Raw genomic sequence first — 57,671 nt, 5'->3', positions numbered from 1 at the left:
GAGGATAGATAGTGATTTTAAGCGGTTTAATTTTCTGGACTATCCCTCGCTTACTTTTGAACCGGCAGATAAAAAAACGTTTAGAAACTTAGCTTATGCATTTGAAGCTTTGGAAAAAGGTGGTAATATGGCCTGTATTGTAAATGCAGCAAATGAGGTTGTAGTGGCCGAGTTTCTGAAAGAGCGGGTAGGATTTTTACAAATGAGTGATATAATTGAACGTTGTATGCAGGATATCCAATTTATGGAAAATCCTATATTAGAAGATTATTTTCAGACGGATATAGAAACCAGAGCTTATGCAATGGAATTAGTTAACACTATTTAAGTACTTTAGAAAGATAGGGTGCCGTAGAGTACCTTGTTTTTGATTTATACTTTTGAATTTAGATTTTATATAATAGAATGGATGTATTAGTTATGATTGGCCAGCTTTTGCTGGGATTGTCGATTTTGGTGACATTACACGAGCTGGGACACTTTTGGGCGGCAAGAGCTTTTGGTATTAAAGTAGAGAAGTTTTATTTGTTTTTTGATGCCTGGGGATTTAAACTCTTCAGCGTGAATTATAAAGGAGTAGAATATGGTATAGGTTGGTTGCCTTTGGGGGGCTATGTGAAAATTGCAGGTATGATAGACGAATCTATGGATACTGAGCAGATGAAACAGGAGCCGCAATCTTGGGAATTCAGGTCTAAACCAGCTTGGCAAAGGTTAATCGTAATGCTTGGCGGAGTAACGGTAAATATCATATTAGGTATTTTTATCTTTTGGATGATGACTTTTAAATATGGAGAGTCTTATATTCCAAACAGTGAATTAAAATATGGTATAGCCCCCGGAATAGTAGGTAAAGAGATGGGCTTACAAGCCGGAGATAAAGTTGTTGCTATTAATGGAGAATCATTGGTGAAATTTACCGATATGATGACTTCAGATGTAATCTTAGGTAATTCAGTTATAACGGTTGTTAGAGACGGAAAAGAAAAGAATATTACTGTTCCTCCGGGTTTGCTAAATACCATTGCAGATCACGGTATCAGAGAGTTTGTAACACCAAGAACCAAGTTTGTGGTAGATTCTGTCGTGAGCGGAATGCCTGCCTCTAATTCGGGTTTAAAAAAGGGAGATCAGATTATAAGTGTTAACGGGCAAGAGTCGGTTTTCTTTGATCAGGTACAAACCCTACTGAAAGAAAATGTTAATAAAGAAGTTAACCTGCAGGTTAGAAGAAACGGAGAAAATTTGGAGCTTCCTGTAAAGGTAAGTGAAGATGGAACAATAGGATTTCTCCCTAAATTTGACGAGATTAAGTTTGAAACAGAATATTATGGTTTCTTCGAATCTTTACCGATAGGAGCCTCTAAAGCGTGGACTTCTTTAGTAGATAATGCAAAAGGTTTAGGTAAGGTAATTAAGGGAGAGGTAAAAGCCAATAAAGCATTTTCGGGACCTGTAGAAATAGCCCGTAAATTATATGGAGGTACGTGGGATTGGGTTAAATTCTGGAATATTACAGGTTTACTTTCTATGGCTTTAGCGTTAATGAATTTATTGCCTATACCAGCACTTGATGGCGGACATTCTATGTTCTTGCTTATCGAGATGATTAAAGGTAAGCCATTGAGCGATAAATTTATGGAGAAAGCGCAAATAGTAGGTTTTGTTATATTGGCTACCCTAATGGTATTTGTTTTAGGTAACGATATATTTAAAGCCTTTAAATAAAGGATTATTGATAAATTGATCACATATATCTGGGGTATGGTTTGTCTTAACCCAGATATATGCAGATTATACCTACTCGGTTTGCAGTATAAAGAGCTATTGAAATCGTAAATCTAAAAAGAATTGCTAGTATTGAAAGTGGGTATAGATTTCTTTTGGAAACGATAGGGAAAGAGCTTGAGTTTATGTAAAATCATAGAATTGACAATTTTTCTTATTCTTAAACAGTTTCAGCCTTATATTAGAAAATAAATGAACTATTTTGAATTCTATAATATTCCGGTTTCATTTTTACCCGATCAGAAATTGGTTAAGTCCAGGTTTTATGAGCTTAGCAAGCAGTATCACCCGGATTTTTATGTCAACGAAGCTGACGAAAAACAAAAAGAAATTTTAGAACTCTCTACTTTAAACAATAAAGCATTTCAGGTTTTATCTCATAAAAACAAAACACTGGCTTATGTATTGGAGTTAGAGGGCGAATTATTGGAGGGTGAGAAATATGATTTACCTGCCGATTTTCTGATGGAGATGATGGAGGTTAATGAAGCTTTAATGGAGATGGAATTTGACTTCGATGCAGATAAGCTGATTGAGATAAAACATCAAGTACAGCAAATAGAAGCCGATTTGGATAAAGAAAACGAAGAAAATATTGAAAAATATGAGTCTGTAAATCAGCTTGATAAAAAAGAATTGCTCAAAAAAATTAAAGATATCTATTACAGGAAGAAATATTTGTTGCGAATTAGAGAATCGCTGCTTATATTTGCGTCCCGTTAGACAGATATGTCTAAAAAAAATGCCCAGCTGGCGGAACTGGTAGACGCGTTGGTCTCAAACACCAATATCTTCGGATGTGCCGGTTCGATTCCGGCGCTGGGTACTCAGCCAAAGTTAATTCTAACTTTGGCTTTTTTATTTCCTATGTATTCTGGCAGGTGAGAATAGATCAAAGATTAAGCTGGAAGTTGATTTTTTATTTATATTTAATAAATGCTTAATTGTGTTTGATGATTTTTATCATGAAATGTGTTTAGTATTGTTTTATAATTGAAAATATAATAAATTACAGTACTGAATTTAATTTAAAAAACAGGATGTAATATTAGTTTAAGGCCAATTAAAACTATTCCGATTAAATACACATAAAAATCAATCTTTATGGAAACTTCTGCAATAACCAATATAGAACCTGTATATCTTAGACCTAATAGACAACGAGCAAACGAGCTTATATTGTCATTCACGGCATTGTTTATCTCTTCTATATTTTGTCTTGGTTCTAATATCATGGAATATTATTTTATGGATAAAGCAGTCATTTTGGGAGTTGATATGATTGAGGCGGAAGCTAACGATACTAGGCAGCAAATAGTGAATGGAATTAATCTGATAATATATGTAGTTACAGTAGTTCTTTTTATCCGATGGTTTCGTCGGGCATATTATAATTTAAGGGAATTAGGAGTAAATACTAAATATGGTGATAATATGGCTGTGGCAGCATGGTTTATTCCCTTTCTTAATTTTATTAGACCTTTTGAAATTATGAAAGAAATTTGGCAGAATACCCAATCCGAAACTATTGGTAAGGATCATATAGAAAAAACACCTTTACTTGTTATCTGGTGGGTATTATGGTTAATCTGTGGTATTCTTGGACAAATTTCATTCAGATATAATGCTACTACTATTGAAGAATTTATTAGATTAAATAAACTGAATATTTTTTCTGATGCGATTACCTTAATAACTATTATTATAATTATGACCTTAATTTACAGGCTTCGTCGTATGGAAGATGAGTTGACATCAAGCAGAGAGAATTTTTACCACCAATAATAGAAGAAGGAGAAGCCTTCCCAATAGCTACTTAATCAAAACTAGTATACTTAATTAAATATATACCTTGCCTTTTAGCACCATTTAAATGTGCTTAATCTTTGTCTATTCTCAATATATTTAATTTTTGAGATAAATCTACACCTATTTGAGATACTATTACTATACTATAGTCTTTCTTTTGTATAGAAATAGAATCTTGATAAGCTAAGTAATTCTGTGATATTTAATGATGCCAGGCATTAATAAAATAATAGATGTGGAGGTATCTTAATGATATTAGATATGCTGTATATTAATAGCTTTTTGATTTAAAAAGATCGGTTTTGTGCTCAGGTTTTTATCAATAATAAATAATAATAAAAAAAGTAAGTGAATTCGAATATATCCATGGTTTATCCTGAGTCAAGGGTTAAAGTTAGGAGGGATATAGCTAGAAATAAATAAGAATCTTTAATACTAAGCATTAAAATTATATGTCATATCCAATTTACAAAAAAATTATATTATCATTAACATTTTTGCTGACTCTGAGTTTTTCTATATATGCACAGGTAGGATTTGGTAGTAGCCAGAAAATTAATACAGATTGGAAATTCACACTTTCTGATGAAGCTGCAGCAAAAACTCCATTATTTAATGACAGTAAATGGCAAGCAGTAACATTGCCTCACGATTGGAGTATTCAAGGAAAGTTAGATTCTACGTTGGCCAGTTGCACCGGCTATTTGCCAGGTGGTATTGGTTGGTATAGAAAAACGTTAAAAATACCAGAGAAAGAATTAGGAAAGAAGGTTTATTTGTATTTTGAAGGGGTATATAATCGTAGCGAGGTTTATATTAATGGGCAATTGTTAGGCAGCCGTCCTAATGGCTATATCTCCTTTATGTATGATGCTACCCCTTATATTAAATATGGGCAGGATAATGTAATTTCTGTAAGAGTAGACCATAGCCGATATGCAGATTCGAGATGGTATTCAGGTTCTGGGATTTACCGTAACGTTTGGCTGGTTTATTCAAATCCAATACATATTGCCCAGTGGGGAGTTTTTGCATATCCACAAATAGAAAACGGAAAATCTACTTTAAAAGTTGAAACAGAGCTTGAAAATACGACAAACAAAGACGAAAAGCTTAAAATTGTTCATGAACTTTTTGCACCAGATGGAAAATCAGTTGCATCTAAAAGTTTCGAAATTAATGTTAATAAAGGGCGAAAAGATAAACTTGCAATAAGTTTAGATGTAGTTAATGCACAATTATGGTCTTTAGGATCTCCAAAATTGTATAAGTTAAAAACAATAGTAAGCCATAACGGGAAATCGATAGATAGTACAATAACAGTAACTGGTTTTCGTAATTTCACATTTAATCCAAATACAGGTTTTGCATTAAACGGAAGAAATATGAAGATGAAAGGCGTATGTCTTCATCACGATGCAGGAGTGTTGGGAGCGGCAGTTCCGAAAGAAGTTTGGAAAAAAAGGTTAATAGCTCTAAAGGAAATAGGAGTTAATGCAATTAGGACATCTCATAACCCACAATCTCCTGATTTGTATGCATTATGTGATCAGTTAGGAATGTTGGTGCTAAATGAAGCTTTTGATGAATGGGAATTTCCAAAAAGAAAGTGGATAGAAGGATGGAATGTAGGAACACCAAAATTAGACGGAACTTTTGATTTTTTTGAGGAATGGGGAACAACCGATTTGGCTGATATGGTAAGAAGAGATAGAAACCATATATCTATTTTTGCATGGAGCATAGGTAATGAAGTTGATTATCCTAACGATCCATATTCTCATTCAATTTTAGACGGAAACGGAGATTTTACCCAAAAGGCTTTTGGTGGCTATAAAAAAGACGCTCCGGATGCCAACCGTTTGAGCAACATAGCCGCAAGATTAGTAAAAGTTGTAAAGCAATATGATATCTCTAGATCAGTAACAGCAGGATTAGCGGGTGTCGCTATGTCTAATGAAACAGAATATCCTGGATTACTGGATATAGCAGGGTATAATTATACAGAAAGCCGCTACATAAGCGACCATGAGAAATATCCAAAACGGATAATTTATGGAAGCGAAAACCGCCACGATTTAAAAGCTTGGAAAACCGTGTTAGATAATGACCATGTTTTTGGGCAATTTTTATGGACCGGTATTGATTATTTGGGAGAATCAGGAAAGTGGCCATCCCGAGGTTTTTATTCAGGCTTGTTAGATTTCTCTGGCGCTATAAAACCAAGGGGCTATTTCAGACAATCTTTATGGAGCGAAAAGCCAATGGCTTATTTAGGTACTTATTCTATAGATGTTGGGGCAAAGAATATTCCCGAAGATGTGCTTTCTCAAACAGAGGGTAATAATAATGGGCAGGAAAAATTTTCTGAAGATGCTTGGTCAGAATGGAATTATAAAAAAGGAGAAAAAATAAGAGTAGTATGCTATACCAATACCGCTAAAGCACAGCTGATGCTTAATGGGAAAAAAATAGGAGAAGCTAAACCTTATGAAATTAGCAATGGCATAATACATTGGGATATTCCTTTTGAGGTCGGAAATCTGGAAGTGCTTGGAATGGATAAAAACGGAAAGGAAATAGCTAGGTATGCTATAAAAACTCCTCAGCAGGCCTATTCTATAAAAGTTGTGGAATATGATCATGAAATAAAGAAGAATGGCGGGGTTTCACAAATTAGGTTGCAAATATTGGATAAAAATGGCATTGCTGTAGAAAATGCTTCAAATGAAATACTTTGCCAAGTAGAAGGAGCCGAATTATTGGGTCTTGAAGCCGGAAATAATACCGATATGGGCGATTATACAGATAATAAACAAAATGCTTACAAAGGAAAATTAACAGCTTATATAAGGTCAAACGGGAAATCAGAAAATATAAAAGTAGACTTCTCTTCTAAAGGATTAAAATCAGAACATATTAATATTAATGTGCAGTAACTATTATAAATAAAATGAAAAGAGTTTGGAATTTTTTGTTGATTTCTTGTTTTTCAAGCAGTGTTGTAGCTCAAGTTATTACGCCAGAAGTTAAAAAAAGAGCAGATAAGATACTTAAGCAAATGACGCTTGAGCAGAAAATAGATTATATCGGAGGAGAAAAAATCAATTATCCAGGTATTCGTCCCATGCCAGAATTTGGAATACCACATATAAGAATGGCTGATGGTCCACAAGGAATAAGAAAATATGATGTAACAGAAAGCACATTGTATCCTTGTGGAATGTTATCTGCTGCTACTTGGAATAAGCAATTGGTGAAAAAGTTAGGAATAGGTTTAGGACAAGATGCTCGTTCGAGAGGGATTCATATCTTATTAGGTCCTGGAGTTAATATTTACAGATCACCTTTATGTGGGAGAAACTTTGAATATTTTGGAGAAGACCCATACTTGTCAGGTGAAACAGCAGTTGCTTATATACAGGGTGTACAATCACAAGGTGTAATAGCCACTATAAAACATTTTGCAGCAAATAATCAGGAGTGGGACAGACATAATGTAAGTTCAGATATAGACGAACGTACTTTACATGAAATATATTTACGTCCTTTCGAAAAAGCCATAAAACAGGCAAATGTGGGAGCTGTAATGAGCGCATATAATTTGTTAAACGGTGTTCACACCTCGGAACATGCTGATTTAAATATTAACATCCTTAGAAATAAATGGAATTTTCAAGGAATTCTCATGTCTGACTGGGGTTCTGTTTATTCTTCAATTAATGCGGCAAACGGAGGTTTGGATTTAGAAATGCCTCGTGGCAGATATATGAATAAAGAAACTCTTATTCCAGCTATAAAAAACGGAATAGTAAGTGAAGAAACAATAGATGAAAAAGTACGCCATTTATTGGAAATATTTATCGCTTACGGTTTTTTAGACAAACAACAACAAGATAAAAGCATTCCTTACAATAATCCCTACTCAAATCAAGTCGCTTTGGAACTAGCAAGAGAAGGGGTAGTATTATTAAAAAATGATAACAATATTCTTCCGCTTACAAAAGAAGACAAAGTATTGATACTTGGACCCAATGCAAATCGTACAGTAACAGGTGGTGGTAGCGGCTTTGTACATACATTTTCTACAGTTGATCTTGTGAGTGGAATGAAACAGTTGGCGGGGACTAAAAATATACAGTTTAAAGATATTGTAAGTAAAGTAGATATTAAGGCTTCTAGTGAGTTTTTTACAGAAAAGGGTTCTACAACTAATGGATTTAATGCTCAATATTATGATAATATAGTTCTTGGAGGAAAGCCATTAGTAGCGCAAACAGATTTAGCTGTAGATTTTGATTGGGGAAATGAAGCTCCTATGCAGAATTTTCCGAAAGATAATTTTTCTGTGAGATGGACGAGTATTTACAAACCCAAAAACAATGCTTTAGTTAAATTCAAATTAGCAGCCGATAATGGCTTCCGTATGTTTATAAATAACAAAGAAGTGATTTCAGATTGGCATGATAAAGCTTATCGCAGTCAGGAAACTTCTTTTAGAGCAGAAGCAGGAAAAGAGTATAACATTAAAATAGAATATTACGAAAAGGCCGGAGCTGCCAATATTGATCTTGCTTATGAGAAAGTGAATTTAGATGATGTAACTTTTAAACAAGCAGTTCAGTCAGTAAACAAAATTGTATTAAGTGTTGGGTTCGATAGTTCAAATGAAAAAGAAAATAAAGACAGAACATTTGCAATACCAACCTGGCAAGAAGAACTTGTTAAAGCGGTAGCAGAGATAAATAAAAATGTTATTGTAGTTGTAAATTCAGGTGGTGGAGTAGATTTTTCTTCTTGGGGAAAGAATGCCTCTGCAATTATGATGGCATGGTATACAGGGCAGCAAGGAGGTACAGCTTTGGCCGAAATACTTACAGGAAAAATATCTCCAAGTGGAAAACTTCCACTAACAATAGAAAAGAAATGGGAAGAAAACCCAACTTATAAAAGCTACTATGCAGAGGATGTTAAAGGGATACATTTAAGAGTGCCTTATAAAGAAGGAATTTTTGTAGGATATCGAGGGTACGACCATTTTAATATAGAGCCATATTATCCATTTGGTTATGGGCTAACATATTCCTCGTTCGAATACAAAAACTTTAGAATAGAAAAAGCAGGTAACCTGGTTTATAATGTTTCATTTGATATTACCAATACTGGAGAATATGATGCAGCAGAGGTTGCACAAATATATGTTGGTTTGTCTAACTCTGTAGTGGTAACTCCTCCAAAAGAGCTAAAAGGGTATGAAAAAGTGTTTTTAAAGAAAGGTGAAACTAAAAAAGTAACTGTACCATTAGACAAAGATTCTTTTACAAGCTATGATGTAAAAAAACACCAGTTTGTAATCAATCCCGGAAAGGCAGAAATTATGATTGGAAAATCATCAAGAGATATAGTGTGGAAACAAGCCATAACATTATAGTACCAAAGTAATAAACATGAAGCTAAACAGGATTTTTTTAGGCCTTACAACAATAGCGCTATTATTCGCTTTTGCTTTCACAATTCCAAAAAAGAATGTGCTTATCATAGGCGATTCGATATCCATAGGTTATTTTCCAACGGTGAAAAAGGATTTAGTTAATGAAGCAGAAGTTTTTCATAACCCAGGAAATGCTCAGCATACGGGAACCGGACTGAGAATGCTGGATAAATGGTTAGGAGATCAAAAATATGATGTGATAGTTTTCAACTGGGGACTTTGGGACCTATGCTATCGCCATCCAGAATCTACCGTTCAGGGAAGAAGAGATAAGCTTAACGGAGAAATCACCTATACGGTAGATGTTTACGAAAAAAATATAGAAGAGCTGGTGAAACGTCTTAAAAAAACAAGTGCCAAGCTAGTTTTTGTAACCACTACAATGATTCCTCCAGATGAAGCAGGTCGTTTTGAAGGGGATGAAATTACCTATAATGATGCAGCAAAAGCTGTTATGAAAAAATACGACGTAGAAATATGCGATTTACATAAACACTCGATAGATATCCATAAAAAATATAAACTAAAAGACGGAGATGTACATTATACGGCAGAAGGTTATCAGAAACTTGCAGAACCTGTTATCTCGGCAATAAAACAAGCTTTAAAATAAAACCCTATTTAAAACAATTGAGGACAGGGGGAGCAAAAAAGCTTTCCCTATTTTTTGTAATTTATAAAACACTTATTGTTAATTATTGAATAAGCATAGTTTGTTTAAAAACGAAATTCATTAAGATTAAGCAATTATATAGTAAATATTAATATTAAAAAATAAAAACTGGACGAAAGTAAACCAAGCCGAAAACATGAAAAAAGCACTTTTTCTTTTAATAAGCCTGTTTTGTGCAGGAAATGTTTTTTCTCAAACTATTATAACCAATCTTTTAACGGAAAATTTAAAAGAACCAATGGGGTTAGGTGTTACTCATCCTAGATTTACGTGGCAATTGCATAATAATAAGCGAGGAGTTGTACAAACAGCCTATGAAATAAACGTTAGACAGGATAATACAGAAATTTGGAATAGCGGGAAAATCATATCAGATTCATCTGTAATGCTAGTTTACAAAGGTCCGGTTTTGAAAAGCAATACCAAATATAGCTGGGATGTAAAAGTTTGGGATAATATTCAAAAAGATCCTGTGCAAAGTGAAACTGCTACTTTTCATACTGGCTTTTTTATAACTACAGACTGGAAAGCCAAATGGATTGCACCTGGTTTTGCGGAAGATACTATTAACAGGCCAAGTCCTTATTTCAGAAAAGAATTCAATACAGAAAAAAGTATAAAATCTGCTAATTTATTTGTTACCTCACATGGTATGTACGAAGCATACATCAATGGTAAACGTGTAGGTGATGCTTATTTTACACCCGGGTGGACAAGCTACCATAAACGGTTGCAATACCAGGTTTATAACGTTACCAATTTGCTGGCAAAAAACAATACCATAGGCGTAATGCTGGCAAGTGGCTGGTATCGTGGTGTTTTGGGGTTCGCCAACAAGAAAGATTTTTATGGAAAAAGTCTGGCTCTATTGCTACAACTGGAAATTAAATATTCTGACGGAAGCAAAGAAACCATAATAACGGACGAAAGCTGGAAATCTTCTACAGGAAAAATAACCTATTCAGAAATTTATAACGGCGAAAAAACAGATTTAAGATTAGAAAAAGAAGGCTGGACAGCTTCGGGTTACAATGATTCAGTGTGGGATAAAGTAATGGTCAATGATTTTTCCAAAGATAACCTGATAGGAACATATAACGAAGCTGTAAAAGAGCATGAAATATTTAAACCTTTAAAAATATTTACAACACCCAAAGGAGAAAAAGTAATAGATTTTGGTCAAAATCTGGTAGGCTGGGTAAAAATGAAAGTAAAAGGAAGAGCTGGACAAATAATAAAACTGTCACACGCCGAAGTCTTAGATCATCAGGGGAATTTTTATACAGCTAATTTACGTTCGGCCAAAGCACAGGATTTTTATACCCTGAAAAATGATAAAGAGACTATATTAAAGCCGCATTTTACATGGCATGGTTTCCGGTATGTGAAAATTGACGGCTATCCCGGAGAGTTAAAACCAGAGCATATTGAAGCTGTAGCACTTTATTCAGCAATGGACCAAACCGGAAGTTTTAGTTCTTCGCATACATTAGTAAACCAGTTACAGAGCAATATAGAATGGGGGCAAAAAGGTAATTTCTTAGAAATCCCTACCGATTGTAACCAAAGAAACGAACGCTTAGGCTGGACAGGAGATATTCAGGTTTTTGCCCATACAGGAACTTTTAATATGAGAATACACAACTTTCTGGTAAAATGGCTGGCCGATGTGAAAGCTGAACAATTACCGGACGGGCAAATTCCCAGTTTTGTACCTTCATTAAACGCTAACCTGAACCGGGCCGGCTGGGCAGATGCTATTACGATTGTGCCATGGACACTTTATCTGACTTACGGAGATAAAAGAATATTGAGCGAACAATACGGTGCCATGAAGGCTTATGTAGAAAGCGTAAGAAAAGTAACCAATAACGATTTGTGGGATACTGGTCTCACTTTTGGTGACTGGTTGGGATTCAAAGCAGAAGAAGGTCAGAAAAATCCGAAAGTAACCCATAAAAACATTATTACGCAAGCATATTATGCTAATTCAATAGAAATATTAGCTAATACTGCTATGGTATTAGGTTATCAAAAAGATGCGGAAGAATATAAAGAGCTGTTGAAAAGAGCGAGACAGGCTTTTCATAAAGCTTTTATAAATGAAAAAGGAGATTTGATTTCTCAATCGCAAACAGCGTATTCGTTAGCGTTAAACTTTAAAATGATACCCGACAGTTTAGAGCAACGGGCGGCTGAAAGACTGGTAAAGCTTATTAACGAATTCGGACACTTTACAACCGGCTTTCTGGCAACAGCACCGCTTTGTCATGTACTTACCAGATACGGTTATACAGATGTTGCCTATAAACTTCTGGAAAGACAGGAATATCCATCGTGGTTATATCCGGTTACAAAAGGAGCTACTACATTCTGGGAAAGATGGAATGGTATACAACCAGACGGAACATTTCCCAACAGGAAACCTTTTCCGGCAATGAATTCATTTAATCACTATGCACATGGTGCAATAGGAGACTGGATGTACAGAAAAATGGTAGGAATAGATACAGATGAAAGTGAGGCCGGTGTGGGATATAAACATATTACCATTAAACCACATCCCGGTGGTAGTTTTACCCATGCGCAAGCCTCACTAAAAACTTATTATGGTAGGGTAAGCAGCAGTTGGAATATTGACGGAAACAAATTGATTGTAAATGTAGAAATCCCGGTAAATACCACAGCAACTATTTATTTACCAACAGAAGATGCACAAAAAATAACCGAAAGCAATGAACCAATAAAGTCAATAAAAGAAATCAGCATACAAAGTACTACGGAAGATAAGAAAATACCTTTAAAAGTAGGTTCGGGTATCTATCAGTTCGTAGTAAATGGATATGTAAAATAAAGTTACAAAGATAGATTTTGAGTACTTAGTAACTTTTGCGGTTTTAAAATAAAGCAGGGACAAATTAAAATATAAAAATGAATAACGGGACAATAATCAAAGCATTTACTTTTTACCTATTGCTGATAGGTGTAGTATTCAATGCAAAAGCACAGCAACATTATGAAGTTAAACAAACTACGGTGGTATATAAACAAATAGACGGATTTGACCTCAAGATGAATATTTATACTCCGGTAATAAAAGGAAAAGACAAACTGTCGGCAATAATGTTCTTTCATGGAGGAGGATGGAATATCGGCAGCCCGAAACTGTTTGATTTGCAGGCAAAATACCTGGCTTCACGTGGTATGGTAGCATTTTGTCCGGAATATAGGCTTGCCGCAAAACACAAAGTAACGGTAGTGGAATGTGTAAAAGATGCTAGAACTGCCATCAGGTATATTAAAAGCCATGCCGATGAATTGGGCATAAATTCCAATCAGATTACAGCCTCGGGAGCCTCGGCAGGAGGGCATTTGGCCGCTTCGTTAGCTACTATAGACCAATTTAACGAAAGTACTGATGATACCACTATTTCTGCCGAGCCTTATGCGCTGGCCTTATTTGCTCCAGCGGTACATGTAGAACGAGAAAAACTGAACGAAGGCTACAGACAAAGATTTGCCGGACAGGAAGAAGCATTATCTCCGTATAATCATATCCGTAAAAATATGCCGCCAACACTATTAATGTCTGGAGATAAAGATACTCAGGTACCGGTTACCATTATCAGAGATTTTAAGAAAAAAATGGATGAATATGGAAATACCTGCAAACAGATAGAATATCCGGGTAAAGGACACGGCTTTATCCGTATTGACCAAACACCCGATTCTTTCCAGGCTTCTTTGAAAGATTTAGAGACTTTTTTAGAGGGTTTGGTTAAGTTTAAAGCTCCTTCCTGGTTAGATGAATACGTTGCTTTGGAAAAAGCAAAGTCATTTAATGCTTTTTCTATGCAGGCGTTGGAAGAAGTTAATGCAACAGATGCACAAAAGAAACAGTTTAACAACTTGCAGAAAGAATATAAAGATAAACTGAATGCAATAAAAAAGAATAATGGATTAAGTGAGGCAGAAAAAAAAGATGAGCATCAAAAACTTAATCGATATAATGCAGAGGTTTATTGGGAAAAGATATTGACACCTGAACAGAAAAAATATTTGAAAAATAAGGAGAAAGAATTACGGGCACAAAAAAATAACAGCTTATAAAGCTGGGTATTATAATCCCTTTAAAAATAAAAAACAAGTATTTGCAAAATGAATGGAAAGATGAATAGCAGGGCAGTTATTAAAACCTTTACTTTTTGTTTTTTACTGATAGCAACAGTATTAGATACAAAAGGACAGGGATCTTATGAAGTAAAACAAACTGAAGTTATCTATAAAGAAATAGACGGATTTAAATTAGAAATGAATGTCTATGCTCCGATAATGCAAAAAAAAGAAAAACTGCCGGCCATGGTGTTTTTTTATGGTGGCGGATGGAACAGCAGTAACATGAAACAGTTTGATTTGCAGGCAAAATATCTGGCTTCGCGTGGTATGGTTGTATTTTGCCCAGAATACAGATATGCCAGTAAACACAAAACAAAAGTGGTAGAATGTGTAAAAGATTCAAGATCAGCCGTCAGGTATATCAAAAGCCACGCAGAAGAATTTGGTATAAGAACAGACCAGCTAGTTGCTACGGGTATATCTGCAGGCGGGCATCTGTCTGCTGCTTTGGCAACTATAGGCCAGTTTAACGAAAGTACAGATGATTTGAATATATCTGTAAATCCATACGCCTTGGTATTGATAGTTCCTGCGGTGCTTATAGAAAGAGAAACTCTAAACCCGGCTTTTATACCCAGGTTTGATGGAAAAGAAAAAGAACTTTCGCCATACGATCATATTAAGAAAAATATGCCGACAACGCTAATTATGGCTGGCGTTAATGACAATAAAATACGTGTTGAGACGGTAAGGGCTTTTAATAAAAAAATGGAAGAATATGGCAACACCTGTAAATTGATAGAATATCCGGGCAAAGGGCATAATCTTGCCCACTTTATCCAATCGCCCGATTCTTTTAAAGCTTCTTTAGGAGATATGGAAACATTTTTGGAAGGGCTGATTAAGTTTAAAAATCCGTCGTGGTTAGATAAATATATAGCATCTCTTAAAAAATAAAGCCCTGCTTGTTTTTACAGATAAAAAATAAAAGGATAAAAAAACTAACTAATTCTCAATGATAAGAATATTAATTTTGGCATTTGGTTTATTTATAGCTGGCAATGGATTAAATGCGCAGGCTGTAAAATGGGACAGTACATATCGTCCGCCCAAATACAAAGAATCTATAGATAGGTTTAATGCAGAACCCATCTCAGCAAATGAATATATCTTTTTAGGAAATAGTATAACGGCAAGTACAAACTGGTCAAGATTGCTTGGTTTGCCTCAGGCTAAAAACAGAGGAATATCAGGGGATATTACTTTCGGTGTTTTAGAACGTTTACAAGAAGTAATAGACAGAAAACCGGCGAAAGTATTCGTGTTGATTGGTATTAATGATATAGCCAGGAACATCGAGAATAGTTTAATAGTCGCTAACTATCAAAAAATTGTTTCCAGAATAAGGAAAGGTTCCCCAAAAACACAAATTTACTTTAGTACTTTATTGCCCGTAAATGCATCCTTTGGGAAACTAAAGAACCATATGGGTAAGGATGACCGTATTCTTTACCTTAATGAGCAGATAAAGAAGCTGGTCGCCAGAAACGTTACCGTTATAGATTTATATCCACATTTTCTGGATGAGAATAAACACCTTAAAGCAGAACTAACTAAAGATGGTCTGCATTTAAATCCCGAGGGGTATAAATTATGGGCTGAGATATTAAATAACGGAGGATATTTAAAATAAACACTTATAACTAACTAAATACATGTGTGGATACAAGGTAAACTCAAAAAAGCGGCAAAATCAGTGGATTTAATCTTTAAATTCAAGTCGCTTTTAGAGACCCTGTAAACTAAAATTGGTTTGATAACATAAGGATTAGATATTTTAAAAATAGACTTTGCTAATTGAGTAAAAGTTATGATAGAATTTAGGATGAAAAGGAAAATAGTAGCGTTGATATTTATTGCTTTGAGTTTTTTTTTATTAAATCAAACTCACGCAGAAGAGTTTCCGAATGTTTTTTACGGAAATACTATAGAACAGAAATGGCTTCCTAATTTCTCTATAAAAGATATCATACAAGATAAAAGCAGTAATATATGGGTGGCAACCAGCACAGGTTTATACAGATATAACATAAATAACATTATACATTATGATATTACCCGTTATACGTTAGATAAATATTTAAATAACGAAATTTCCTGTATCGTAGAAGATCAGAAAGGAAACATCTTAGTTGGTACCCAAAGCGGATTAGGACAATTTAATGTTAATGCGAATACAATTAAGCTTATAAGCGAGAAAGATCAGTCTATTACCCACGTTACCATAAGCAGAGGAAATAAGATTATATATATTGTAGCAAACAGAGATGTTTATCACTTAACACCTAATTCTGAAGGAAATGGTTATAACAGAAAAATTATTTTTGATGGCGCAGTACATAAAAAGAACCTGATCAGGTCTGTAATAGAATTAGATGAGAATAGCTATTTTATAGCGGCTTCAGATGGGCTCTGGCTCCTGAAAAATAATAAATTATACCCTACATCTGTTAGAGGCACTGTTAATACCCTTTATAAAGACGGTAATACGTTATGGGTTGGTACTGCGTTTCAGGGCGTATATAAATGTTCTATAGTTTCTGATGGAGTTGTTATTACCGGAAATTACATCTCTAGAAATCAATTAGCACAAGTTGAAAGTATTCAGGAAATTAAAGAATTTAATGAAGAAGGAGTTGTTTTTGCAACAACAACCAAAATAATTTTGGCTAATAAGCAACATTTTCCTAATTCTCTAAAAGAAAAATCCATTTTTGAAAAAAACACTATCAGGAAAATTTCTATCGATAAAACGATGAATATCTGGATAGGAAGCAGAAATGGCTTATTTAGTTTAAATCCCCTTACACTTTCTACACAGTTTAATAGTTTTGATAACAGTATATATCAGAATGTAACTATTAACGATATGTTATCATTAACGGATACTCATATTCTAATAGCTACAAGTTCATTAGGACTAAAGGTGCTAGACACTAAAAATAATAAAATCGTCAATACAAGTGCAGATGAGCTTAGGGATGTAAGGTTATTGAGAAGATCCAGAAATGGAGATTTAATAATTGTTGCAGACAGGAAATTCTTAAAGACAAATACAGATAGTCTTTGGAAATTTTCGGAGGTAGCAAGTTTTGTCTCTCAGGGGGGAATAAACGATGTAGTTGAAGTAGCACCAGACGAATTTTGGTTTTCACATTGGCGAGATAAGATTATAAGAGTAAAAGGTAAAAAGGTTATTCCTCATTTGGATAAAATATATAATAACGTTATAAAATCGTTTTCCTCAAATGTTCATGTCTATGTTCTGGAATTAGATTCCAAAAACAATTTATGGGTTGGAACAAGAGGAGAAGGTTTGTTAAGAGTGAATCTTACAACACAATCTATGAAAAAGTTTGGTAGGGAAGACAAGTTCCCCGATCAGATACTTTGCATAAAAGAAGATAGCCAAAACAGGTTGTGGGTTGGTACAAGAGACAAAGGTTTGCTATTGTATAAACCAGAGTCGAACAGTTTTAAAGTGTTTAATCATAATGATGGACTTCCGTCTAATACCATATCTGCTATTCAGGAAAACTCTATAGGTGAAGTTTGGCTATCCACTTTAAATGGTATAGCTCAATTAAATGAAGGAAAGGTCTTGTCTTTCAGGGCTTACAATAAGGAGTCTGGGATTTATAATGCAGAATTTTCTTTTAATATCTCTGAGGCAGGAAAAGATGGGGCTGTTTATTTTGGAGCAGACAACGGTATTTATAGGTTTTTTAAAATATCACAAAAACATCATGCTATACCACCATTAGAATGGACAAATATAGATTTGGTGAAAGGAACAGCAAACGATTTAGAACAAACAACCTCTGACAATTTTTCGAAAGAAATGTTATCTCAGGTAGAAGAATCTGGAACCATAGTTTTGCAGCATAACCAAAACAGTTTACAGATAGGTTTTGCAAAGTTGGACTATACTTTACCTAAACAGAATTTCTATATGTACAGGTTGTTAGGTCATGATACTGCGTGGTCTGTTTTGCAAGGGGAAAAGAGTATGGTTCGGTATTTTAATCTACCAGCAGGGGATTATATGTTTCAGGCAATGACAACTACTTCAAATGGAGCATGGGATTCAGCTCCAAAATCATTTGCTATTATTATAAAACCTTCATTTTGGAAAACTGGATATGCTATCATGATATACTTTGTCCTCATTATTATAATGGGATTAGTTATTTATAAAATTATTTATAGATGGAGAAGTATAAATAGGAAACTGGAAAAGGAAATGGAAAGTTCCAGAATTTACGACCAGCAAATGGTTTATTATGCGGATTTATCTCATGAAATAAAAAACCGTTTAACACTTATTATGGGGCCTTTAGAAGAAGCTTTAAAGAATAAAAAAGTGAATTTTCAAATGTTGAATAGGATTTATGAACAAGGGCAACGATTGAAACGCTTTTCAGATCAGATTATGAATATCCGTAAAAGTGAATCAGGAGACTTTTTGTTGACTGTAGATTACGAAAGAGATATTGTATCTATTATATCAAAGATTGTGGAAGATGCTAGGCCACTTGCAATGGTAAAAGATATAAATATCATTTTTGAACCTTTGCAAGAAGAAATATCGGGATGGTGTGATGCAGAAGTAGTTGAAATTATTTCAATGAATGTGTTAAATAATGCCATAAAATATTGTACCCCTAGTGGTACTGTTAAAGTATCACTTGATGTAAAATACTTAGATAATATTCGGCAATCAGATACAATCGAAGGAAATAATTTGGTGTGCATTATATCTGATACAGGTATTGGTATAGCAGAAGAAGATATATCAAAAATCCTTTTACCCTTTTATAGGGCTACGGATAAGTTTAATAAAAAGGATATACCAGGTAAAGGTATTGGACTTGATTTGGTAGCAAGACTTATTAAAAAACATCATGGTAATATGGAGATCAGTAGCGAAATAAATGAATATACCAGTTTTACATTTTATCTTCCTATTGATAAAACAGTATTTACAATGAATGAATTACTTCCAGATATTAAGACTGAACCAATAGTTATTTCCGAAAAGAATTTTAAAGACACTAAATCACTTATTTTTCCTGATTCATCTTTTGAAAACCAAAAAAGACAATCGCAACACAAAAAGAAATACAAATTATTATTAATTGATGATGATGAAGAAATGTTGTCTTATTTGGAAGAGATTTTTAAAGAGGAATTTTTAGTAATGTTAGCTAATGGTGGAGAACAGGCTATAGAATTAATGAATTTAAACGAAATCAATCTCATTGTATGCGATTTAGATATGCCGGGGATTAATGGGTTAACACTTTGTGGTATATTTAAAAATAAACCTGAATTTTCTAAAATTCCATTTTTATTGCTTACGGGCAGAGATTCAGAAGAACAAAAACTTGTAGCATTTGAAAACGGAGTAGATGATTTTGTAGAAAAACCATTTAGGTCGGAACTATTGTCATGGCGAGTGAAAAGCTTATTAAAGAATAGTATACAGTTTGTAAAACCTAAAACTGTCTTCGTTTCAGAACCTGAAGAAATTATTAAAGAGACTAAAATTGAGAAATTTATACAAGAGGTGATAGATTTAATAGAAAAGCATATTGATAAAGACTATCTGAATGTTGATTACTTAGCTGATGAAATGTGTATGAGTAGAGCTACATTTTATAGAAAGATGGAAGAAATGTTTGGGGAAGCTCCATCCACCTTTATCAGAAAATATAGATTGAAAAAAGCAGTAATTTATATACGAACAGGAAACTACTCGTTAAAACAGATAAGTGATAAAACAGGATTTAGTAATCCCAAATATTTTTCTAAATGTTTCAAAAGTGAATTTGGAGTATTACCATCAGAGTATTATAGACCAGATAGTGAAGAAGAAACGACATATTAGTATTTTTAATATAGTAGGTTGAGGGATTGGAATAAAATTACGCCCTTTTGAGATGTTTTTACTCTAATAAAAACTTTGATTTGTTGGAGGATTTGCATCAGGATAAAATGTCTTACAGCAGTTCCGAAATAAATTATAAAAAATAAACCTGAATAATTTTTAAACATAGGAAATGAAAAAAGCAGTTCTGAATTTTTTACTAATGGCTATTGGTTTTTGTGTTATCAATAGTGTACACGCGCAAAATAACAATGAAAAAAGACCAAACATTATACTTTTTTTAGTAGATGATATGGGATGGACAGATACGTCGCTGCCTTTTGGTGATGCACCAGCACCAAATAATAAAATATATGAAACACCTAATATGCAGAAGCTGGCAAATATGGGTGTCAAATTCAGCAATGCTTATGCGCATTCAATTTGTACACCGTCCAGAGTTAGCCTGGTAACAGGTATGGGAGTAGCCCGCCATAGAGTAACAAACTGGACAAACAGTGATGTAGACCAACCAACAGATGCACCTTATGCCGGAATGAAATGGCCGGAGTGGAATTATAACGGGATGTCTGCCCGCCAAGAATATAAAAACACTGTAGTAGCAACATCTCTACCAGAAATACTAAGAAAATCGGGATATTATACAGCTATAGTAGGAAAAGGGCATTTTGCCGCTTTTGGTATTTCTGCAAGCAATCCGCAAAATATAGGTTTTATAGAATCTGTAGCCAGTGATGCCATAGGTAATCCGAGAAATTATTATGCAAAAGATAATTTTGGTAATAAAGAAAAATATGGATATACCTACCAGAGAGGCGTAAGAGGGTTAGAAGAATATCATGGTAAAGATCTTTTCTTAACGGAAGTACTTACACTGGAAGCCATGAAAGTGATGGACAAAGCCCTTGATCTAAAAGTTCCGTTTTTCCTTTACATGTCTCATTACGCAGTACATACACCTATCATGTCCGATGATCGTTTCTATCAAAAATATATTGATAAAGGTTTAGATCCGGTAGAAGCCAAATACGCAACTTTAGTAGAAGGAATGGACAAAAGTTTAGGTGACTTAATGAATTATGTAAAAGAAAAAGGTATTGGAGAAAATACTGTTATTTTATTTATGTCAGATAACGGTGGGTTAGCACTAAACCCGCCAAGAAAAGGTAAACCGTTTAAAGAAAATTTACCACTTAGATCAGGCAAAGGATCTTTATACGAAGGTGGCATTAAAGAACCAATGATAGCCTATTGGCCCGGAGTAACAAAGGCAGGAACAAAAGCAACACAAAATATATTAATAGAAGACTTTTTCCCGACTATTCTGGAAATGGCAAAGATTAAGAATGTGAATACCAAGCAGCAAGTAGATGGTGTAAGTTTTGTTAAATATATGAAAGACAGTAATCTAATAGATGATTCACGTTCGTTGATCTGGCACTTTCCAAGTAACTGGGGGCAGGGAGAGAGTACGCTTAAAAAGCATTACGAGGGAATGAAAGTAGAAGAGATAGGAATGGGGCCAGCCAGTGCAATAAAAAAAGGAGATTGGAAACTTATTTATTTCTACGGAACTAAAAAGGTGGAACTGTATAATATAAAAACAGATATTGGAGAAGAGGAAGATCAGGCAAAATCCAATCCGAAGAAAGTGAAAGAGCTATTTGGCCTTCTCAATCAACGTCTAAAAGAACAAGGAGCACAATATCCTATAGATGAAGCAACAGATAAAGAACTGCTTCCTGTTTTGAACCTTTAAATTTTTCTTTCGAAGAACCATTTATAAAACCAGAATCAGATATGAAAAGAAGAAAATTTATAACAAATGGCGCCAAAACAGCACTTGCATTTACCATCGTTCCAAGAGTTGTTTTAGGAGGAAAAGGTTACGTAGCGCCAAGTGATAAAATAAATATTGGTTGGATAGGAACCGGTAAGCAGTCATTCCCCTTAATAAAAGGTTTCAGTCGTTGTAAAGAAGTTATAATACCGGCACTTTGCGATGTCGATTCTCAGAAATTGAACAACTTTGTTAACGTTGTTGGCAAAGCACAAAGCGAAGCACAGAAAGCAGCAACTACTATAAAGACGTATCGGCATTACAGAGAACTGCTGGAAAGAAAAGATATAGATGCTGTTATAATAGCAACACCAGACCATTGGCATGCACAAATGGCTGTAGACGCAGCTAAAGCGGGTAAAGATATTTATTGCGAAAAACCATTGTCATTAACTATTGCAGAAGGAAGAGCTATGGTAGATGCTACCCGTAAACACAAGTGTGTTTTCCAGACAGGAAGTATGCAGCGTTCCTCTTTTAATTTCAGACAAGCGGCAGAACTGGTATATAATGGCTATATAGGTCAGATAAAAGAAGTAAATGTTTCTGTAGGTTTGCCAGTAAGACAGTGCGACCTGCCATCTATGCCTACACCAGAATATCTGGATTGGGATTTATGGATAGGCCCTTCTCTATACAGAGGTTACCATCCTACACTTTCGCCACCATTGGAGGATAATAAATGGGCTTGGTGGAGAGGTTATCGCGATTTTGGTGGAGGGTATATTACAGACTGGGGAGCACATATGTTTGATATTGTACAATGGGCTTTGGGAATGGATGATTCTGGTCCTGTACAATTCGTTCCACCTAAACAGCCAGATGCAAAAGATGGCTTAACCTATATTTATGCCAATGGTGTAAAAGTAAACCATAAAAAGTGGGGGCCAGGCAATGCCATCCAATTTATAGGAGATAAAGGGAAGATAGAAGTTAGCCGCTCTTTTCTAAGATCTACCCCGGAAAATCTGGCATCAATGAAACTGACAGATAAAGACAAACGCTTATATTTTAGTGATAACCATTACCAGGATTGGATTGATGCAATAAAAAAACGCTCTAAACCAATATGCGATGTAGAAATAGGACATCGTACAGCTACAATTTGCAACGCGGTAAATATAGCTTACGAATTGCAAAAGGACTTGAAATGGGATCCTGTTAAGGAAACATTCGATAACAGCTATGCCAATAATATGAAAGACAGGCCATACCGTGGCGATTGGGATTACACTAAATTTTAAATAAAAAATGAACCGGAGATATTTTATCAGACAGTCTGGCTTATTGCTGGCTGCGGCTAATCTTTCATTACCAGTGTTTGCCAGGACGCCAAAATCGTTGCCCTTAGGCGTTCAGTTGTTTTCCATAAGAAATTATCTGAATAAAGATTTTGATGGAACCATAGCTAAAGTAGCAGAAATAGGCTTTAAATATGTAGAATCTGCCGGATACAACAGGCAACAACATACCATACATGGGCAGTCGCCAAAAGTTTTCAGGGAGAAACTTCTGGCTAATCATATAGAACCAATAAGCGCACATGCTAATTTCTCTTTAGCAGAAGCAGATGCATCTTTAGAAGATTTTGCAACTGTTGGCGTAAAATATCTGGTTTGTCCGTCGGCCAGAGGAGAATACAGAAAAACAGCACAGGGTTATTACCAACTTGCCGAAGAGCTCAATGCTATAGGTAAAAAAGCTAAAGAAAAAGGTATTCAATTTGGTTATCATAACCACGATTTTGAATTTAAGCAGGTAGAAAATGAGCTGCCTTACGATATTCTGTTAAAAAATACCAACCCAGAATATGTGTTTTTTCAGCCAGATTTGGGATGGATGATAAAAGCAGGCTACGATCCTATAGACTACTTTAAAAAACATGCTGGCCGCTTCCCTTTATGGCATTTAAGAGACATTAGCGAAAGTGGCGCGCCAGTAAGTGCCGGAAGTGGAAAAGTAGATTTCAAAAACATATTTGCCAGCAGAAAACTGGCGGGATATAAACTGGGAATTGTAGAAACGCCAACTTCACAAACCGAAGGTATTTCACATATAGAAAAAAGTATACAGTTTCTGGGAGCCAATAAGTTGTATTAAATAGCCGCCTTATATAGCAACAACTGGTAATCGATGATATTTAAAAACAATCATGAAAAGAAATAAACTAACTATTTTTTCTGCTATACTTATGCTTTTTTGTATTCAAAAAATAAAAGTATATGCACAAAGACAGGACACAGGTAATTCTGCAATTATTATTTCGCAAAATAAGCAGCAAATACGTTTAGGTATAGATGCTGAAAGACTATGGCATTGGCATAGCGCCATAAAAGACGAGCTGGCAGACTTAGCTGTAGGAGATATGAAATCTGATTATGTAAGGACTGGTATAAACGGAGCGTATGAGCGAGAAAAAGGGGTGAAGAATGAAGCTGCTTACGATCAGATAATTGAAGTTATGACAGCTATGCGAAAAGCAAATCCCAATATCCATTTTTTTGCCAGTCCGCGTCCTATACACGAAGCTTATTCTAAACAAGAAAAGATAGACTTATGGCAAGACAGGGATAATGCACCATTTTCTCCATTTCCGATGTGGATACAGGAATGGAAAATAAATGGTACGAAAAAGTCAAAAGACGGTAAAACCATGGTTCCGCGTTTAGTAAAAGGAGACTTTCATGTTGATTACTGGGTGCAATACTATGCAGATTACCTGAATCTGATGCACAAAAAAGGTTTTGATATTGAGTTTATGGACGTGACTAATGAGCAAACTATAGTTAAGCCTGAACATACTAAATACATGTACGATAATTTACCTAAAAAGCTTAATAAAGGAGTAAAAATGCCAAAACTGGTAGCACCATCTTCTTTTGATATCAGGCAGGCCACAAACTGGCTGCATTCTGTAGATAAATCAAAAGGCGAAGATAAAGCTTTTACCATAGCAGCCGGACATAATACTAAGAACATAGGTGTTTTAACAGATTTTGTGAAAGAAGCACAGGCTTTGGGAAAAGAAGCATGGAATTCTGAATTACATTCGTGGACAGGAACGGTGCTGAAAGATGAAATTATGAACTCTTCCATATTTTGGGAATACATGAGAGCTGGCTTTACAGGTATAGATACCTGGTTATTTTATGGGCCTCTGGGTGGACGGGACCACACCATGATTAACTCAAATGGAAAGCAAATTAACAGATCTGGTAAATACGAAATATTCAGACAGGTTGTAAATAATGCGAATAGAGGTAATTATGTTGAAATTACTAAGCCGTCCGAAGATGTAGAAACAGCTGCTTTTATTAAGGATAATATTTTATCAGTATGGATACTGAATAAATCTGCAAATGCATTGAAATCTGTAAAATTTGAAGTGCCGGACAGGGGGAAAATAGATAGTAAAATAGAAGTTATTAAATGGCATAGCAGCTTACTGGCGAGTGGAGAAAACAGCGTTATTAATACAACAAGTTCCACACAGTTTATAAGTGACGTAAACGCAGAATCGCTATATTTTTTTAAGTTAAAACTGAAATAAGGTGAGACAGTTAATAAATATTATAGTTGGTATTATGTTTCTTGCTTTTCCCTTGTTGAGTCGGGGAGCTCAAGTTGATACTGTGGAAACTTTTAGTTTGAGTATGAACAAGAAGATAAAAGCAGTAGTAATTACACCTGATAATTATAAAAATAAAAGCAATTTTCCGGTACTATATATTTTGCATGGTCATAGTCGTAATTATGCAACCTGGATTACGTATGCCCCCTCGTTGAAAGACATGAGCGATCAGTACGGCATAATTATGGTTTGTCCGGATGGGAATTACTCAAGTTGGTATCTGGATAGCCCTTTACTACCCCAATGGAAATATGAAACATATATAGCTAATGAATTGGTTGGTTGGATAGACAATAGCTATAAAACTATAAAAGATAAAGGAGGACGCGGTATTACCGGATTAAGTATGGGAGGGCACGGTGCGTTATATCTGGCTATTAGATATCAGGATGTATTTGGAGCAGTAGGTAGTATGAGCGGAGGAGTAGATTTTAGACCCTTTCCAGAAAAATGGGGAATAGCTGAAAAATTAGGAGCTTATAATACGCACAAAGAGAACTGGGATAACCATGTTGTAATCAATATGGTTTCGCAAATAAAACCGGGGTTAAAGTTGATTATTGATTGTGGTATTGATGATTTTTTTTATCCTGTAAATGAAGCCCTTCATAGCGTACTATTGGCAAATAAGATTCCACACGATTATATATCCCGTCCAGGTAAACATGATTGGGAATACTGGGGAAATGCAATTTATTATCAGGTATTGTTTATGAGTAGATATTTTAAAATGTCTGAGGGGTAAGGTTCATGCCATTAGAAAAGCTCTTTTAAAGTAGTTCTAAGCTTTTGAATGAGGAAAGTTTAAAACCCGATGTAATTATAGATTTGAGATAAGTCTTTTAGGAATATTCCGAACAACTTTGGGTGTTTTTATAAAATCTACTATAGTAGGTTTTGGTATGTCTGTCAATTGTTTAACAATTAAAATATTTTAAAAAAGATGTGTTTTTTATAAAACTTTCCTATCTAGTTGTGATATGTTTCAAAAGATGAATTTTTGTTAAAAAAACTTTTGTAACGGTGCAAATATCTGAGCAAGGCAAGGTGTGACTGAGTATTGATATTTTATTTTAACACTATTGGGTAGGTGCAGTTCTAAGATAATGAAGTGGGGGAATGATTTCGAAACCAGAACATTGAGATAATTATCTAATTAGTTTGAGACACGATTTTAATTATCATATATTTTCTTTTATTATCTAGCTCGCACAATGCCAATACTTATCATACCATGTAATCCTAAATTCTAAAAATAGTATATTGAATGATTAAACAAGATATTACCACAATATGGAATGCAGCTATAGCAGCAGTACATCCTGCGTATTTAATGCGACAGTATATTTCTATAAAAGAAGACTGTCTCCTGCTGGCCAACGAACAGATCCCATTAAATACTTTTCAAAATTTATATCTTATTGGTGTAGGTAAAGCATCTGGAGCAATGGCTGTAGAAGTAGCTGATATTTTGGGAGAGTATTTGACAGATAGTCTGGTAACCATTAAACACGGACACGAGGTTGATTATGTAGGAATTAATATGATATCGGCCTCACATCCTATTCCCGATGAACATTCTGTAGAAGCAGTTAATAATACCCTTCAGTTTTTAAAAAAGGTTAAGGAAGAGGATATTGTTATTCTTCTGTTAAGTGGAGGTGCTTCAGCATTATGGTGTGATATTCCAGAAGGTCTGAATATGGATGATCTGAGTTGGGGTTACCAGGAACTTGTTAACTCGGGAGCGACCATAGAAGAAGTTAATATCGTTCGTAAACACCTCTCATCAATAAAGGGCGGACAACTTATCAAGTATTGTCAAGGGAGGTTGATTACATTGATCATTAGCGATGTACCGGGAGATGATCTGAGTATAATAGGTAGTGCACCAACCTTTCCGGATACCTCTACCTTTCAAGAATCGTTGGAAATAATCCATCAATATAAGCTCACTCAAAAAATACCCGAAGACATAGTTTCGCGTCTGAGAAAAGGGGTCGAAGGAGAAATACCTGAGAATCCAAAACCTGGAGACTCAGCTTTTTTAAGAGTAAGTAATACCATAATAGGTTCAAACAAGATAGCCGTATCGGCAGCGGCAAAAGCAGCGGCAGAACTGGGCTATAATGTTTATGTGTCTGATAAATTGGTTACAGGAGAAACGCAAGAGGAGGCTAAAGAATTAATAGGTTCCCTGCTACAGCACAGATTTGAAAAGCCTTGTTGTATTATACAGGGAGGAGAAACGGTAATTCGTGTGACGGGAACAGGTAAGGGAGGAAGAAATCAGCATTTTGCTTTAGCTGCTCTAAAAGAATTAACCCTATTAAGAAATCAGATAAATGCTAAAGATGTGATTTTATTAAGTTGTGGGACAGATGGGACAGATGGACCAACTGATGCTGCTGGTGCCGTTATAAGTCTGACTACATTGGATTGGGTTGCCGAACAGAACATCTCCATAGAGGAGTATCTAGATAACCATGATGCATATAGCTTTTTTGAAAAAGTAGGAGGATTGATTCGGACAGGGCCTACACAAACCAATGTAATGGATATACAAATTATGATCGTTATCTAATCTCTAAAATTATGAATATTTCTATCATCATTCTTATACTGGCAGTAAGTTTTGTTATCTGGAGTACAGCTTATAAAAAACTAAATCCATTTTTTGCTTTATCAATAGCTGCTCTGGGAGTTGGCTTATTGAGTGGCATATCTCCTGAAGATGTAGCCAAACAGATGAAAACAGGTTTTGGGCATACTATGGAAAAGGTAGGTGTACTGATTATATTGGGAACTACTTTAGGTATGTTGTTGGAAAAAACGGGAGCAACGGTAAGTATGGCGAAATATATACTGAGGAAAGTGTCAGAAAAAAATGCTCCGCTTGGTATAGCTATAACAGGATATATTATAGGTTTTCCCATATTCTGTGACAGTGGTTTTATTGTATTAAATGGACTTAATCATTCTATTGTAAAGAGAACGCACTGGAGCATGGCGATTATGGCAACATCATTGGGGACATCACTATATGCAGTGCACTGTTTGGTTCCCCCTCATCCGGGAATTACTGTAGCAATTGAAACAACAGGTGGTGACTTTGGTTCAATTATTTTGATAGGAACATTATTGGCTATTCCAGCAGCAGGGGTAGGGCTGTTGTATGCATTGTGGAAAGGAAAAAGGGTAATAGATGATTATATCCCATATGAGGAAAAAGAAAGTGTAGAAGCAGAGAGGAAATTGCCCCCGGTAAGCTTATCCTTTCTACCGGTAGTGTTGCCGATATTGTTGATAGGTTTTGGGGCTTTTATCAAGCTATTTCCAGATATGGCCGAAAATACCAGCTTATTTGTACGTCTTATTCTATTTTTAGGAGAGCCTATTATAGCTTTGGGAGTTGGTGTAGTTTCTTCCTTATTTTTACTTAGAAAGGAAGATCAGCTTCACTTGTCACACTGGATAACAGATGGTGTGGAGAAAGCAGGTGGTATTTTAGCAATTATAGGGGCCGGAGGTATGTTTGGAGAAATACTTCAGCGTTCAGGTATTGGGAGCGATCTGGGAAACCTGTTAACCGGAGCCTCATTAGGAATATTTTTCCCTTTTCTGATAACGGCATTTCTGAAAACAGCACAAGGATCATCTACCGTAGCCATAATAACAGCATCATCTTTGATTACGCCATTATTGAAAGATTTGGGCTTGGATGCGCCTTTAGAGTTATCTTTAGCTATACTAAGCCTCGGAGCAGGGAGCATGTGTATAAGTCATACTAATGACGCCTATTTTTGGGTGATTAGCCGGTTTTCTAATTTAAGTACGGCGACTACATTGAAAGTATATTCTACTGCGACATTACTAATGGGAATAGTTACGCAGTTATTAATATGGGGTGTGTTAATAGTGTTTGGATAATACCAGTCGTTCAATTCATGTTTTTCTAATTTATATTTTCTGAAGTATCTTGAAAGCCACTATTGATTGATTATATCCATAATACAGGAGGATTATCGGTAGAAATAAGAAATTATATGATAGGAAATATTAAAATACTCAGATGAACGAGTAGTTTAAGAAACAATGAAAGAGTGTTTTTTGAAAATCCTATCTAAAAATATATCTTTTTTTTATTAAAAAGTGTTGAAAGAATTAAGTGAGCTGTTTTTTACTGTAAAAAATCATTATGAGATAATATTACCCCATGTTGAGATATTTTAATCTTATGATAATTACATATTAGCATATACCAAATAAACGCGAACTATTAATTTTAGTATGTTGTTTTTTATTCAAAGCAACTACTATATATAAATTACTAAACCAAACCCTAAATGTATAGAAAAAGACACTTACTAACATTATGTCTCTGTTCTTTATTGTTATTCTTTAAAACGGTAAGAGGGCAGAATGAAACGAGAGTTGTTACTGGTAATATTAAAGACGAATCAGGACAGACAGTTATAGGCTGCGTTTTGATAGTAGAGTCTACAGGAAAAAGAACCATGACTGATGGAGATGGTAATTTTTCAATAGGTTTGCCCAAAGGTACTCAAAAGGTGAAAATAACATCTATTGGTTTTAAGGATAAAACTATTACTGTTGATGAAGATAATAACTTTATAGAAATTGTTCTTTCGGAAAACGCCATTGAGATGGATGAGGTAATAGTGGTGGGATATGGTACTCAAAAAAAATCCAGTATTACCAATGCGGTAGAAAGTATAAACTTTAAAGATCTCGAAAACATACCTCAATCAAATACCATAGACTTATTGTCTGGTAGAATAGCAGGGCTTTCTGTTACGTCAGTGGGAGGTGAACCGGGGGCAGATGACAGCGAAGTAAAATTGAGGGGAACAGTTACAAGCGGCATCGCTATCAGTCCTTTGATTATTATAGATGGAGTACAAGCGGGTCTTAAAGAATTTTCGACACTATCTCCGGCAGAAATTCAAGAAATAACTGTTCTGAAAGATGCTTCTTCTACAGCTATTTATGGCTCAAGAGGTGCAAACGGAGTAATTCTGGTGACTACAAAACAACCCGCTATCGGTAAGGTAAAGTTTAACCTTAATAGTAGTTATGCTCTGCAAGATGGTATAAGGTTACCAAAAATGGTGGAGTCATGGCAATGGATGATTTTACAGAATGAAGCGGGGTATAATAATGTACGACAATTTACAGAAGAGGAGATAAGTAGAGTTAGATCCGGTATTTATAACGATTCTTTGGCGAATTATAATCCTGTTGCCAGTCTATTTCGGACAGCACCACAAGTTATAACCAATTTATCTATGAATGGTGGCACGAAGGATCTTTCTTTTCAAGGCTCTTTCGGATATCTTAATCAGGAAGGAATTATGTATAATACCGGAAGTGATCGTATAAACTACCGTTTAAATGTGAAAACCACCATGTCTAAAAAACTTGAGGCTGGGTTTAATATATCTGGTTATACACAAAATAAGAATGAAGCTTATACAAAAGCCTCGGTAATTTTTAAAGATAATCTTTACAGGTCTATCCCCATCAACCCTGAGAGATATACGAATGGAGAGTGGGGAGTATATAGTTTAGCTCTAAATGAAATTTCTTTACCAGCGCGTTTAGTTGCAGAGCAAGGAAGAACAGATATTTTAAACAAGCGTTTAACTATTATACCTTCCTTAATTTACAGACCTGTTAAGTCGCTTACCATAACTTCTAATTTTTCCTATACCAGTACGATAGCAGGAGAAGAAAGATTTAATCCCACATATACCTATTATGTTCCTAATGGGACATCTGTATTTAACCGAATAAATTCGTTGTATAAATTTAATTCGTCCTCAGATCAGCTACAAACCACAAGTTTGGCTACTTATAGATTTAATATTAAGAAGGCGCATGTATTTACGGCGATGGTAGGATATGAGTTTATGGATTTTAAACGTGATAGATTCTCTGGTAAAGGAAATAATCTTGCTACTAATGAAAAGCAAGTGTTGGATCAGGTGACAACCGACATTACCACTACAGGTATGAAACAGCATTGGGCATACCAATCGGTATTTAGTCGTATAAATTATGCATATCGAAATAAATACTTTGCAGAAGCGAATATAAGAAGAGATGGCTCGTCAAGACTTCCTAAAGATAAACGTTATAACAGTTTTCCTTCTGTATCTGCTGGGTGGATGGTTTCTAAAGAAGAGTTTTTTGAGAAAATAAATCCCGGAAAAGTTTTAGATCAGCTAAAGTTTAGGGCAAGCTGGGGAAAAACTGGTAATGACATTGTGGGGGTGCGTAATTATCACCAAACATATGAGTTTAGTGGTTATTACACTATAGGAGATGAGGTTTATGGTGGTGCAATGATACATGAGTTTGCCAATCTGGATTTGAGCTGGATTACAGCTACCACTACCAATCTGGGATTGGATATAGCTATGCTTAAAAATAAACTGGATGTGACAGTAGATGTGTACAGAAGGATGCATAATGGCGTTATTTTTTATCTAGATTTTCCACCTTCTATAGAGAACGCCACACAAAGATTTTCCAGAAATCTGGCAAATGTTTTAAATAATGGGGTGGAAGTTTCGGTGAAATATAGAAATGCTATTAATAAACTCAATTATCATATAGGGGTAAATTATGCCCGTAACACTAACGAAATTGTTTCTTTATTGGGGCCTGAAGCTATACAAGGACCTTTTATTACAAGAATTGGAGCTCCGTTTAATTCTATATATGGATACGTATATGATGGGATTATTAAGAATGCGGGGGAATTAGCTACAACTCCCGTACTTGGAGGTGAAAACAACCGTAGTAGTATGAAAATTGGAGCCATGAAGTTTAAAGATATTAGTGGACCTGACGGGGTACCCGATGGGATTATTGATTTTCATGATCGTACTACACTTGGTGCTAGTCAGATTCCGTATGAACTGGGATTAACAGGAGGAGTATCTTATAAGGGGTTTGATCTGAGCTTTCTATTTTACGGTGTAAAAGGAAAACAGATTTATGTAAGAGATTATGGTAATTTACCTGGTACCTCTATTCATGCAAATTTCTGGGAAGAATGGTGGGATAATCGTTACAGTGCGACGGATAATCCTGAGGGTACCTGGCCTGTTTTTACCAGTAACGGTAATAATTTGGGAGTAGGAGAAGTATCTTCTTTTTGGGTACATAATGCAGATTTCATCCGTTTAAAAAATCTGGAATTCGGTTATACAATGTCTGATAAATTCTCAGCAAAAGTTGGGGTTAATAGATTAAGGTTCTATTTCTCGGGACAAAATCTGTTAACTTTTACCTCGTTAATTAAGCAGGTAGATCCTGAAAGATTCTCAAGACAGATGAATAACCAAACTTACCCGCAGGTGAGAATGCTAACCGGAGGTGTGAATATTTCTTTTTAACCTAAAAATTAAAGAACATGAAACATTTTGTATTAATCTTTCTATCAATTGTTTTTCTGTTAGTTTCATCTTGTAAAGATCCTTTACAGATTACCGATCCTAATTGGCTGGAAGAAGAAAGTTTTTATAAAAACGAAAAAGAAGCTTTTTTAGGGTTGGTGGGAGTGTACGATGCCTTTCAAGCTAGAGGCCTAATGGGGAAAAGCTATCGGGAATTTGATATTATTACAGATAACGCTACTTACAGGAGCGGAGCAGAATGGCGAGCTATAGAATCAGATATTCATATCTCTAGTGACGCAAGGATTGCTAGGTTCTGGACAGATTACTATGTCATTATTAACAGGGCAAATAGAATGATAGATAAAGTTTCTGTTATGCCTGATGATCTCTTTAAGAGTCAGTCGAAATCCAGAATATTAGCAGAAGCAGCTTTTCTACGAGCTTATGCTTATTATGATCTAACTGCAATCTGGGGCAATGTCCCTTTTTATACAAAAACTAAAGAAAGATCTGATGCAGCAGAAGCTGCAACCTTTAAAAAAGATATATATGCTTGGATTATTAATGATCTTAAAACATTTGTAATCCCTAACTTACCCAAAATAGTTCCTTTATCTGAAAGAGGGCGTATTCCTAAGGCAGCAGCAGAGGCATTGTTGGGGAAATATTATTTAACTGAAGAAAATTGGTCAAAGGCAGCGGAAATTTTTTTTGGGATTATTGATTCTAAGCAATATGAATTGTATCCAGATTATGCAGAGCTGTTTACTGAAAAGGGAGAATTTTCTAAAGAAAGTTTGTTTGAGATTAATTTCACAGGAAAAGGAATAGATACAGGTGAGGGATTCTCTACAAGGATAGATACCACATTAGCATTGACATGGCCTTCTCAACAGATAATACCAATAGCAGATTTAGTAGACTCATACTTATGTACAGATGGGAAACCTATAGTTGCTGATTATTCTCCTAATGGTTATGGTGCTAAATCTCCAGGTTATGTCTCTGGCTCAAACAATGTGAATACCAATACTACCCGTTTCAAAGATAGGGATCCACGGTTAAGAGCAAGCATTTATACTTTTATGGATAAGAGACCCAGTGGCGTCCGTTTATGGAATTATAATAATGTAGGTGATTTTGCCATCAAAAAATATTCTATTATATCCAGTCAGCAATACGAAAATGGGGGGCCACAAAACTATTATGTAATCAGATATGCAGATGTGCTGCTGATGTATGCCGAAGCAAAAAATGAAGAGTTAGCAATACCAGATCAGAGTATTTATGATGCTGTAAATGAGATTAGAAACAGATTGAAAACAATGGCTCTTTATCCGGCTGGACTCACAAAAGAGCAAATGCGTAAACGTATCAGGGACGAAAGGCGTTGGGAATTTGCGTTTGAACATCAGCGCTTTTTCGACCTGAAGAGATGGAAAGATGATCAAGGAAATCCGTTGTTGCTTACCCTTCCTCCTGCTTCATTTCCAGCTGATAATGAGGGAGTCTTTAGGAAACGAGCAAGCATTCCCAGGGTATATACCTGGCCCTACCCTCAAGAAGAAATGGATGGAGGAAATAGAGCTTTACAAGCTCAAGGGCAAAATCAAGGATATTATTAAGGTATTATAGGAAAAGTAAAATTAATTATAAAACAAATAGAAACAAGCAATTATGAAAAAAGTAATCTTAAGTATGCTATTGGCAGTTGGTTTATCTGTATACGTAAATGCGCAACAAGCTAAAAAATATAATTCACTTTCTATAGAAGCAATGGAAGAAATAAATGCTACAGCAGAACAAAAACAGAAATTTAATGAGCTTATGAAGGAGTTCGAGGAAAAGAAGAAAGAAATAAGGAGTAATAATGTTTTAAGCGCTGAAGAAAAGAAAACCAAGATGAACGAATTGTTCAGGTATAGGATGAAAACTTATTGGGATGAAATATTAACACCAGAACAGAATAAACAATTGAGAGAAAAACAGAGGGCTTTAAAAGCTCTGTCTAATGATTGATTTTTAGTGAGTTATTGGTGTTGATTAAGTTCAGTTCGATTGTTGATTAATGTTTTAGGTATAATCTTTTACCATATTGCATTGGTCACAATATCAACACAGCTATAATAAATAATTATTGAATTGAATTTATAATGAAAATGAAAATGAGAGTACTTTTATTATTTAGCATAGTCATTTTTCCTTGTTTTGCTATAGCACAATCAGTAAAAAAATTGAATTATGATTTTCCATTGCCTCGGCCTCATATGGGCTTAATTATTGGTAATGGTACTCAGGGGCTTATGATATGGGGAGAAAACGATGTACTTAGTATTACAATTGGCCAGAATGGGTTTTGGGATCATAGAGGAGCAAATGAACTTAAGAACCTAACAAATTTTAACGATTTTAAAGAAATTGTTCATCAAAAAGGTAAGGTGGGCAAGTTGTTTGGAAGCCCAAAATCACAAGGTTTACATAGGCAAATCGGCGGCGGAGTTTTAGAAATAAAATTCCCGCAGGGATATAAGCTAAAAAGAGGGGTTTTAGATTTACATACCGCTACAGCCAGCATTTATCTTGTTGGTAATGATAATAAGGAAACGGTTTTTACGATACGGCAGTTAATAAAAGCTGCTAGTGAGTTTCAACTTGCTTGGTTAGATATGCCTGCACATCTTAAAGCGGTTTATACATTGCAGCCCAGTTGGAATTGGATTAAGAAAAGTTTAGAGCCGGCAGGTATATCAGCGCCTAAAGAATGGCAAACAGCAAAAGGAGTCAAAGGCTTTACACAAACACTTCCAGAGGACGATCCGCTAAATATTGCCTATAAACAGGAGGAAGGGCTACTTTTAGTAGGAAGTTATTTAGGGAAAATGAATCAGTCCGATTTTGATAAAAATCTAACTGCAAATGCTATAAAAAACAATCTAGCTTCAACAGAAAAATGGTGGAAAGATTACTGGTTGTCAGTTCCAAAAATCAATATTCCAGATCCTGTAATACAAGAAATCGCCGATATGGGCTTGTATAAGCAAGCTTGTGTAAATCCTCCACATGCTAAAGCGGCAGGTTTGCAGGGGCCATTTCATGAACATCATCAATTACCACCTTGGGGAGGCGATTTTCATTATAATGTAAATGTCGAAATGATTTATGAACCCTCATTAGCTTCAAATAGACCTAACCATTTTAATCCGATTTGGGATTTAATACATATCGCATTGCCAAAATTCAGAGCTAACGGAGAGAAATTCTACGGACGTAAAAATGCGCTTTTATTTCCGCATGCAACAGATGACAGAGGTAATTTAAGAGGAGGATTTTGGGCAGGTATTGTAGACCAAGGTAACGTAGCTTGGATGGCTACTTTAGCCTGGAGACATTATAGGTATACCTTGGATAAAGACCTTTTAGCTAAAACAGCATGGCCGCTTTTAGAAGGGGCTTTTGAAACTTACTATTCTATTTTAGAAGAAGTAGATGATAAAAAAGGTGGAAAGAGATTTAGTTTGCCAGTTTCGGTAAGTCCAGAATATGGAGGTACTTCATTAGAAAATGCAACAGGGAGAGACGCTTCCTTTCAACTGGCAGCTTTACATAGTATTACTACAACTTTACCAAAAGCTGCAAAAATTTTAGGAAAACCGTTAGACTCACGCTGGGAAGATGTAAGTAAACGTCTTCCTCAATATACCACAATAGATGGTATCTGGATGCCGGAAAAAGGCGGTGCCGGTATTAGGATTGCTTTGTGGGAGGGGCAAGATTTAGAAGGAAGTCATCGCCATCATTCGCATTTAGCTGGTATTTATCCTTTTTCAACTATTGATCCTTATGATCCTGTACATTATGAAGTACTAACTAACACCATGCATAATTTTGTTTTTAAAGGCGCAGGTAATTGGGTCGGATGGAGTGTGCCATGGACGTCCGCAATATGGAGTCGTATGGGGGCGACAAATGTAGGTGTAAAATGGTTACGTTATTGGGCCGATAATTATTTAAATGCAGGTAGAGGATCATTGGCATTTTTGAGTTTGCCAGGAGTAGCTGTCGGAGCAGATTTTCGTTTTAATCCTAAAACAAAAGCATATCCTTGGGATCGTGAGCGTAACGGAAGGTCTATGGAAAGAATGCAAATGGATGCTTCAATGGGAGCATTAAGTGCCGTTTATGAACTACTGGTGCAAAATAAAAAGGACGATATACTTGATGTATTGCCGGCAATTCCGGATGGCTGGAGAAATTTTGATTTTTCAGGAATATTAACAGAAGGTGCTTTTTTAGTTAGTGCAACTGTAAAGGATGGAAAAACAGCAGTAGTGAAGATAAAAAGTACAAAAGGTGGACTTTTAAAGATGAAACACAACTTAGGCAAAAGTTACAAAATGAATGGAAAAGAAATACAGAAAGCAGCTTCTGTATTAGAATATAATACCAAAGCAGGAGAAGAGGTTCTTCTGGAAAGAATATAATGATTAATAAAAAACGAATAAAAATAAACTAAACGCTGACAGGGGTTATTCCAAATGTATAACAACCCTGTCAGCGTATAAATTATAGCTCTAAGCTTACACGTTTTATGAAAAAAACACTGTTTTTAATTTTATCAATTTTTACTTCAATTTCAATCTATGCAGAAGTCTGGACCCCACGTGTGATAGGTGATAACATGGTTTTGCAACGTTCCGAACTGGTGAAACTTTGGGGTAAGGCCAGTCCTAATGCTAAAGTACAGGCTGTTTTGGGTAATTATAAAGCAGAGGTTAAGGCAGATAATGAGGGTAAATGGAGTCTTTTTTTGCCAGCAATGGAAGCTAATAAAATCCCGCAGGTTTTAAAGTTTTACGAGAATGGAATTTTATCTAAAGAAGTAAAAAATGTCTTGATAGGGGAAGTTTGGATAAGCGGTGGGCAGTCTAATATGGCTTGGACGGTTTTAAAAACAACAACAGTTGCAGAGGCAAGAGCCAATGCCGATAATCCTATGATACGATTTTTTACCAGAAATATAGAAAAAGAGGCAGCCGAGCCGCAGGAAGATACCCATGTTCAGTCCGGATGGAAAGAAAGTACAAAAAAACAAGTTAGCAGCTTTAGCGCGGTGTCTTATTATTTTGCAGAGCAGCTGTATAAAGATTTAAATGTCCCTGTCGGAATTGTTGAAACAGCTATGGGCGGAACAATGATGATGGTGTGGTTAAAAAGAGAGGATATGTCAAAAGGTTTTGATGAAGAATTGAAAGCTTTTGATAACGAGAAGGCAAAATATAATTATGATGCTGCACTGAAGAAATATGAAATAGCATTTAAAAATATGCAGGCTGAGCGTGAGAAAGCCAAAACAGAAAATCGACGTTATACAGGACCGAATGTTAACAAGCCTCTGAAATTTACACCAAGAGGAGTCCACAGAACACCTGAAGTGCTTTACAATTCCAGAATTGCCCCCATAAAAGGCTATACTGCCAAAGGATTTATATGGTATCAGGGTGAAGCAGATTCTGGTAAACCTGAAACTTTTACAGATCAATTTATAACACTTGTATCTACCTGGAGAAAATACTGGAGTAAATCAGAGATGCCATTTTATTTCGCACAGCTTTCCTCATTCGAAGGTAAGTATGACTGGAAGTGGGGAGCAACCCGTTGGGCGCAATTAGAAGCTCAAAAACGGATGAAAAATACGGCAATGGTTGTTACCAATGATGTAGGCGAAGAAAAAGATGTTCATCCACAAAATAAAATAGCGGTAGGCCAACGCTTCGAAAATATAGCCATGTATGAGCTATATGGCAGAAAAGAAATTAATCCTTATAGCCCATTATATAAAAGTATTCAGTATAAAGAGGCAGAATGTGTGGTAACATTTAATACGTTTGGTGCTAGCTTAATAGCTAAAAAAGAAGCTTCTGGTATAGAAGTGCTCAGCAAAGATAAATGGATAGCAACAAATAAGGTTATTACTAATAAAAATGGAGAAATAACGGTTAAATCTCCTAATGGAGAGCTAATAGAAGGCGTACGTTATTTATGGGATGGATGGGCGCAGCCAGCTATATTTTTGTATAGCGATAATGGATTGCCAGCAGCTGGATTTATAAGTATAAAGTGATTTTTTAAAAATAAAACATAATAAGCATGGCTAGTAGGTATTCTTTAATTGCGTTTTTAGTCTTGTTTTTTGGATTAGGCTTTACAATAAGTTTAGCTCAAAAGCCTAAAAAAGACCTTATTTATACATCATTAAATTCCAATTTACAGGAAAGTTTTACTAAACCTAGTAAAGAAGCCAAACCTTGGTCTTTTTGGTATTGGTTAAGCGGTAATGCAACACGTGAAGGTATTACTTATGATTTGGAATCGATGGCAAAAGCAGGCATTGGCGGGGCTTATATTTTTGCTATTGATCGTCCAAATTACGAAGAATATTTACGAGTAAAAGAACCCGCACATCCTCCATTAGAGAAATTTTGGGAATTGGTCGCTTTTGCAGTAAAGGAAGCCGGTAGATTGGGAATGGAAATAGCATTTAATGCCGGGCCTGGCTGGTCGTTGGCAGGCGGACCATGGATTACTCCCGAATTTTCTATGCAAAAGCTGGTTTCTTCTACAACTGTAGTAGATGGTGGAAAGCCGCAAAAAATACAACTTACTCGTCCTAATACAGAAATAAAAGAAGGTACATGGACGATGTCTAAATATGCTGATTATTATCGAGATATAGCTGTAATAGCATATCCTGTAGCTTCCGGATGGAAAGAGTTTTCTGCAACTAACCTAAAACCAGCACAATTAATTACAGATTTTGCTACTAAATATGGGGCAAATGGGCCACGTTTAGCTAAATGGACGAATGATATTGCTGCAGAAAGTTGCATTCCTTTTAAGCAGGTAATCAATCTTAGTGATAAAATGGATAAGGATGGTCATCTTAATTGGATAGCTCCTGCAGGTAAATGGGTAATCCAACGTTTTGGATATTCCTCCACAGGAGAAACTGTTCGACCTACAGGACCTCTTAATAAGGGGTTGGAGGTAGATAAGTTTAACCCCGAGGCAGTGAAATTTCAATTTTCAAATTGGTACGGAGAAGCTATTGCTAGAGTAGGGCCCGAGTTGGCCGGGAAAGTTCTTTCTATGAATCATAGCGATAGCTGGGAGTGCGGTGCACAAACATGGTCGCCTGTTTTTAGAGAAGAGTTTAAAAAACGTCGTGGTTACGATCCTGTTCAATATCTGCCGGTTACTATGGGAATTGCAATTGGTTCGGCAGAAGAATCGGAAAGGTTTCTTTGGGATTATCGCCGTACGATATTGGATTTAGTAGTTGATGTGTTTTTTAAAACATCTGTAGAGCTTACCAATAAAGCAGGCGGTACTTATAGCTCCGAGACAATGGCTGGTACGATGACAGACGCCTTAGAGTTTTATCGTGAAGTAGACGTTCCTATGGGAGAATTTTGGATTGCTTCACATGGGCAGGATGCAGCTCATCTTCCAGAGGTTTCATCCGGAGCGCATATATATGGAAAAAGGTTGGTTCAGGCAGAGGCATTTACTCAGCGTGTAATTAGGTGGACAGAGGATCCCTATTACTTAAAAACTTTGGGCGATTATACCTATGCATCCGGAATTAATCGGTATGCCCTTCATGTTTGGGCTCACCAGGCATTTCCTGAAAAAGTACCTGGGATAACATTATTTAATGTTTACGGTACCATGTTTAGTGCCAACCAGCCCTGGCAGAATTTAGCCAAACCTTGGTATGATTATATGACCCGTTGCCAGTCTATGCTACAACAAGGCTTGCCTGTTGCAGACGTAGCTTATTTTATAGGCGAGGAACTTCCGGCTAGTGCTATTCATCGTAGTCGTTTAAGTCCTTCTTTACCTTTTGGTTACGATTATGACTGTATCAATAGAGATGCTTTATTGACAAGAGCTAAAGCGGAAAATGGACGTATGGTTTTACCTGATGGGGTGTCCTACAAAATGTTGGTATTGCCACTAAGCATGCGGATGAGCCCTGAGATCGCAAAAAAAATCGGAGAGCTTGCATCGGCAGGAGTTTTAGTGCTTGGCCCTAAACCAAGTAAATCGTTTAGTCTTTCGGATTATCCAAATAATGATGCAGCGCTTCAAAAAATTGTATCCAGTACCTGGAGTAAAGTAATACAAAACGCTCAACCTGCAGAACTTCTTAAAAAGAACGGATTAGCATTTGATGTTGAGTTTATTAATACGGATATGTCTTGGATACATCGGGGGAATAAAGTTTTGCTAAGAAATAAGGGCTGGAACCCTAAAGATGCAGATGGGAAAGTGAAGCATTTACCAGAATCTGGTATGGAATACAGCTCGCCTAGTTTTGCCTCTATTCACCGTAAGACAAATAATGCGGATTTCTATTTTTTAAGTAATCAGGAGCTTGAAAATAGAGTAGTAACAGTTGCTTTTCGTATTACAGGAAAAGAGCCAGAATTATGGCATCCGGAAACAGGAGAAATGAGACTTATTACAAATTGGGAAGTTAAAAATGGTCGCACTTATATTCCGTTACATTTTACATCTGCAGAAAGCTATTTCATCGTTTTTCGTAATCAGGGAACAACGCCAGCAAAAAAGACAGAAAACTTTGCGAATTACGAAAACATACAGAATATCAATGGAGCATGGACAGTAATGTTTGAGACAGAGCGTGGTGCACCTGCAAAAGTTGAACTGCCGGAACTGGTTTCATTGTCACAGCACAGTGATTTTGGCGTAAGACATTTCTCTGGTGTAGCTACTTATCAGCGTAAAATAAATATAGCACAAAGTATTTTAAAACGATCTGGAAGTGAGCGTATAATGCTAGACCTTGGTGATGTTAAAAATGTTGCTGAAGTAACCCTTAATGACAAAAAACTTCAGGCTGTTTGGAAACCGCCTTTTAGAATAGACATAACCGATGCTGTTAAATCCGGTGAAAATACGTTAGAAATAAAAGTAGCCAATACATGGAAAAACCGGTTGATAGCAGATGCCGGTTTACCAGAGGAACAACGTGTTACCTGGACGCTTTTCCGAGAGAAAGAAGGATGGTTTAATGCTAAAAAAGAAGCCTTGGTATCGTCGGGATTAATTGGTCCTGTAACTATTAATAAGAAAACTTACGAGCATTTAAAAGGGAATTGATGTGGTTTTTGAAATAAAATCTAATGATGGTTTATATATGGAAATGAATATGTAATTAAATTATAAAAATTATGAAAACAATAAAAATTATGAAGAAATTACTACTTGTGATATTTTTTATCGGAAATGTCTTTCTAGGTTATGGACAAGACACAAGTAACGAACCATTTGTTACAGTTTGGAAAACTGATAATGAAGGTGGTGTAACGAATAATAAGCAGATTAAACTTCCTATTACAACTAACGGTACAACAACGTATGATATTTTCTGGGTTAATGTAAATAATTCTAGTGAGACTGGTACGTTATTAGGAGTAAAAGGCCCACAAACCATAGATTTTCCTAACTCAGGGACTTATAGGGTAACCATTACGAATTATAATATTCAGACTAATAATAATTCACTTCGGTTTACTTTTGGAGCTCCATCTAATCCAGAAATACAGGATCGCAAGAAAATTATACGTGTTGAAGCATGGGGAAAAGTAAGGTTTAGAGATAATCACACATTTAATGGGTGTGCTAATTTAGATATAACCGCAACCGATTTACCTACACTGACAACTGCAGCAAATATGTTTCAAAATTGTACTTCTTTGATAGGAAACTCTTCTTTTGATTCATGGGAAATGAGTGCTGTAACATCCCCTACGAATATGTTTGCTGGGGCTATTTTATTTAATCAGTCTATAGGAAATTGGGATGTATCAAATATGACTAGCATGTCAAATATGTTTAATGGAGCTACAGCATTTAATCATTCTTTAACTAACTGGAATACAAGTTCTGTAACATCTATGAACAATATGTTTCAAAATGCAACTTCTTTTAATCAGCCATTAAGTACAGACGGAAGTAAATGGGATGTATCAAAAGTGACTTCAGTAGCTAATATGTTTAGTGGAGCAAGCTCTTTTAACCAAAATTTGGCGAGTTGGAAACTAAATTCTGTGACCAGTATAAATAGTATGTTGGCTAACAGTGGCATGAATCGAGAAAACTATGAAGCTACTTTAATTGGTTGGGCAAATAATGCATCAATAGCAATATTTGATCCTCCAACTAATTTTAATGTAAATGGAAGACGTTATTTAACACAAGAATCAAAAGATGCTCGGGCTATACTAAAGGCTAAAGGTTGGAATTTTCAAAATGATACTGATGAAGGAACTTTGCCTGTAACTTTTGTAGAACTAAAAGCTAGCTTGATTAATGACGAATTACTGGTTCAATGGCAGACTATAAGCGAGCAAAACAACGATAAATTTATTATTCAGTTATCTAAAGATGGTGAAAATTGGCAGAAAGTGGCAACTGTAACTACCAAAGCCATTAATGGGAATTCAGATGAGCCTATAGATTATTCATATACTATTGGTTCTAATGATCTTCAGTTGGCAAGTGTACCAGTATTGGCAACAATAATATTAGCTGTATTATTGTTTAGTCGCCGTAAAGGTTTATTTATATCTATGACTTTATTGTTTGGGATGTTTTTTACTGGCTGTAATAAAAGTGAATTAACTTTAAAGGAAAAAAGTGATTTCTATTTGAAAATCACTCAGATAGATAAAGATGGGAAGACTATAAGTGATAGTGATGTTGTTTACGTGAAAAAGATTAAATAACGGTTTTAAAAAAGAGTTAGAGCGTGTTCTTGTATAGGTTAATCTAAATAAGAACATGTTTTTCTTTTTGATAGAGTGCTCTTAAACTAATGATTATGAAAGCAATAAAAATGAGGAGAAGAATCCTGATCGTAATGTGTTTTGTTTTGTTCGCTACATCTGGTTTTTCACAAACTGAGTTTGTTACCGTTTGGAGAACCGATAATCCTTCCGGTAGAGGAAATATAACAACTACAAAAAGTCAAATCAAGTTACCTTTGGGGGCTCGTAATTATAATATTTCATGGGTTAAGGTAGGGAATCCTTCTGTCAATAGTAACGGAATCAGTGTAGTTGCAGGGAGTAATACTGTGGTTACTTTTCCATCGCCAGGAGATTATGAAATCAGATTGACCTCGGTAAACTCAACCCAAGCTTTCTTATTTACTTTTGGAGTTAATTCAGATACTACAGATAGTAAAAAGCTTATTGATGTAAAACAGTGGGGAACTCTTACTAAATGGGATAATGTGAGTAATATATTCAGAGATTGTATAAATATGGATATATCAGCTACAGATAAACTTGTTTTAATGAGAAACGTTTCAAGTATGTTTTTAGGCTGTGAATCTTTAGTAGGGAATGAGTCATTTAATACTTGGCAAATGGATGGTGTTAATAATATATCCAATATGTTCAGTGGGGCTATAGCATTTAATCAGCCTATTGGCAATTGGAATACAGGTACAGTAACCAATATGTCAGGTTTATTTAATGGGGCTGTTATGTTTAATCAGGATATAGGCAATTGGAATACAGAAAAAGTAATCAATATGTCTAATATGTTTAATGGAGCTATGGCATTTAATCAACCTATAGGCAATTGGAATACTAGTGTGGTAACTAACATGAATAGTATGTTTAGTAGTGCAAGGGGATTTAATCAACCTTTGGTTACAAATGGAAATAAATGGGATGTATCGGCTGTTACCAATTTAAATGGCGTGTTTAATACTGCAAGAGCATTTAATCAGAGTTTAGCAAGTTGGAAATTAAACCCTGCTGTTACTACTGTTAATTTTATGCCTAATAGTAATATTGATTGTGAAAATTATCAGAATACTTTAGCCGGATGGGCAGAAAATTTACCAGAACTTACCGAGGATAAGGTTTTAAATGTTAATGGAAGAAAATACTATGGCCAACTAACAGTTGCTAACCGCAATATAATTATTGGAAAGAAATGGATATTATCTGGCGATATGCAGGATGGTACTGTTTGTGGCTTTCCGGTAACATTTACTGGTGTAAAAGCCTCGCTTTCAAATTCTGAACTACTTGTTCAATGGAAAACAACTGCTGAAAAGGACAACCAATATTTTACCATTTGCCTGTCAAAAGATGGGGAGAAATGGACCGAGCTAGATCAGGTAAGCAGTAAAGCAGGGGGGGGGAATTCTAATACTGTATTGGAGTACAGCCATAGTGTAAATATTAGTGGTGTGCAATTAGCCGGAATTCCAGTAATTTTTAGTCTTTTTCTGTTGGTTTTATTATTAAAAAGACGAAATGCAAGTTTGTTTATAGCTATGGTTTTGTTTGGTGGTGTGTTTTTTACAAACTGCACTAAAACCAAAGAAGTAGAACCGGAGGCTCTGTATGTGAAAATAATGCAAATTGATAGAGAACAAACAGTAAGTGAAAGTAAAATTGTTCTTGTAAAAAGATTAAAATAAAATCTGTAGCAGGCAAATCGAATGAGTAGCTTAAGTAGTACGTATCTCTTGATGTCAATCTTGTACTGTTTAATAAGATGATATAAAACTGTCTGCGGACAATCTATTTTTAATGAGAGTTTTCTACTAAAAAAGAATGCATCTCTTTTTAAAAATAATTTTGAGACAAATGAAATTGGAAAATCAAGAATAAATCTTGATCGAGGATATTCAAACAAACAGCCTCATGTTACTAGTAACATGAGGCTGTTTGTTATACAAATATTTATATTTTTCTGATCTTATTTGAAAAATATCTTTTCCACTACTTCTTCATTATTAAAGCGAATTTTAATTATATGTAATTGATGAAGTTCAAACATATCAGAAACCTGGACTACAATTTGTTTATCAGGTGTATATTGGTTGTAAAATAGCCTTACTCCTCTGGTATCAAAAATTTCTACGGAAATATTTGAAGAAGGAGTTTCTATGAATGATATGTAGAATATAAAATCTTTGACAGGATTAGGGTAAATCTGAAGCAGCTGCTTGTTTCTGTTTTTAATCACAATAATGTTAGAATAGGAAACTCCCTGCTGTTTGCTGATACCCTTGATACGGTAATAAATTCGTGCTTCATTTCTTCGGTCTAAAGTAACCTTGTAAGTTTTTAAATTCTCATTAGTTATTTGTGGAATATCTTTTAATACGTTAAATGTATTCCCATCTATAGAAATTTCTAACTGAAATTTTTCATAATAATGGTTGGAATATGCAATAAAAGATACCTCTTCTTGTTTTAAGGATTGATTGATAGAAAGCTTTATGGCATCAATAGGAAGAGTACTGTTAGGGTTCTCAAGAGAACTTTGTTCCTTATTGATGAAGTTTATTGTTTGGTATTCACCATTTAAAACAGTATCGCTGTTTGTTTTGCTTATGCCAAGCCAATCTTGCATCATAGTAGTATATACCTGTCTATAATCAAACTGAGTGTTTATTTGTGTACTATTATTTGGATTGTCCGGTAAATCAGGAGAAGTTCCATACATTCCTGGATTTACGTTGGTGCCAAAAACAAACATAGGTGCGGCTGTTCCGTGGTCGGTACCTAAGCTGGCATTGTTGATAACCCTTCTACCAAATTCACTAAAGGTCATTCCTATAACATCGTTGGCTTTTCCCATTAAAATAAGATCATCCATAAATGCACCTATAGCTACAGATAATTTATTCAAAAGAGTTGCATGTGTTCCACTTGAGGTATCACCGTTCACAACCTGGGAAGCATGGGTGTCAAATGAGTTCTCATGATTTACAATATAAACAGGGGTTTTCAATCCCCCTCCAATCAATCGAGCAACAATTTTTAACTGATTAGCCAAAGAATTACCGGTGCTGGGATATTTTACAGATAATGTGTTTTGCGCATTATAGCTTGCCGTTACATTAGATGCATATACATTGCTTTGAGACTTCATTAAGCGTAGAAAACTTAACTCTGTGCCATAATCATTGTCTGGTACATCTCCGGGGCTTGCATTTACAATGTTTATCAGATCAGATGGATTTGGAACGTTGTATCCCATGTTTATACGAGTTCCCTGTAAGGATAGAGGCATAACACCTCCTATTTGGACAGAAGGAGGATAAGGATAGCTGGTATTTGGATAACCATCAGGATAATCTGGGAATTTTTTTTCCAGTCCTCTGCCTAGCCAACCAGTGTCTACAGAACCAGCAACCCCCATACCCGAAAACCAGATGTCTTGAGCATGGAAATGACTGAAACTAGGGTTTGGATAAGACACTCCTTGTATAATTGCTACATGACCATCATTATATAAATTTCTTAAATCGCTCATTGAAGGATGTAAACCTGTAGTGCTGTTGTTGTCTAACGATAATACAGATGATTGTGGTAACATTATATTAGCCCTGGCAGATGCTAATTGAGAGTATTTGTCTAGAGGAATTACTGTGTTTAAACCATCATTTCCGCCATTTAATTGAATAATAACAAGTATTTTATCTGAATTTGGGGTTATGCCATTGAAAGCTTCTAGAGCTGAGCCCGTAAGTCCCTCAAGAGCATATACGGGAATCCCTTTAAACATGAGCGGTATGCCAGCTAGGGATATGTTTTTAATAAAGTCTTTTCTTTTCATTTGGTTTACATTAGTTGAAATTCAGATAATTTTAAGATAGCATTTAAAAGAGCTTTCAGTTTGTCATCAACCGTCTTGGTATTAACAGTATTTGGGTTTGAAAGGTACGTTTGCCATGCACTTGTCCAGTAATTATCAGTAGATTGATTACTTAATAATGTTTGGATTTTTATTTCCTCTTTGTAGGTTTGTGGTAAATCCATAGGAAGACAGTATAGGATAAATACATCAACAACAGCACTAGGGTCATCCTGAATTGAGGTATCGAATTGTTTTAAAAAAGATATTCCATCTATTTTTGGTTTTATACCCTGAATTGTTCTGTTTCCGGCAATGAGTTCGTCTATAAGTAGGTCTCTTTTTTGAATGGTACTTGAATTTATCCAGTTCTGATAAAAAGTAGGAGGTTGGTAGTAAGCTTTCCAGCCTGAAACCGTAGGTACATTTCCGAAGTCTTGCTCTAAACTATTTTTAGCATAATTATAATAATTTTCCCATATTCTATATTGCCTGAAAATATCTCCTTCAGTTGCGGCTGTGGTATTTACGTTAAATGTGTTCAACATACCGGCAATAAAATCAAAAGGACTTTTTATCATTACTCCTCTATTGGCCATATCAAAAAAATGTTGACTTTTTAACAATCGGTTCACTACATTTTTTATCTCCCAGTTGCTGTTAATTAGTTGATTTGCTAATGGAGTAATAATAGTTGATTCTGTTTCAGCATCAATAACATAGTAGACAAAATACCTGTAAAGCCTTCTACAAATATATTTTGCAATTGCCTGCCCCTGATATTGAAAAAGCATGTCAAAAAACTCATCAAGTTCCTGAGCTCCATTTTGGCCGGTTTTGTTTAAAATTGTTGTGTTATTGAAAAAAGATGAGAAAGTTTTATTTTCCTGATTATGCCTGTTCTTATTAAATGAAGTTGTAACGGGGTAGGGGTGATTCTTTACATTGTTCTGTTGTCTCCAACCAGATAGAATTTTTGCAGCGGCTTGCACATCCTGTTCAGTATAATTCTGTGGATCTTTGCCTATGGCGAATAATTCCATTAATTCCCTTGCGTAGTTTTCATTAGGTGCATCGGCAGTACTATAATGATTACCCAAATAGAATATCATTGCACTTGATTTTGTTACTAATTCTATTATTGTTCTGAAATTTCCAAGGGCATTTTCTCTGAAAATTTTCATATAACCGCTACATATTGTGCCTGACTGAGGGGTTAAAAGTCTTACTTCGTTAAATTCTACGGGAATAAAATGATACCAGAAATTCACCATTTTTTCACGTATTTTATATTTATCGTCGTTTAACCATATTCCCCAATGCCAACATTGAAGGCTTAAGACACGGTTGTTGTTAACAATATTATCTGTTCCTCCCTGATTAGTAGGAAGTGCATATTCCAGATTATTCATACTCCAGTCTTCTCCATACGCTGTGGTACTATCTGTTGCGTTAGGAAGGTTTTGATAAAAATTAAGTGGTCCGGGACTTGGCTTTTGAGGTGTTGTATGATTTATTAAATTAGTGACCCAGTTAACTGCTGTAGAAGCGCTTCCTTTTGAAAGTAAAAGATCTACTCCAGCCTTACGGTTTCCAAAATTGGTACGTTTGAGCAAATGTATTGCTTCTCGTTCTGTCCAGGGACCTGTGTAAACGTCTAATCCGGAACTAACACGTAAAGTTTCTACAGGTATAGTTTTATTTAAGCTCTTATTAAATGTGTTGCTTTCGGTTTTGTCTACTTTCTGTATAAATTCATCATAAGACTGTTTTTTACGTTCTCCGATTGTTTTTCTGGAATACTTTTCAAATAGTTCATCTGTTGGCATAATGTAATATTTAAGGATTGATAATAAAAAATCTTAGACACGCGATCAGCAAGTACTACTTTTTATTGGTTTATAATATTTCTATATAACTAGTGTCTTATACAAAAGAATAATTATTTATAGATAATAATATCTCAATGTTGGGGTATAAATGTCTCAATAGGAGGAGAGAAAGAGTCAAAAAGAAACTATCAGAACAACAGTTATAATTATCATTATAGTTGTTTAAACGGAAATGTCTTTTATAACTTTGTGCTCTAATATTTTTGATTGTGATAAAAGTGCTCATCATAGACGACGAAGAAAAATTGAGAACGCTGCTTTCTAAGATCATTGCTTTAGAAGGGTTTGAAGTATTTCAAGCTTCTGATATTAAAACAGGATTAAAGAAATTGGAGCAGTTGGATATAGATGTGGTAATATGCGATGTAAAGCTTCCGGATGGTAGTGGCATAGAAGCAGTAAAACTTGTAAAAGATAGGTTTCCTTTGGTTGAGGTAGTTCTGTTAACGGCTTATGGCAATATTCCGGACGGAGTGCAAGCTATAAAAAATGGGGCTTTCGATTATATCACAAAAGGTGATGATAATAATAAAATTATACCACTTCTCTATAAAGCGAGTGAGAAAGTTATCCTGGCAAAGAAAGTACAACGGTTAGAAAAACAGCTAGGCGAACGTTATTCTTTCGCAAAGATTATAGGAAAATCAAATTTATTATTTAAGGCTATAGAGTTGGCTAAGAAAGTAGCTATTACAGACACAACTGTATTATTGACGGGAGAAACAGGTACAGGAAAAGAAGTTTTTGCACAGGCAATACATCAGGCAAGTGATAGGGCAACCCAAAGTTTTGTAGCTATCAATTGTTCTGCATTTAGTAAAGACCTGCTTGAAAACGAATTGTTTGGACATAAAGCAGGTTCTTTTACAGGAGCAAGTAAAGACCAAAAGGGTCTGTTTGAGGAAGCGCATAAAGGAACCATTTTTTTAGACGAGATAGGTGAAATGGCTTTAGAGTTACAAGCTAAGATATTAAGAGTTCTGGAAACTGGAGAATTTCTGAGGGTAGGAGATTCTAAACCAACAAAGGTAAATGTACGGATTATAGCTGCAACCAATAGAAAATTAGAAGAAGAAATAGATAAAGAACATTTTAGGAATGATTTGTTTTATAGGCTTTCGGTATTTACAATACACCTTCCCGCTTTAAGAGAAAGAAAAGAAGATATAGGAGCGTTAGCAAAATATTATGCACAGTTTTTTGCATTGAAGTTGAAAAAGAAGAAACTGTATTTGTCGGATGAATACATCGCCATATTAGAGAGTAATGAATGGAGAGGAAATATTCGGGAACTTAAAAATGTGATAGAGCGTAGTGTAATATTAGCAGTTACCGATACATTAGATGTAGAAACTTTGCCTTTAGATATGCAACATATAAATCTAAAAACAGAATCAATATCTACATACTCTCTGGCGCATGCAGAAAAATTACATATACAAAAAATATTGGCTCATGCCAACGGAAATAAAGCAGAAGCTGCCCGATTATTAGAAATAGGTATAGCTACATTATATCGAAAAATAGAGGAGTACAAATTGTAAATATTGCTTTTAGACTTTCATTTTGAGAAAGAGCCTATCATTTTGATAGGCTTTTTTGTTGTGTTTTATTTTGGTTTTTATGTTAGTTGTTGATTATCAGTGTGTAATATGGGCTCTTTCTTTTGTGGAATATTGTTTGGCATGATGGAGAAAAAAGAACTATGCAAAAAGCAATGACACAATTAAAAGAACCAGTTTGTTTTTTTGGAATTAACAGTACTGGTAGAGAAGCGATCAATTCTATGAAAGTAAATATTATACAAAATCAGAAAAGATGTTAGCAGCAATTTTAATAATTACAGGCGTAGCACTTTTCGCACTCCTTTTTTCATTAATCAAATTATTTGAAAAAATATGAATCCAAAACGGAAAATCAATGAAGAACGGGCAGCAATGTATATAGCCGTACACCACAAAGAAATTAGTGAAGAAATACAACAGTTATCTTCTCATAAAAACTTTGCAGGTATTATACAGGCAGTTATAAATCAGATAAGAGGTTTACTTGAAAAAGGAGAATTTGTTAGAATTGTCAGACATATCAGGTATATCGCATGGATATATCAAAGAGGTAACGAATATATCAGATACATTATTGAAAATCTTTTTGTTCGTTCATTTGAAGGTATCCGCAGAAGATGCTCCACAAAGCAATGGTTACAGCTTTACGCAAAAATACCTAATCCCTTTAAAGTAATTTATCTAACACAAAACAACTTTATTCAAACAGTAAAAAGATGATAGTATTATTCGTTATCGCAATTGGAGTATTTGGTTATATGGGCTATGTACTTGTTAACCCCGAAAAATTTTAAATCGGCAATAACACCGATGGAGAGCAATAAGAAGCAGAAAATAAAAAAGTTATTATCCTTTATCTTTTTGGGACTCATTTTAAACTCTTTTATATATCTGCTGAATCTAAAATCAATCATCCTGATGAAATGAGAAATTTAAAAGAAGATTTTAGAGATATAGGAAGAATTGTAATTGTGTTTCTTATAGTCACCTCGGTGTGGGGTATTAAACAATTATTTAATTAAAAAACATGAATACAGAAATTTTAGGAGTTATAGCGATGTTTGGGGTAACGCTGTTGCTGGCAATACCTTTAGGAAAATACATCGCAAAAGTATATGCAGGAGAAAGAACCTTTCTAGATCCTGTTCTTAATCCTTTAGAGCGTTTGGTCTACAGGATATCGGGTATAAATCCAGATTATGAGATGAACTGGAAACAACATTTGGTAGTATTGCTTACTATTAATCTGTTATGGTTTCTTATAAGTATGGGAATATTGATGAATATGGGGATTTTACCTCTTAATCCAGATGGAAATCCCAGCCAATCAGCAGATTTAGCATTTAATACCACCATTTCTTTTTTAGTAAACTGTAATCTACAGCATTATTCAGGCGAAACAGGTATTAGTTATTTAGGGCAAATATGGTTAATGTTTCTGCAGTTTGTAACGGCAGGAGTGGGTATGGCGGCAGCGGTCGTTTTGTTCAAAGCTTTCAGAGAAAAATCTGCCACTCAGCTAGGTAATTTTTACAATTACTTTTTAAAGTCCTGTACTCGTATTTTATTACCCATTTCATTGGTAATAGCTGCAATATTGGTGTTTGAAGGAACACCAATGACTTTTGAAGGAAAGGACACGATTACCACTTTACAGGGGGACAGTGTTCAGGTAAGCCGGGGGCCAGTTGCAGCCTTTGTGCCTATAAAACATGTAGGGACTAACGGAGGTGGTTTTTTTGGAGCAAACGGATCTCATCCGTTAGAAAACCCAACTTACTTGACCAATATGGTTGAAATGGTTGGACAGTTCCTGATTCCCATGGCTATGGTGTTTGCTTTTGGTTATTTCATCAGAAAAAGGAAGTTTTCATGGATGATGTTTGGGGTTATGACTATCGGTTTTTTATTGCTGGTTATTCCCAATGTAAACATGGAGATGCAAGGAAATCCTCTTATATCAGCTATGGGGATAGATAATTCTTTGGGAGCGATGGAAGGTAAAGAAGTTAGGATTGGTGCAGCAGCTTCAGGCTTTTGGAGTATTGTAACAACAGTAATTTCAACAGGTTCTATTAATTCAATGCATGATAGTTCTATGCCTTTGTCGGGAATGAACGAACTCTTAGCAATGATGATTAATGCTTTCTATGGAGGAGTAGGAGCAGGAATATTAAATTTCTTTGTGTTCATTGTTCTGGCTGCTTTTATTAGTGGTTTAATGGTAGGACGAACACCTGAATTTATGGGTAAAAAGATAGAAGCCAGAGAAATGAAAATAGCTATGCTGGTTGCATTGGCGCATCCCTTTTTAATATTAGTAGGTACGGCGTTGGCAGCAGCATTACCCAGTGAAGGGGCGGCTACATTAAATAATCCTGAGTTTCATGGGTTTAGTGAAATGCTTTATGAATATACATCAGCAGCAGCGAATAATGGTAGTGGTTTCGAGGGGTTGGGAGATAATACTCTTTGGTGGAATATTTCGACAGGGATAGTGCTGTTGTTAGGGCGTTTTATTCCGATTATAGGACCAGTGGCCATAGCAGGATTATTAGCCGAAAAAAAGTATATCCCGGAAGGTAATGGTACATTGAAAACAGACTCATCTACATTTGGACTAATGATTTTTGCAGTGATAGCAATTGTTGCTGCTTTATCCTTTTTCCCTTCATTGGTATTAGGCCCCATAGCTGAATATTTTTCAATGAAACAATAAAGAGGCGAGGGACTGAGAGTTTAAAAAATTATAGAAAAACATAAAGAAATGATTAATAATAAATCTTTGTTTCAAAAAAATATGGTTCAGCAGGCATTGAAACAATCGTTTGTGAAACTGAACCCCAAAGATATGTTCCGTAATCCAGTAATGTTTACTGTGGAGATAGGGACATTTGTAATGCTACTTGTCTGTTTGTGGATACTTTTGGGAGAGAATTCTCAAGGAAGTTTCGGATACAATTTTTTAGTGTTTCTTATCCTGTTGTTAACCTTGTTATTTGCCAATTTTGCAGAAGCTATAGCAGAAGCACGAGGTAAAGCACAGGCAGATAGCTTGAGAAAAACAAGAGAAGAAACACCCGCAAAAAAAATAAATGTTGGAAATGAAGAGTTCAGGAAAGAGGATAGTGGTAATTATAATGTATCTGTGATTAGCTCTTCTATGCTTAAAAAAAATGATGTCTTTTTATGTGTAACAGGAGATATAATCCCTTCAGACGGGGAAATTATAGAGGGGTTGGCAACTATAGATGAAAGTGCCATAACCGGAGAGTCGGCACCTGTAATACGCGAAGCGGGCGGAGATAAAAGCTCTGTAACAGGAGGAACAAAAGTACTGTCAGATAAAATTATAGTAAAAGTAACCACACAACCTGGAGAAAGTTTCTTAGATAAGATGATAGCTTTGGTAGAGGGGGCTAGTCGTCAAAAAACACCTAATGAAATTGCATTAACTATTTTATTAGCAGGATTTACGTTGGTTTTTATTATAGTAACCGTAACTCTGAAACCTTTTGCAGATTATGCCAATGTTAGTATTACTATAGCCTCCTTTATTTCATTATTTGTATGTCTTGTTCCCACAACAATAGGCGGATTGTTATCAGCAATAGGAATTGCAGGAATGGATAGGGCATTAAGAGCAAATGTGATAACCAAAAGCGGTCGTGCAGTAGAAACAGCAGGAGATATAGACGTTTTGCTATTAGATAAAACCGGTACAATTACCATCGGTAACCGCAAGGCCACTCAGTTTTACCCAGCGAAAGGAATAGATGAAGAAACATTTATTAAGGCCGCAGTATTAAGCTCTATGGCAGATGAAACACCTGAGGGGAAATCAGTTATTGATCTTGCAGGGGTAAATCCATCTGATTATGGTGTGGATAAACCAATATTTATTCCTTTTACGGCAGAAACACGATGTTCTGGTGTCGATTATAATCATGTTAGTATTCGTAAAGGAGCAACAGATGCAATCAGACAGTTGGTCTTAAGAGCAGGCAACAATTTCCCGATGGAAATAGAAGACAAAGTGACCGATATTTCCCAAAATGGAGGAACACCATTGGTCGTTTCTGAAAACGAAACTGTTTTAGGAGTAATAGAATTACAGGATATTATAAAACCGGGTATTCAGGAACGTTTTGACCGTCTTCGTAAAATGGGAATAAAAACAGTTATGGTTACGGGTGATAATCCTTTAACAGCAAAGTATATAGCAGAAAAGGCAGGTGTAGATGATTTTATTGCCGAGGCAAAGCCTGAGGATAAAATGAATTATATTAAAAAAGAGCAGGCAGAAGGTAGGTTGGTAGCTATGATGGGAGACGGAACAAATGATGCTCCGGCTTTAGCACAGGCAGATGTAGGTGTAGCTATGAATAGTGGTACACAAGCAGCAAAGGAAGCTGGAAATATGGTCGATTTGGACAATGATCCTACAAAATTGATAGAAATTGTTGAAATAGGTAAGCAACTGTTGATGACCAGAGGTACACTTACAACTTTTAGTATAGCTAATGATGTGGCTAAGTATTTTGCAATTATTCCAGCGTTGTTTATAACAGCAATCCCCGCATTGCAAAGTTTGAATATAATGCATCTACATTCTCCTGAAAGTGCCATTTTATCGGCAGTTATTTTCAATGCAATTATTATCCCGTTTTTAATCCCATTGGCATTAAAAGGAGTCCCTTATAAACCAATTGGGGCATCAGCATTGTTGAGGCGTAATCTGTTCATTTTTGGACTTGGAGGTGTATTAGTACCCTTTGTCGGAATCAAGGTCATAGATGTCATTATAACCGTATTTATTTAATCAAATAAAAATTCGATATAAAGAAAATGAAAAAACATATTATACCAGCGGTTAAACTAACGTTGTTAAGTATACTGCTTTTGGCTGTGTTGTATCCTATGCTTGTTTGGGGAATAGCCCAGATTTCTGATGGATCAGGAAAAGGTCAAACCATAGAGGATAAAGAGAAGAAATATTATCTTAATGTAGGACAGTCATTTACACAGGATAAGTATTTTTGGTCACGTCCATCTGCTGTCGATTATAACGCTTCAGGTTCTGGGGGTAGTAATAAAGGGCCCTCTAATAAAGAATATCTGAATGAAGTACAGTCAAGGATAGACACCTTTATGCTGCATAATCCTGGAATTAAAAAATCAGAAATACCCGTAGATATGATTACGGCAAGTGCCAGTGGTTTAGATCCTGACTTTTCTGTACAGGCTGCTAGGGTACAGGTAAAAAGAATTGCAAAAATAAGAAACCTGAATGAGGCAAGCTTAGAAAAACTTATTAATGATAATGTAGAAAAACCATTTCTGGGGATATTTGGTCCCGAAAAAATTAATGTTCTAAAACTTAACATGGCACTTGATCAATTAAGTAATAACAGCTATTCAATCAGATAGATAGCTTTGGGATATATTGTTATGGTTACAAGAATAGAGGTTAAGAAAGTTTTAGCAAAAATTGAAATCTCTTTAAATCCTGAAAAAGAACAGAAGTAAAATAATCTAAATATATATTAACATGAAAAAAATAATTGTGTTTTCAGCAGTAATGCTGGGAGCAGGAGGGAGTGTATTGGCTCAGGAAAATAAGCTGGCAATTAGCGGTTATACCGAAATATACTACCAGCAAGATTTCAATAATCCAACAAATAATGCTCGTCCCGGGTTTATTTACAGTCATAATAGAAATAATGAAGTAAGTCTGAATTTGGGGGTAATTAAAGCAACTTATAATACTGGTAATCTAAAGATGAATTTGGGGTTAGGTGTAGGTTCCTATATGAATGCGAATTATGCCGGAGAGGAAGGTGTTTTAAAAAATGTTTACGAAGCAAACATAAGTTTAAAATTATCAAAAGAGCATAATTTATGGTTAGAAGCAGGTATTTTACCCTCTCACATTGGATTCGAGAGTGCCGTTGGAGCAGATTGTTTTACCTTAACGAGAAGTATCATGGCAGAAAACTCACCTTATTTTGAAACAGGGACCAGGTTATCTTATGTGACTCCTGATAAAAAATGGCAGATGGTGTTATTAGTGTTAAACGGGTGGCAACGCATTCAAAGACAGGATGGAAATACTACACCTGCATTTGGACATCAACTGGTTTTTAAACCTAATGAAAAAATTACTCTGAATAGTAGCTCTTTTATTGGTAATGATGCTCCCGAAGAGATACGAAAGATGAGATATTTTCATGATTTATACGGGCAGTTTCAGCTTACCGATAAATTTACCCTAATAGGTGGTTTTGATATAGGAATCCAACAGAAAGAGAAAAAAACAAATCAATACGATATCTGGTATGCCCCAGCTCTTATTATGAAATGTGCACTCACAGATAAATTGAGTATGACAGCAAGAGGAGAGTATTATAATGATGAAAGTGGAGTTATTGCCTCAACAGATCAATCGGATGGAGTCCAAATATTTGGAGCATCATTTAATGTCGATTATAAAATATTACCTAATTTATATTGGCGCACAGAAATTAAAGGGTTAAGAGATAAAAATGTATTGTTTGTGAATAGGGAGAATAAGTTGCGTAAGGATAATCAATCAATAACAACTTCAATTGCAGTGTATTTTTAATCAGATTATCAAATCTCTCTTTATTTAATAAAGAGAGATTTGATAACTTTAATAAAGTAGGAGTTGTTTAAACTTTTGGCTGTTAAAAAATGATTCCCAATAAATTTCCAGTTTTGTGTTGCTAAATCATAAAACGCGGAGTCAAGTTGGGAATCATCGATAAA

The 57,671-nt window shown here is 35.4% G+C and carries 36 protein-coding genes and 1 tRNA gene (1 of these 37 running past the window's edge); 35 read left to right on the top strand and 2 right to left on the bottom strand.

Features of this window, described 5'->3' with window-relative positions:
• From ACFSAH_RS09720 to ACFSAH_RS09585, 28 genes are all read left to right on the top strand, one after another.
• Window positions 1–328, top strand: the 3' end of a protein-coding gene (locus ACFSAH_RS09720; protein WP_379662534.1) for a 1-deoxy-D-xylulose-5-phosphate reductoisomerase. Its footprint begins 842 nt before the window's first position; 328 of the gene's 1,170 nt are visible here — the last part of the coding sequence; the start codon falls outside the window, past its left edge; the stop codon is at window positions 326–328.
• Between the two features lie 77 nt (window positions 329–405).
• The gene (gene rseP, locus ACFSAH_RS09715; RefSeq protein ID WP_379662533.1) at window positions 406–1,728 is read left to right on the top strand and encodes an RIP metalloprotease RseP; all 1,323 of its coding nucleotides are present in this window, start codon (window positions 406–408) and stop codon (window positions 1,726–1,728) included.
• A 252-nt stretch (window positions 1,729–1,980) separates the two neighbouring features.
• A complete protein-coding gene (locus ACFSAH_RS09710; RefSeq protein ID WP_379662532.1) occupies window positions 1,981–2,511 on the top strand; it encodes an iron-sulfur cluster co-chaperone HscB C-terminal domain-containing protein in 531 nt (176 codons plus the stop codon).
• A 21-nt stretch (window positions 2,512–2,532) separates the two neighbouring features.
• Window positions 2,533–2,614: transfer RNA gene (locus ACFSAH_RS09705), tRNA-Leu, on the top strand.
• 278 nt (window positions 2,615–2,892) lie between these two features.
• On the top strand, window positions 2,893–3,573 hold the full coding sequence (locus ACFSAH_RS09700) for a DUF4328 domain-containing protein (RefSeq protein WP_379662531.1): 681 nt from the start codon (window positions 2,893–2,895) through the stop codon (window positions 3,571–3,573).
• A gap of 476 nt (window positions 3,574–4,049) precedes the next feature.
• Window positions 4,050–6,536: a glycoside hydrolase family 2 TIM barrel-domain containing protein gene (locus ACFSAH_RS09695; RefSeq protein WP_379662530.1), complete on the top strand. Its 2,487-nt coding sequence runs from the start codon at window positions 4,050–4,052 to the stop codon at window positions 6,534–6,536.
• A 14-nt stretch (window positions 6,537–6,550) separates the two neighbouring features.
• On the top strand, window positions 6,551–9,028 hold the full coding sequence (locus ACFSAH_RS09690; RefSeq protein WP_379662529.1) for a beta-glucosidase: 2,478 nt from the start codon (window positions 6,551–6,553) through the stop codon (window positions 9,026–9,028).
• A gap of 16 nt (window positions 9,029–9,044) precedes the next feature.
• A complete protein-coding gene (locus tag ACFSAH_RS09685; protein ID WP_379662528.1) occupies window positions 9,045–9,701 on the top strand; it encodes an SGNH/GDSL hydrolase family protein in 657 nt (218 codons plus the stop codon).
• A gap of 196 nt (window positions 9,702–9,897) precedes the next feature.
• The gene (locus tag ACFSAH_RS09680; RefSeq protein ID WP_379662527.1) at window positions 9,898–12,615 is read left to right on the top strand and encodes a glycoside hydrolase family 78 protein; all 2,718 of its coding nucleotides are present in this window, start codon (window positions 9,898–9,900) and stop codon (window positions 12,613–12,615) included.
• 77 nt (window positions 12,616–12,692) lie between these two features.
• On the top strand, window positions 12,693–13,871 hold the full coding sequence (locus tag ACFSAH_RS09675; RefSeq protein WP_379662526.1) for an alpha/beta hydrolase fold domain-containing protein: 1,179 nt from the start codon (window positions 12,693–12,695) through the stop codon (window positions 13,869–13,871).
• Window positions 13,872–13,919: 48 nt separating this feature from the next.
• Window positions 13,920–14,834, top strand: coding sequence for an alpha/beta hydrolase (locus tag ACFSAH_RS09670; protein ID WP_379662525.1), 915 nt, complete (start codon window positions 13,920–13,922; stop codon window positions 14,832–14,834).
• A 58-nt stretch (window positions 14,835–14,892) separates the two neighbouring features.
• Entirely contained in the window at window positions 14,893–15,570 is a 678-nt protein-coding gene (locus ACFSAH_RS09665; protein ID WP_379662524.1) for a GDSL-type esterase/lipase family protein, read from the top strand.
• Window positions 15,571–15,762: 192 nt separating this feature from the next.
• Complete coding sequence (locus tag ACFSAH_RS09660; protein ID WP_379662523.1) at window positions 15,763–19,827, top strand: hybrid sensor histidine kinase/response regulator transcription factor; 4,065 nt, start codon at window positions 15,763–15,765, stop codon at window positions 19,825–19,827.
• A 172-nt stretch (window positions 19,828–19,999) separates the two neighbouring features.
• Window positions 20,000–21,586, top strand: coding sequence for a sulfatase (locus ACFSAH_RS09655; protein WP_379662522.1), 1,587 nt, complete (start codon window positions 20,000–20,002; stop codon window positions 21,584–21,586).
• A gap of 41 nt (window positions 21,587–21,627) precedes the next feature.
• Entirely contained in the window at window positions 21,628–22,911 is a 1,284-nt protein-coding gene (locus tag ACFSAH_RS09650; protein WP_379662521.1) for a Gfo/Idh/MocA family protein, read from the top strand.
• Between the two features lie 7 nt (window positions 22,912–22,918).
• Complete coding sequence (locus ACFSAH_RS09645) at window positions 22,919–23,767, top strand: sugar phosphate isomerase/epimerase family protein (RefSeq protein ID WP_379662520.1); 849 nt, start codon at window positions 22,919–22,921, stop codon at window positions 23,765–23,767.
• Between the two features lie 52 nt (window positions 23,768–23,819).
• Window positions 23,820–25,217 carry a hypothetical protein gene (locus tag ACFSAH_RS09640; protein ID WP_379662519.1) on the top strand — a complete coding sequence of 466 codons (1,398 nt, stop codon included), beginning with the start codon at window positions 23,820–23,822 and terminating at the stop codon, window positions 25,215–25,217.
• 103 nt (window positions 25,218–25,320) lie between these two features.
• A complete protein-coding gene (locus ACFSAH_RS09635) occupies window positions 25,321–26,043 on the top strand; it encodes an alpha/beta hydrolase (protein ID WP_379662518.1) in 723 nt (240 codons plus the stop codon).
• A gap of 522 nt (window positions 26,044–26,565) precedes the next feature.
• Complete coding sequence (locus ACFSAH_RS09630; protein WP_379662517.1) at window positions 26,566–27,882, top strand: glycerate kinase type-2 family protein; 1,317 nt, start codon at window positions 26,566–26,568, stop codon at window positions 27,880–27,882.
• 11 nt (window positions 27,883–27,893) lie between these two features.
• Window positions 27,894–29,228, top strand: a complete 1,335-nt coding sequence (locus tag ACFSAH_RS09625; RefSeq protein WP_379662516.1) for a GntP family permease — start codon at window positions 27,894–27,896, stop codon at window positions 29,226–29,228.
• A 416-nt stretch (window positions 29,229–29,644) separates the two neighbouring features.
• A complete protein-coding gene (locus ACFSAH_RS09620; RefSeq protein WP_379662515.1) occupies window positions 29,645–32,725 on the top strand; it encodes a SusC/RagA family TonB-linked outer membrane protein in 3,081 nt (1,026 codons plus the stop codon).
• Between the two features lie 17 nt (window positions 32,726–32,742).
• Window positions 32,743–34,353: a RagB/SusD family nutrient uptake outer membrane protein gene (locus tag ACFSAH_RS09615; protein ID WP_379662514.1), complete on the top strand. Its 1,611-nt coding sequence runs from the start codon at window positions 32,743–32,745 to the stop codon at window positions 34,351–34,353.
• A 52-nt stretch (window positions 34,354–34,405) separates the two neighbouring features.
• Window positions 34,406–34,747 (top strand): hypothetical protein, encoded by a 342-nt coding sequence (locus ACFSAH_RS09610; RefSeq protein WP_379662513.1) that lies wholly within the window; start codon window positions 34,406–34,408, stop codon window positions 34,745–34,747.
• A gap of 146 nt (window positions 34,748–34,893) precedes the next feature.
• Window positions 34,894–37,209: a glycosyl hydrolase family 95 catalytic domain-containing protein gene (locus ACFSAH_RS09605; protein ID WP_379662512.1), complete on the top strand. Its 2,316-nt coding sequence runs from the start codon at window positions 34,894–34,896 to the stop codon at window positions 37,207–37,209.
• Between the two features lie 107 nt (window positions 37,210–37,316).
• Window positions 37,317–38,849 carry a sialate O-acetylesterase gene (locus tag ACFSAH_RS09600; RefSeq protein ID WP_379662511.1) on the top strand — a complete coding sequence of 511 codons (1,533 nt, stop codon included), beginning with the start codon at window positions 37,317–37,319 and terminating at the stop codon, window positions 38,847–38,849.
• A 26-nt stretch (window positions 38,850–38,875) separates the two neighbouring features.
• On the top strand, window positions 38,876–41,914 hold the full coding sequence (locus ACFSAH_RS09595; RefSeq protein WP_379662510.1) for a glycosyl hydrolase: 3,039 nt from the start codon (window positions 38,876–38,878) through the stop codon (window positions 41,912–41,914).
• Window positions 41,915–41,985: 71 nt separating this feature from the next.
• Window positions 41,986–43,542 (top strand): BspA family leucine-rich repeat surface protein, encoded by a 1,557-nt coding sequence (locus ACFSAH_RS09590; RefSeq protein ID WP_379662509.1) that lies wholly within the window; start codon window positions 41,986–41,988, stop codon window positions 43,540–43,542.
• 95 nt (window positions 43,543–43,637) lie between these two features.
• Window positions 43,638–45,257, top strand: coding sequence for a BspA family leucine-rich repeat surface protein (locus ACFSAH_RS09585; RefSeq protein ID WP_379662508.1), 1,620 nt, complete (start codon window positions 43,638–43,640; stop codon window positions 45,255–45,257).
• A 281-nt stretch (window positions 45,258–45,538) separates the two neighbouring features.
• Here ACFSAH_RS09585 and ACFSAH_RS09580 read toward each other — a convergent pair whose 3' ends face one another.
• Both ACFSAH_RS09580 and ACFSAH_RS09575 read right to left on the bottom strand, forming a co-directional pair.
• Complete coding sequence (locus ACFSAH_RS09580; protein WP_379662507.1) at window positions 45,539–47,407, bottom strand: DUF1501 domain-containing protein; 1,869 nt, start codon at window positions 47,405–47,407, stop codon at window positions 45,539–45,541.
• A 5-nt stretch (window positions 47,408–47,412) separates the two neighbouring features.
• Window positions 47,413–49,254 (bottom strand): DUF1800 domain-containing protein, encoded by a 1,842-nt coding sequence (locus tag ACFSAH_RS09575; protein ID WP_379662506.1) that lies wholly within the window; start codon window positions 49,252–49,254, stop codon window positions 47,413–47,415.
• 272 nt (window positions 49,255–49,526) lie between these two features.
• On the opposite strand from ACFSAH_RS09575, the gene ACFSAH_RS09570 reads away from it, so the two are divergent.
• From ACFSAH_RS09570 to ACFSAH_RS09540, 7 genes are all read left to right on the top strand, one after another.
• A complete protein-coding gene (locus ACFSAH_RS09570) occupies window positions 49,527–50,861 on the top strand; it encodes a sigma-54-dependent transcriptional regulator (protein WP_379662505.1) in 1,335 nt (444 codons plus the stop codon).
• A 354-nt stretch (window positions 50,862–51,215) separates the two neighbouring features.
• Entirely contained in the window at window positions 51,216–51,602 is a 387-nt protein-coding gene (locus ACFSAH_RS09565) for a DUF7674 family protein (RefSeq protein WP_379662504.1), read from the top strand.
• Window positions 51,599–51,676, top strand: coding sequence for a potassium-transporting ATPase subunit F (locus ACFSAH_RS09560; protein WP_379662727.1), 78 nt, complete (start codon window positions 51,599–51,601; stop codon window positions 51,674–51,676). Before ACFSAH_RS09565 ends, ACFSAH_RS09560 begins: the two co-directional genes overlap by 4 nt.
• A 233-nt stretch (window positions 51,677–51,909) precedes the next feature.
• A complete protein-coding gene (kdpA, locus tag ACFSAH_RS09555) occupies window positions 51,910–53,601 on the top strand; it encodes a potassium-transporting ATPase subunit KdpA (protein WP_379662503.1) in 1,692 nt (563 codons plus the stop codon).
• 48 nt (window positions 53,602–53,649) lie between these two features.
• Window positions 53,650–55,704 carry a potassium-transporting ATPase subunit KdpB gene (gene kdpB, locus ACFSAH_RS09550; RefSeq protein WP_379662502.1) on the top strand — a complete coding sequence of 685 codons (2,055 nt, stop codon included), beginning with the start codon at window positions 53,650–53,652 and terminating at the stop codon, window positions 55,702–55,704.
• A gap of 26 nt (window positions 55,705–55,730) precedes the next feature.
• Entirely contained in the window at window positions 55,731–56,312 is a 582-nt protein-coding gene (locus ACFSAH_RS09545; RefSeq protein ID WP_379662501.1) for a K(+)-transporting ATPase subunit C, read from the top strand.
• Window positions 56,313–56,433: 121 nt separating this feature from the next.
• Complete coding sequence (locus tag ACFSAH_RS09540) at window positions 56,434–57,507, top strand: porin (RefSeq protein WP_379662500.1); 1,074 nt, start codon at window positions 56,434–56,436, stop codon at window positions 57,505–57,507.
• The last annotated feature ends 164 nt before the right edge of the window (window positions 57,508–57,671 follow it).

This window comes from Pseudopedobacter beijingensis (assembly GCF_042678145.1).
Taxonomy (GTDB): domain Bacteria; phylum Bacteroidota; class Bacteroidia; order Sphingobacteriales; family Sphingobacteriaceae; genus Pseudopedobacter; species Pseudopedobacter beijingensis.
The sequence above is the reverse complement of the archived record's forward strand: the minus strand, read 5'-3'. Positions and strand labels throughout refer to the sequence as shown.

Coding starts and splice junctions, on each gene's coding strand:
- rseP (WP_379662533.1), top strand. CDS start 406: ATGGATGTATTAGTTATGATTGGCCAGCTTTTGCTGGGATTGTCGATT.
- ACFSAH_RS09670 (WP_379662525.1), top strand. CDS start 13,920: ATGAATGGAAAGATGAATAGCAGGGCAGTTATTAAAACCTTTACTTTT.
- ACFSAH_RS09635 (WP_379662518.1), top strand. CDS start 25,321: ATGAACAAGAAGATAAAAGCAGTAGTAATTACACCTGATAATTATAAA.
- ACFSAH_RS09620 (WP_379662515.1), top strand. CDS start 29,645: ATGTATAGAAAAAGACACTTACTAACATTATGTCTCTGTTCTTTATTG.
- ACFSAH_RS09610 (WP_379662513.1), top strand. CDS start 34,406: ATGAAAAAAGTAATCTTAAGTATGCTATTGGCAGTTGGTTTATCTGTA.
- ACFSAH_RS09710 (WP_379662532.1), top strand. CDS start 1,981: ATGAACTATTTTGAATTCTATAATATTCCGGTTTCATTTTTACCCGAT.
- ACFSAH_RS09675 (WP_379662526.1), top strand. CDS start 12,693: ATGAATAACGGGACAATAATCAAAGCATTTACTTTTTACCTATTGCTG.
- ACFSAH_RS09615 (WP_379662514.1), top strand. CDS start 32,743: ATGAAACATTTTGTATTAATCTTTCTATCAATTGTTTTTCTGTTAGTT.
- ACFSAH_RS09600 (WP_379662511.1), top strand. CDS start 37,317: ATGAAAAAAACACTGTTTTTAATTTTATCAATTTTTACTTCAATTTCA.
- ACFSAH_RS09605 (WP_379662512.1), top strand. CDS start 34,894: ATGAGAGTACTTTTATTATTTAGCATAGTCATTTTTCCTTGTTTTGCT.
- ACFSAH_RS09680 (WP_379662527.1), top strand. CDS start 9,898: ATGAAAAAAGCACTTTTTCTTTTAATAAGCCTGTTTTGTGCAGGAAAT.
- ACFSAH_RS09565 (WP_379662504.1), top strand. CDS start 51,216: ATGAATCCAAAACGGAAAATCAATGAAGAACGGGCAGCAATGTATATA.
- ACFSAH_RS09590 (WP_379662509.1), top strand. CDS start 41,986: ATGAAAACAATAAAAATTATGAAGAAATTACTACTTGTGATATTTTTT.
- ACFSAH_RS09660 (WP_379662523.1), top strand. CDS start 15,763: ATGAAAAGGAAAATAGTAGCGTTGATATTTATTGCTTTGAGTTTTTTT.
- ACFSAH_RS09700 (WP_379662531.1), top strand. CDS start 2,893: ATGGAAACTTCTGCAATAACCAATATAGAACCTGTATATCTTAGACCT.
- ACFSAH_RS09640 (WP_379662519.1), top strand. CDS start 23,820: ATGAAAAGAAATAAACTAACTATTTTTTCTGCTATACTTATGCTTTTT.
- ACFSAH_RS09645 (WP_379662520.1), top strand. CDS start 22,919: ATGAACCGGAGATATTTTATCAGACAGTCTGGCTTATTGCTGGCTGCG.
- ACFSAH_RS09690 (WP_379662529.1), top strand. CDS start 6,551: ATGAAAAGAGTTTGGAATTTTTTGTTGATTTCTTGTTTTTCAAGCAGT.
- ACFSAH_RS09545 (WP_379662501.1), top strand. CDS start 55,731: ATGAAAAAACATATTATACCAGCGGTTAAACTAACGTTGTTAAGTATA.
- kdpB (WP_379662502.1), top strand. CDS start 53,650: ATGATTAATAATAAATCTTTGTTTCAAAAAAATATGGTTCAGCAGGCA.
- kdpA (WP_379662503.1), top strand. CDS start 51,910: ATGAATACAGAAATTTTAGGAGTTATAGCGATGTTTGGGGTAACGCTG.
- ACFSAH_RS09560 (WP_379662727.1), top strand. CDS start 51,599: ATGATAGTATTATTCGTTATCGCAATTGGAGTATTTGGTTATATGGGC.
- ACFSAH_RS09625 (WP_379662516.1), top strand. CDS start 27,894: ATGAATATTTCTATCATCATTCTTATACTGGCAGTAAGTTTTGTTATC.
- ACFSAH_RS09580 (WP_379662507.1), bottom strand. CDS start 47,407: ATGAAAAGAAAAGACTTTATTAAAAACATATCCCTAGCTGGCATACCG.
- ACFSAH_RS09540 (WP_379662500.1), top strand. CDS start 56,434: ATGAAAAAAATAATTGTGTTTTCAGCAGTAATGCTGGGAGCAGGAGGG.
- ACFSAH_RS09650 (WP_379662521.1), top strand. CDS start 21,628: ATGAAAAGAAGAAAATTTATAACAAATGGCGCCAAAACAGCACTTGCA.
- ACFSAH_RS09575 (WP_379662506.1), bottom strand. CDS start 49,254: ATGCCAACAGATGAACTATTTGAAAAGTATTCCAGAAAAACAATCGGA.
- ACFSAH_RS09630 (WP_379662517.1), top strand. CDS start 26,566: ATGATTAAACAAGATATTACCACAATATGGAATGCAGCTATAGCAGCA.
- ACFSAH_RS09685 (WP_379662528.1), top strand. CDS start 9,045: ATGAAGCTAAACAGGATTTTTTTAGGCCTTACAACAATAGCGCTATTA.
- ACFSAH_RS09665 (WP_379662524.1), top strand. CDS start 14,893: ATGATAAGAATATTAATTTTGGCATTTGGTTTATTTATAGCTGGCAAT.
- ACFSAH_RS09585 (WP_379662508.1), top strand. CDS start 43,638: ATGAAAGCAATAAAAATGAGGAGAAGAATCCTGATCGTAATGTGTTTT.
- ACFSAH_RS09595 (WP_379662510.1), top strand. CDS start 38,876: ATGGCTAGTAGGTATTCTTTAATTGCGTTTTTAGTCTTGTTTTTTGGA.
- ACFSAH_RS09655 (WP_379662522.1), top strand. CDS start 20,000: ATGAAAAAAGCAGTTCTGAATTTTTTACTAATGGCTATTGGTTTTTGT.
- ACFSAH_RS09695 (WP_379662530.1), top strand. CDS start 4,050: ATGTCATATCCAATTTACAAAAAAATTATATTATCATTAACATTTTTG.